The 55,188-nt window shown below is 64.5% G+C and carries 54 protein-coding genes, 1 tRNA gene and 1 riboswitch (2 of these 56 cut by a window edge); of the genes, 19 read left to right on the top strand and 36 right to left on the bottom strand.

Annotated elements, in window-relative coordinates:
- Nucleotides 1–1,082: the 5' portion of a diguanylate cyclase gene (locus IVB31_RS29730; RefSeq protein WP_247331247.1), read on the bottom strand. Its footprint begins 616 nt before the window's first position; the window shows 1,082 of its 1,698 coding nt (coding positions 1–1,082); the start codon lies at nucleotides 1,080–1,082; its stop codon lies beyond the left edge, outside the window.
- Between the two features lie 109 nt (nucleotides 1,083–1,191).
- Between IVB31_RS29730 and IVB31_RS29725 the strand changes: the two genes are divergently transcribed.
- Nucleotides 1,192–1,881 carry a YggS family pyridoxal phosphate-dependent enzyme gene (locus IVB31_RS29725; protein WP_247331244.1) on the top strand — a complete coding sequence of 230 codons (690 nt, stop codon included), beginning with the start codon at nucleotides 1,192–1,194 and terminating at the stop codon, nucleotides 1,879–1,881.
- 41 nt (nucleotides 1,882–1,922) lie between these two features.
- Here the strand turns inward: IVB31_RS29725 and IVB31_RS29720 are convergent, their stop codons facing one another.
- Both IVB31_RS29720 and IVB31_RS29715 read right to left on the bottom strand, forming a co-directional pair.
- Nucleotides 1,923–2,696, bottom strand: a complete 774-nt coding sequence (locus tag IVB31_RS29720) for a fumarylacetoacetate hydrolase family protein (protein WP_247331242.1) — start codon at nucleotides 2,694–2,696, stop codon at nucleotides 1,923–1,925.
- A gap of 6 nt (nucleotides 2,697–2,702) precedes the next feature.
- The gene (locus tag IVB31_RS29715; protein WP_247331240.1) at nucleotides 2,703–3,272 is read right to left on the bottom strand and encodes a L,D-transpeptidase family protein; all 570 of its coding nucleotides are present in this window, start codon (nucleotides 3,270–3,272) and stop codon (nucleotides 2,703–2,705) included.
- 202 nt (nucleotides 3,273–3,474) lie between these two features.
- Between IVB31_RS29715 and IVB31_RS29710 the strand changes: the two genes are divergently transcribed.
- Nucleotides 3,475–4,161, top strand: a complete 687-nt coding sequence (locus IVB31_RS29710) for a response regulator transcription factor (protein WP_007598630.1) — start codon at nucleotides 3,475–3,477, stop codon at nucleotides 4,159–4,161.
- Between the two features lie 57 nt (nucleotides 4,162–4,218).
- Nucleotides 4,219–4,662, top strand: coding sequence for a cyclic nucleotide-binding domain-containing protein (locus tag IVB31_RS29705; RefSeq protein ID WP_014438856.1), 444 nt, complete (start codon nucleotides 4,219–4,221; stop codon nucleotides 4,660–4,662).
- A 30-nt stretch (nucleotides 4,663–4,692) separates the two neighbouring features.
- On the opposite strand, the gene xth is transcribed toward IVB31_RS29705, so the two are convergent.
- From xth to IVB31_RS29645, 12 genes are all read right to left on the bottom strand, one after another.
- On the bottom strand, nucleotides 4,693–5,508 hold the full coding sequence (gene xth / locus IVB31_RS29700; protein ID WP_247331238.1) for an exodeoxyribonuclease III: 816 nt from the start codon (nucleotides 5,506–5,508) through the stop codon (nucleotides 4,693–4,695).
- A 129-nt stretch (nucleotides 5,509–5,637) separates the two neighbouring features.
- Nucleotides 5,638–6,390 (bottom strand): outer membrane lipoprotein carrier protein LolA, encoded by a 753-nt coding sequence (locus tag IVB31_RS29695; protein WP_247332304.1) that lies wholly within the window; start codon nucleotides 6,388–6,390, stop codon nucleotides 5,638–5,640.
- A gap of 151 nt (nucleotides 6,391–6,541) precedes the next feature.
- Entirely contained in the window at nucleotides 6,542–9,016 is a 2,475-nt protein-coding gene (locus IVB31_RS29690) for a DNA translocase FtsK (RefSeq protein WP_247331235.1), read from the bottom strand.
- A gap of 9 nt (nucleotides 9,017–9,025) precedes the next feature.
- Nucleotides 9,026–10,240, bottom strand: coding sequence for an aminotransferase class I/II-fold pyridoxal phosphate-dependent enzyme (locus tag IVB31_RS29685; protein WP_247331233.1), 1,215 nt, complete (start codon nucleotides 10,238–10,240; stop codon nucleotides 9,026–9,028).
- 304 nt (nucleotides 10,241–10,544) lie between these two features.
- Complete coding sequence (locus IVB31_RS29680; protein ID WP_247331230.1) at nucleotides 10,545–10,949, bottom strand: GFA family protein; 405 nt, start codon at nucleotides 10,947–10,949, stop codon at nucleotides 10,545–10,547.
- Nucleotides 10,950–11,153: 204 nt separating this feature from the next.
- Entirely contained in the window at nucleotides 11,154–12,602 is a 1,449-nt protein-coding gene (locus tag IVB31_RS29675) for an ammonium transporter (RefSeq protein ID WP_247331228.1), read from the bottom strand.
- Nucleotides 12,603–12,641: 39 nt separating this feature from the next.
- Nucleotides 12,642–12,980, bottom strand: a complete 339-nt coding sequence (locus IVB31_RS29670; RefSeq protein ID WP_008142813.1) for a P-II family nitrogen regulator — start codon at nucleotides 12,978–12,980, stop codon at nucleotides 12,642–12,644.
- Between the two features lie 463 nt (nucleotides 12,981–13,443).
- Entirely contained in the window at nucleotides 13,444–14,046 is a 603-nt protein-coding gene (locus tag IVB31_RS29665; protein WP_247331226.1) for an ATP-dependent Clp protease proteolytic subunit, read from the bottom strand.
- A gap of 57 nt (nucleotides 14,047–14,103) precedes the next feature.
- Nucleotides 14,104–14,472 (bottom strand): hypothetical protein, encoded by a 369-nt coding sequence (locus tag IVB31_RS29660; protein WP_247331224.1) that lies wholly within the window; start codon nucleotides 14,470–14,472, stop codon nucleotides 14,104–14,106.
- Nucleotides 14,469–14,783, bottom strand: coding sequence for a metalloregulator ArsR/SmtB family transcription factor (locus IVB31_RS29655; RefSeq protein WP_247331222.1), 315 nt, complete (start codon nucleotides 14,781–14,783; stop codon nucleotides 14,469–14,471). Before IVB31_RS29655 ends, IVB31_RS29660 begins: the two co-directional genes overlap by 4 nt.
- 53 nt (nucleotides 14,784–14,836) lie before the next feature.
- Entirely contained in the window at nucleotides 14,837–16,138 is a 1,302-nt protein-coding gene (locus IVB31_RS29650; RefSeq protein WP_247331219.1) for an ammonium transporter, read from the bottom strand.
- A 133-nt stretch (nucleotides 16,139–16,271) separates the two neighbouring features.
- On the bottom strand, nucleotides 16,272–16,610 hold the full coding sequence (locus tag IVB31_RS29645; protein ID WP_007598647.1) for a P-II family nitrogen regulator: 339 nt from the start codon (nucleotides 16,608–16,610) through the stop codon (nucleotides 16,272–16,274).
- Nucleotides 16,611–16,862: 252 nt separating this feature from the next.
- Between IVB31_RS29645 and IVB31_RS29640 the strand changes: the two genes are divergently transcribed.
- Complete coding sequence (locus IVB31_RS29640; protein ID WP_247331217.1) at nucleotides 16,863–17,753, top strand: DUF4339 domain-containing protein; 891 nt, start codon at nucleotides 16,863–16,865, stop codon at nucleotides 17,751–17,753.
- Between the two features lie 40 nt (nucleotides 17,754–17,793).
- On the opposite strand, the gene tesB is transcribed toward IVB31_RS29640, so the two are convergent.
- On the bottom strand, nucleotides 17,794–18,657 hold the full coding sequence (gene tesB / locus IVB31_RS29635; protein ID WP_247331214.1) for an acyl-CoA thioesterase II: 864 nt from the start codon (nucleotides 18,655–18,657) through the stop codon (nucleotides 17,794–17,796).
- Nucleotides 18,658–18,796: 139 nt separating this feature from the next.
- On the opposite strand from tesB, the gene IVB31_RS29630 reads away from it, so the two are divergent.
- Nucleotides 18,797–20,014 (top strand): ubiquinone biosynthesis hydroxylase, encoded by a 1,218-nt coding sequence (locus tag IVB31_RS29630; protein ID WP_247331212.1) that lies wholly within the window; start codon nucleotides 18,797–18,799, stop codon nucleotides 20,012–20,014.
- Between the two features lie 196 nt (nucleotides 20,015–20,210).
- Here the strand turns inward: IVB31_RS29630 and IVB31_RS29625 are convergent, their stop codons facing one another.
- Nucleotides 20,211–20,408: a Trm112 family protein gene (locus tag IVB31_RS29625; protein ID WP_148752775.1), complete on the bottom strand. Its 198-nt coding sequence runs from the start codon at nucleotides 20,406–20,408 to the stop codon at nucleotides 20,211–20,213.
- Between the two features lie 62 nt (nucleotides 20,409–20,470).
- Complete coding sequence (locus tag IVB31_RS29620) at nucleotides 20,471–21,001, bottom strand: TetR/AcrR family transcriptional regulator (RefSeq protein WP_247331210.1); 531 nt, start codon at nucleotides 20,999–21,001, stop codon at nucleotides 20,471–20,473.
- A 107-nt stretch (nucleotides 21,002–21,108) separates the two neighbouring features.
- On the opposite strand from IVB31_RS29620, the gene IVB31_RS29615 reads away from it, so the two are divergent.
- The 3 genes from IVB31_RS29615 (at nucleotide 21,109) to IVB31_RS29605 (ending at nucleotide 22,555) form a co-directional block, all read left to right on the top strand.
- Complete coding sequence (locus IVB31_RS29615; RefSeq protein WP_247331207.1) at nucleotides 21,109–21,459, top strand: hypothetical protein; 351 nt, start codon at nucleotides 21,109–21,111, stop codon at nucleotides 21,457–21,459.
- A gap of 200 nt (nucleotides 21,460–21,659) precedes the next feature.
- Nucleotides 21,660–21,938 (top strand): PepSY domain-containing protein, encoded by a 279-nt coding sequence (locus IVB31_RS29610; RefSeq protein ID WP_247331205.1) that lies wholly within the window; start codon nucleotides 21,660–21,662, stop codon nucleotides 21,936–21,938.
- 23 nt (nucleotides 21,939–21,961) lie between these two features.
- On the top strand, nucleotides 21,962–22,555 hold the full coding sequence (locus IVB31_RS29605; RefSeq protein ID WP_247331202.1) for a cytochrome b/b6 domain-containing protein: 594 nt from the start codon (nucleotides 21,962–21,964) through the stop codon (nucleotides 22,553–22,555).
- Between the two features lie 176 nt (nucleotides 22,556–22,731).
- Here IVB31_RS29605 and IVB31_RS29600 read toward each other — a convergent pair whose 3' ends face one another.
- Together IVB31_RS29600 and trxA are read right to left on the bottom strand one after the other, a co-directional pair.
- Nucleotides 22,732–23,409 carry an LON peptidase substrate-binding domain-containing protein gene (locus IVB31_RS29600; RefSeq protein WP_247331200.1) on the bottom strand — a complete coding sequence of 226 codons (678 nt, stop codon included), beginning with the start codon at nucleotides 23,407–23,409 and terminating at the stop codon, nucleotides 22,732–22,734.
- A 68-nt stretch (nucleotides 23,410–23,477) separates the two neighbouring features.
- Nucleotides 23,478–24,401: a thioredoxin gene (trxA, locus tag IVB31_RS29595; RefSeq protein WP_247331198.1), complete on the bottom strand. Its 924-nt coding sequence runs from the start codon at nucleotides 24,399–24,401 to the stop codon at nucleotides 23,478–23,480.
- A 273-nt stretch (nucleotides 24,402–24,674) separates the two neighbouring features.
- On the opposite strand from trxA, the gene IVB31_RS29590 reads away from it, so the two are divergent.
- Nucleotides 24,675–24,749: transfer RNA gene (locus tag IVB31_RS29590), tRNA-Gly, on the top strand.
- A 71-nt stretch (nucleotides 24,750–24,820) separates the two neighbouring features.
- Here IVB31_RS29590 and IVB31_RS29585 read toward each other — a convergent pair.
- A complete protein-coding gene (locus IVB31_RS29585; protein ID WP_247331196.1) occupies nucleotides 24,821–25,393 on the bottom strand; it encodes a TetR/AcrR family transcriptional regulator in 573 nt (190 codons plus the stop codon).
- Nucleotides 25,394–25,504: 111 nt separating this feature from the next.
- On the opposite strand from IVB31_RS29585, the gene IVB31_RS29580 reads away from it, so the two are divergent.
- The 4 genes from IVB31_RS29580 (at nucleotide 25,505) to IVB31_RS29565 (ending at nucleotide 29,740) form a co-directional block, all read left to right on the top strand.
- Nucleotides 25,505–26,191: a glutathione S-transferase gene (locus IVB31_RS29580; protein ID WP_247331194.1), complete on the top strand. Its 687-nt coding sequence runs from the start codon at nucleotides 25,505–25,507 to the stop codon at nucleotides 26,189–26,191.
- Between the two features lie 116 nt (nucleotides 26,192–26,307).
- A complete protein-coding gene (locus tag IVB31_RS29575; protein WP_247331192.1) occupies nucleotides 26,308–27,294 on the top strand; it encodes an NAD(P)-dependent oxidoreductase in 987 nt (328 codons plus the stop codon).
- 379 nt (nucleotides 27,295–27,673) lie between these two features.
- A complete protein-coding gene (locus tag IVB31_RS29570) occupies nucleotides 27,674–28,948 on the top strand; it encodes a PQQ-dependent sugar dehydrogenase (protein WP_247331190.1) in 1,275 nt (424 codons plus the stop codon).
- Between the two features lie 198 nt (nucleotides 28,949–29,146).
- Nucleotides 29,147–29,740 (top strand): c-type cytochrome, encoded by a 594-nt coding sequence (locus tag IVB31_RS29565; protein WP_247331188.1) that lies wholly within the window; start codon nucleotides 29,147–29,149, stop codon nucleotides 29,738–29,740.
- 85 nt (nucleotides 29,741–29,825) lie between these two features.
- On the opposite strand, the gene panE is transcribed toward IVB31_RS29565, so the two are convergent.
- The 3 genes from panE to IVB31_RS29550 form a co-directional block, all read right to left on the bottom strand.
- On the bottom strand, nucleotides 29,826–30,749 hold the full coding sequence (gene panE / locus IVB31_RS29560) for a 2-dehydropantoate 2-reductase (RefSeq protein ID WP_247331186.1): 924 nt from the start codon (nucleotides 30,747–30,749) through the stop codon (nucleotides 29,826–29,828).
- Between the two features lie 113 nt (nucleotides 30,750–30,862).
- Nucleotides 30,863–31,471, bottom strand: a complete 609-nt coding sequence (locus IVB31_RS29555) for a 2-hydroxychromene-2-carboxylate isomerase (RefSeq protein ID WP_247331184.1) — start codon at nucleotides 31,469–31,471, stop codon at nucleotides 30,863–30,865.
- Nucleotides 31,472–31,618: 147 nt separating this feature from the next.
- Entirely contained in the window at nucleotides 31,619–32,212 is a 594-nt protein-coding gene (locus IVB31_RS29550; RefSeq protein ID WP_247331182.1) for a DUF2239 family protein, read from the bottom strand.
- Between the two features lie 145 nt (nucleotides 32,213–32,357).
- On the opposite strand from IVB31_RS29550, the gene IVB31_RS29545 reads away from it, so the two are divergent.
- A complete protein-coding gene (locus IVB31_RS29545; RefSeq protein WP_247331179.1) occupies nucleotides 32,358–33,023 on the top strand; it encodes a glutathione S-transferase in 666 nt (221 codons plus the stop codon).
- Nucleotides 33,024–33,050: 27 nt separating this feature from the next.
- Here the strand turns inward: IVB31_RS29545 and IVB31_RS29540 are convergent, their stop codons facing one another.
- Nucleotides 33,051–34,346, bottom strand: a complete 1,296-nt coding sequence (locus IVB31_RS29540; protein ID WP_247331177.1) for an MFS transporter — start codon at nucleotides 34,344–34,346, stop codon at nucleotides 33,051–33,053.
- Between the two features lie 95 nt (nucleotides 34,347–34,441).
- Nucleotides 34,442–36,193 (bottom strand): gamma-glutamyltransferase, encoded by a 1,752-nt coding sequence (ggt, locus tag IVB31_RS29535; RefSeq protein WP_247331174.1) that lies wholly within the window; start codon nucleotides 36,191–36,193, stop codon nucleotides 34,442–34,444.
- A gap of 102 nt (nucleotides 36,194–36,295) precedes the next feature.
- On the opposite strand from ggt, the gene IVB31_RS29530 reads away from it, so the two are divergent.
- On the top strand, nucleotides 36,296–37,681 hold the full coding sequence (locus IVB31_RS29530; RefSeq protein ID WP_247331172.1) for an MFS transporter: 1,386 nt from the start codon (nucleotides 36,296–36,298) through the stop codon (nucleotides 37,679–37,681).
- Between the two features lie 164 nt (nucleotides 37,682–37,845).
- On the opposite strand, the gene purH is transcribed toward IVB31_RS29530, so the two are convergent.
- The 3 genes from purH to IVB31_RS29515 all read right to left on the bottom strand — a co-directional run bounded on the left by purH (nucleotide 37,846) and on the right by IVB31_RS29515 (nucleotide 42,826).
- Complete coding sequence (gene purH, locus IVB31_RS29525; RefSeq protein WP_247331170.1) at nucleotides 37,846–39,438, bottom strand: bifunctional phosphoribosylaminoimidazolecarboxamide formyltransferase/IMP cyclohydrolase; 1,593 nt, start codon at nucleotides 39,436–39,438, stop codon at nucleotides 37,846–37,848.
- A 25-nt stretch (nucleotides 39,439–39,463) separates the two neighbouring features.
- A riboswitch (ZMP/ZTP riboswitch) is annotated at nucleotides 39,464–39,545 on the bottom strand.
- Between the two features lie 59 nt (nucleotides 39,546–39,604).
- Nucleotides 39,605–41,323 (bottom strand): heparinase II/III family protein, encoded by a 1,719-nt coding sequence (locus IVB31_RS29520; protein WP_247332302.1) that lies wholly within the window; start codon nucleotides 41,321–41,323, stop codon nucleotides 39,605–39,607.
- A gap of 156 nt (nucleotides 41,324–41,479) precedes the next feature.
- Complete coding sequence (locus IVB31_RS29515) at nucleotides 41,480–42,826, bottom strand: RsmB/NOP family class I SAM-dependent RNA methyltransferase (RefSeq protein ID WP_247331168.1); 1,347 nt, start codon at nucleotides 42,824–42,826, stop codon at nucleotides 41,480–41,482.
- A 188-nt stretch (nucleotides 42,827–43,014) separates the two neighbouring features.
- Here IVB31_RS29515 and IVB31_RS29510 point away from each other — a divergent pair, with 188 nt between their 5' ends.
- Nucleotides 43,015–43,212 carry a DUF1674 domain-containing protein gene (locus tag IVB31_RS29510; protein ID WP_247331162.1) on the top strand — a complete coding sequence of 66 codons (198 nt, stop codon included), beginning with the start codon at nucleotides 43,015–43,017 and terminating at the stop codon, nucleotides 43,210–43,212.
- 40 nt (nucleotides 43,213–43,252) lie between these two features.
- Here IVB31_RS29510 and cysN read toward each other — a convergent pair whose 3' ends face one another.
- The 4 genes from cysN to IVB31_RS29490 form a co-directional block, all read right to left on the bottom strand.
- The gene (cysN, locus tag IVB31_RS29505) at nucleotides 43,253–45,148 is read right to left on the bottom strand and encodes a sulfate adenylyltransferase subunit CysN (protein WP_247331160.1); all 1,896 of its coding nucleotides are present in this window, start codon (nucleotides 45,146–45,148) and stop codon (nucleotides 43,253–43,255) included.
- Entirely contained in the window at nucleotides 45,148–46,098 is a 951-nt protein-coding gene (gene cysD, locus IVB31_RS29500; protein ID WP_247332300.1) for a sulfate adenylyltransferase subunit CysD, read from the bottom strand. The genes cysN and cysD overlap by 1 nt, the downstream gene beginning before the upstream one ends.
- Nucleotides 46,099–46,118: 20 nt before the next feature.
- Nucleotides 46,119–47,138, bottom strand: coding sequence for a sulfotransferase family protein (locus tag IVB31_RS29495; RefSeq protein ID WP_247331158.1), 1,020 nt, complete (start codon nucleotides 47,136–47,138; stop codon nucleotides 46,119–46,121).
- A 147-nt stretch (nucleotides 47,139–47,285) separates the two neighbouring features.
- Nucleotides 47,286–49,004 carry a methyl-accepting chemotaxis protein gene (locus tag IVB31_RS29490; RefSeq protein ID WP_247332298.1) on the bottom strand — a complete coding sequence of 573 codons (1,719 nt, stop codon included), beginning with the start codon at nucleotides 49,002–49,004 and terminating at the stop codon, nucleotides 47,286–47,288.
- A gap of 186 nt (nucleotides 49,005–49,190) precedes the next feature.
- On the opposite strand from IVB31_RS29490, the gene IVB31_RS29485 reads away from it, so the two are divergent.
- Nucleotides 49,191–49,781: a thermonuclease family protein gene (locus tag IVB31_RS29485; protein ID WP_247331156.1), complete on the top strand. Its 591-nt coding sequence runs from the start codon at nucleotides 49,191–49,193 to the stop codon at nucleotides 49,779–49,781.
- Nucleotides 49,782–49,837: 56 nt separating this feature from the next.
- Here the strand turns inward: IVB31_RS29485 and IVB31_RS29480 are convergent, their stop codons facing one another.
- Both IVB31_RS29480 and acs read right to left on the bottom strand, forming a co-directional pair.
- Entirely contained in the window at nucleotides 49,838–50,353 is a 516-nt protein-coding gene (locus IVB31_RS29480) for a L,D-transpeptidase (RefSeq protein WP_247331153.1), read from the bottom strand.
- Between the two features lie 422 nt (nucleotides 50,354–50,775).
- The gene (acs, locus tag IVB31_RS29475) at nucleotides 50,776–52,722 is read right to left on the bottom strand and encodes an acetate--CoA ligase (protein WP_247331149.1); all 1,947 of its coding nucleotides are present in this window, start codon (nucleotides 52,720–52,722) and stop codon (nucleotides 50,776–50,778) included.
- A 411-nt stretch (nucleotides 52,723–53,133) separates the two neighbouring features.
- On the opposite strand from acs, the gene IVB31_RS29470 reads away from it, so the two are divergent.
- Entirely contained in the window at nucleotides 53,134–54,303 is a 1,170-nt protein-coding gene (locus IVB31_RS29470; protein ID WP_247331147.1) for a DNA topoisomerase IB, read from the top strand.
- 12 nt (nucleotides 54,304–54,315) lie between these two features.
- On the opposite strand, the gene IVB31_RS29465 is transcribed toward IVB31_RS29470, so the two are convergent.
- On the bottom strand, nucleotides 54,316–54,771 hold the full coding sequence (locus tag IVB31_RS29465) for an SRPBCC family protein (RefSeq protein WP_247331145.1): 456 nt from the start codon (nucleotides 54,769–54,771) through the stop codon (nucleotides 54,316–54,318).
- A 101-nt stretch (nucleotides 54,772–54,872) separates the two neighbouring features.
- Between IVB31_RS29465 and IVB31_RS29460 the strand changes: the two genes are divergently transcribed.
- Nucleotides 54,873–55,188: the 5' end (the start) of an adenylate/guanylate cyclase domain-containing protein gene (locus IVB31_RS29460; RefSeq protein WP_247331143.1), read on the top strand. 779 nt of this gene lie beyond the right edge of the window; the window shows 316 of its 1,095 coding nt (coding positions 1–316); the start codon lies at nucleotides 54,873–54,875; its stop codon lies off the right edge, out of view.

The raw sequence follows: 55,188 nt of genomic DNA, 5'->3' as shown, positions 1-55,188 counted from the left end.
TTGAACGCGCGGGCCAGCGGCACGAACTCGGCCGGCAGACGATTGCGTGCAGCGCGCGCCGACAGATCGCCCTCGCCGAGGCGCTTGGCCATGTCGGCCAGCATCTCGATCGGTTTGATCACGAGTTTCTCGGCGGCGATCAGCGCGCCGAGCAGGACGAACATGACGACGAAAGCGAGCTGGAGATAGGCGGTGCGGATGTCGCGGCTGACCGCCGCGGACACCTTGTCCTCATCGATGCTGGCGATCAGGCGGGCATTGGTGCCGGCGATGCGGATGTAGCTGACTGCACGGCGAGAGCCGTCGGCGGCGAGGAACGACAGTGAGCCCTCGTCCTGGTCCGAACGCAACGCGCGGTCGGCGATCGCCGACATTAGCGGCATGTTGTCGAGGGGGCGGCCGACCGCGCTGTGCTGGTCGGCCGGTGCGGCGAGCACGGTGCCGGCGCTGTCGACCAGCACCGCGGTGATGCCGGCGCGGCCACCCAGATTGCTCATGACCTTCGACATCCAGTCGAGGTTGACGGTGGCGAGCACGACGGCATCGGCTACGCCGCTGAAGGCGGACACCGGGTAAACCGCCATCACGGTCGGCGACGGCACCGGCCGCGACAGGATGAAGTCGCTCAGCACGAAACGGCCGGTTTCCTGCGCCTGCTGGAAGTAGGGCCGGTCACTGAGGTCGAGGCCGACATACATGTTGTTGGTGGCGCACTGGATGCGTCCGTCCTGGCCGGCAATCAAAAGCGTGCGGATCCAGGGAAGATTTGACGGCAGGCTCGCGCGCAGCACGTCGCAGCTCTTGCTGATGCCGCCGGCGGAGGCGCGGATGAAGGCTTCCGATTTCAGGATGGTCTCGACCGACGAGATCACCTCACGCTGCGCATCGGCGCTGTGCCTTGCAACGGTGGTGAATTCGGCCGCGGCCTGGGCGATCTGCTTGGCGCGCGTGTCCTCGAGCGAACGGACGCGCTCGAACATCAAGGGCGTCACCAGAATCACCGCGAGCAAAGCAAGCCGCGCCCGGATTCCGAGAACCTGCTTGAGTTTCGCTCGTTTGCGGTTGAAACTGACGTTTGCCATCTTCGCTGCCCACCCCACGGGCCAAGGTAAAGCGAAGGGTTCAAAAACTCTTTCTTGAACTCGGTAAAATTAGAACTAGCTCCGCAACAATCCAGTCTGAACCGACGCCATGACAGATGCCAACGCCACGCCGGCAACCGGCCATTCACCAAACGCGCTCGCCGCGGTCGAAGCCGAAATCGCCCGCGCCTGCAAGGACGCGCGACGGGAGCGCGCCTCCGTGACGCTGATCGCGGTGTCGAAGACGTTCGACGCGGATGCAATTATCCCGGTCGTCGACGCCGGACAGCGCGTATTCGGCGAGAATCGGGTGCAGGAGGCCAAAGGCAAGTGGCCGGCGTTAATTTCTGTTTACTCCGACATCGCGCTGCATCTGATCGGACCGCTGCAATCCAACAAGGCGAAAGAGGCGGTCGCGCTGTTCGATGCCATCCATTCGGTCGACCGCCCGAGCATTTGCCAGGCGTTAGCCAAGGAAATCGAATCCCAGGACAGGCACCCGGAACTGTTCGTCCAGATCAACATCGGCGAGGAGCCGCAGAAGGCCGGCATTGCTCCTGGCGAGGCCGATGCCTTCATCGCGAGCTGCCGCGACACCTACGGGCTGACGATTTCCGGGCTGATGTGCATCCCGCCGGTGGATGAGCCGCCGGCGGCGCATTTCGCGCTGACCGCCAAGATCGCGGAGCGCAATGGTTTGACGAAGCTGTCGATGGGCATGAGCGCGGATTATGCGACCGCCATCATGCTCGGTGCCACGCATGTGCGCGTGGGCAGCGCGATCTTCGGGCACCGGTAGTTGCCGTCGTCCCGGCCTTCGCCGGGCGGAGTGCGTAGCACCTACGCAAATCCCACCGACACCGTCCCGAGCACGCCAAAATCCGCCGCAAAATGATCGCCGGCCTGGATCGGCAGCGGCGGGTGACACGTACCTGTCGTCACCACCTCTCCTGCCCGCAAGGTGATGCCGAGGCCACCGAGCTCGTTGGCCAGCCAGACCAAGGCAAGACGGGGATCGCCAAGCACGTTCTTGCCGTGGCCGAGATAGCGCTGGCCGCGCAGCGTGATCTGCGGCCGCTCCTCGACGAGATCCATCGCGCGCCAGTTCGCGGTGGTTGCCGCGCCCAGCACGAACAGATGCGCGCAGGCATTGTCGGCGATGAGCTGTGCCTCGCCGGCGCTGGCGAAATCGGCAAAGCGCGAATCGGGAATCTCGATCGCGGGGTGCAAGGCATCGACAGCGGCGAGCACCTCGTCGACGGTGTACGGCGCCGCGCGCGGCGGCAGATCGCGCCCCATGCGAAAGGCGAACTCCGGTTCGCCGACGCGCATCGCATTGCCCTTCATCGAGGCGGTGCCGCCATCGGCAATCACGGTGTCGTTCATGATGCGACCGGCCAGCGGTCCCGCGACATTGATGTGCTTCTGTCCTGACTCGCTCGTTGCCGCGATCTTCCAGCCGAACAATTCTCCACTGAGCGCAGCCTGCACGGCGTAACCCTCGGTACGGCTCTGCGGCCGCAACCCTCTCTCCAGCGCGTCAAGCTTGGTGCCGTCGCGCCAATGTTGAACGAGGACGCGCGATGCGGCGGCGATCTGATCCCTGTCGAGCATGTGTCCTCACCCGATGATGATTTTTGTTTTTGGTCCCAGCCGCCGCAGCAATTGTCGCATCGCCGCCTTGGTCATCGAGACGCAGCCTGCGGTCGGGCCGAAATTGTCGCGGGCCAGATGCAAAAACACCGCGCTGCCGCGGCCGGCGATGCGCGGTCGCGTGTTGTGGTCGATTTCGATGATGAAGTCATAGAGATGGTCGGTCCGCTTGAGGCGGTCGCCGCCCTGCCCCTCGCCAAGCCGGATTCCCTGATTGTAGTGGCGGTCCCGGGGGTCCTCGCACCAGGCGTCCGTGTCGCCGATGGTCCGCGCCGGCAAGAAGGTCTGCGGGCGGCTGTGCCGGTCGCCCCGCCACCACAATCGCCGGGGACGAAAAGTGCCCCTCGGCGTGCCGCCGTCGCCTTCGCGCTTGTTCGCCAGAACGCCGCCGCGCCCCAGCGCCACCGGAATCGTCAGCGCCCCCGCGGTCAGCCAGCCCCGGCGCGGATTCCCCGCGGCAGGCTTAACGCGGATCGCGGACAACGGCCCGGCGCTTCGGTTCTTGGTGTAACTAACTGAAGCAGCTTTGGTTTTCATGTGAACGTGCAATGTCGAATTCATTACAGGACATTCATCGAAGCGCCCTGCTATTCTAGGTTAGAGTGCTTCTGGCTTGTGAATCGGTAACAGCCCACTACTTCAACACGAACAATAATAATAACGGCGACCCCTAAACTTCCCTCTCGGCTGGGTGCAGCATGGATGCGCGCCGCGCCGGACCCCAAAAGGATGACCCCCTATGGCCAATGCCCGCAAGATCCTCATCGTGGATGACGATACCGATCTGCGCGACACGTTGGTGGAGCAATTATCGCTGCACGAAGAATTTGAAGCCTCCGCCGTCGATACCGGCGCCAAGGGCGCGAGCGCCGCGAAGGCCAATGCGCCCGATCTCGTCCTGATGGATGTCGGTCTGCCTGACACGGATGGCCGCGAGGTGGTCCGTTCCCTGCGCAAGGGCGGGTTCAAGGCTCCGATCATCATGCTCACCGGGCATGACACCGATTCCGACACGATTTTGGGGCTGGAATCCGGCGCCAACGACTATGTCGCAAAACCCTTCCGCTTCGCCGTGCTGCTGGCCCGTATCCGCGCCCAGCTCCGCCAGCACGAAGCCAGCGAGGACGCGGTGTTCTCGGTCGGCCCCTACTCTTTCAGGCCCGGCTCGAAGATGCTGACCGCCGCCAATGCGCGCAAGGTCCGGCTCACCGAGAAGGAAACCGCCATCCTCCGCTTCCTCTACCGGGCCGGCCAGATGCCGGTCTCGCGCGAGACCCTGCTCCAGGAGGTCTGGGGCTACAATTCCGGCGTCACCACCCACACGCTGGAAACCCACATCTATCGCCTTCGCCAGAAGATCGAGAAGGACGCCGCCAACCCGGAAATCCTGGTCACGGAAGCCGGTGGCTACAAGCTGGTGCCGTGATACGCTTGATGGGCGTGCGAATCGTTTTAGATCGCTGCCCTTGAGCCTCGGACCTGAATGTCAATCGACGACGACGTAGCGCTTCTCGAGCGTGTCCCGACATTGCGCCTGTTGGGGGACGCCTCGTTGCGCATGCTGGCGATCGGATCCGAGCAGCGCAACTTCGTCCGCGGCGACGTCCTGTTCAATCTCGGCGACGATGCCGATGCCGGCTACGTGGTCCAGCGCGGCGCCTTCCGGGTCGATGACGGCGCCGGTGCCGAAATGATCGCCGGTCCCGGTGCGCTGATCGGCGAGCTCGCGCTGGTGGTGCCGATGAAGCGGCCGTCGAGCGCGATCGCGATCGAGCACGCCTCCGTCATCCGCGTCGCGCGCAGCCTGTTTCAGCGCGTGCTCGAAAGTGATCCGGCCGCGGCAGTTCGTCTTCGTGATGAATTTGCAGTGCGCTCCAGTCAGATCGCGAGCGATATCCTGATGGCGGGCGCGAAGCTGACCAGCTGACGTCGTCCCTGGCTTTCGCCAGGGCGACGATCATAGATCCAGCGTCACCGTAACAGGCACATGGTCCGACGGCCGCTCCCAGCTCCGCGCGTCGCGCAAGATCTTGAAGTCCTGGACCGCGTCCTTCAGCGCGTGCGAGACCCAGATGTGGTCGAGCCTGCGGCCGCGGTCGCCGACGGTCCAGTCGGCGGAGCGGTAGCTCCACCATGTATAGACCTTTTCCGACATCGGAATGCGCTCGCGGGCGACGTCGACCCACTCACCGGCTGCCAGCGCGGCTTGCAGCTTTTCGGTTTCGACAGGCGTATGCGAGACCACCTTCAGAAGCTGCTTGTGCGACCACACGTCGTTCTCGTGTGGCGCGACGTTGAGGTCGCCGACCAGGATGTGGCGATCCTCCCCGCGGGGATGCAGCGGCTCGCACGCCTTCATCTCGTCGAGGAAGCGAAGCTTGTGGTCGAATTTTTCGTTCAGCGCGGGATCGGGAATGTCGCCGCCGGCGGGGACGTAGAAATTATGCACCACCAACGGCTTTGAGATCTGTGCCTTCTCGCCGAACGATACCGAGATGTGGCGGGAATCCACCTTGTCGCAGAAGGTGCGGATGTCCTTTGATTCGAACGGAATCTTCGAGACGATGGCGACGCCGTGATAGCCCTTCTGGCCGTTCAACGCGACATGCTCGTAGCCGAGGCGCTTGAAGCGCTTCAGCGGAAAGGCATCGTCGATGCACTTGGTCTCCTGGAGGCACAGCACGTCCGGCCGCGCGCTCTTGAGGAATTTCGCGACAAGGTCGATGCGCAGCCGCACCGAATTGATATTCCAGGTCGTCAGGGAAAAACGCATGAGAGATGCGTCTTAGCAAGCTCTCGTAGGGTGGGCAAAGGCGCAAAGCGCCGTGCCCACCGTCTTTTCGAGCCTGTTACATGAATGGTGGGCACGCTTCGCTTTGCCCACCCTACGGCACCAATGATCTCAACCAGGCGACGGGCCGTAATTGGTGAAATCGATCTTGAACATGCCGGGATCGAGCTTCTTGCTCGTGTCCAGATTATAGACCGCGATCGTGGTGTCGTAGCCCTGAGGATCGGTGACGGTCCACTGCTTCAACTGGCCGTCCTTGGCGCCGAACATCAGCAGGAGGCGGCTGGTGCCGACCAGCGCCTGCTTTTCCTCGATGGTGACGCTGACGAAGACGTCGTCGGCCGAGACGTTGACGACGTTGGTGTCCTTCATCAGGTCGATGCGATCGGACAGCAGGAAGCGCAGCGGCGTCTGCGACAGCGGATAGACGTCCTGCGTGGCGAGCTTGCGGTCGCGCACCACCAGCGACGATCCGTCGGCGACGATGTCGATCGGGCTCGGCGCGTCATATTCGAAGCGCACCTTGCCCGGCTTCTGGATGTAGAAATCGCCTTGCGTCTTGCTGCCGTCGGGGCCGACCTGGACGAAATTCCCGACCAGCGTCGACAACGACGACAAATAGGCGCTGACCTTGGCCGCCTGCGCCTTCTGATTGGCATCGAAGGTCTGGAAGATGCTGCTAGGCACGTTGCGGCGCGGATCCGGAATCACCGGATTCGGCGGCGTCTGCGTCGCGCCGGTAATCGACGGCCCCCCCTGGGGCGCGCCATCGCGGCCCTTCGGCGCGGGCTTCGGCACGGGAACGGTCTGCGCGAACGACGCCGCGGTCACCATCGCGGCGGTGACGAGAAGCACGCCGGCCACGCGCGCGCTTCGCGCGGCGATGGTGGCAGCGAATCGAATGTCCGGATGTCTGATCAACGCGTCGTCCTGTGTGGCTGGCGCCCTTTTAGCGTGATTTCGGCCAAAAGCAGATAACGTTTTTGCGTGCAATGATGGCTTGAGGCGGCTCGCCTCACATATGGCTGTCTTCTTCCTCGACCAGAATCTCGCGCTTGCCGGCGTGGTTGGCGGGTCCGACGATACCCTCCAGTTCCATGCGCTCCATCAGCGATGCGGCGCGGTTGTAGCCGATCTGAAGACGGCGCTGGATGTAGCTGGTCGAGGCCTTGCGGTCGCGTTTGACGATGGCAACCGCCTGCGAGAACAAATCGCCGCCGCCGTCCGCGCCCATGCTGGAGGCGTCGAACACCGCGCCGTCCTCGTCCTCGGTGGGCTCTTCGGCGGTAACGGCTTCGAGATATTCCGGCTGGCCTTGCGTCTTGAGGTGACGCACCACCTTCTCGACTTCCTCGTCCGACGCGAACGGTCCGTGCACGCGGCTGATGCGGCCGCCGCCGGCCATATAAAGCATGTCGCCCTGGCCGAGCAGCTGCTCGGCGCCCATCTCGCCCAAAATGGTTCGGCTGTCGATCTTGGACGTCACCTGGAAGGCGATGCGGGTCGGGAAGTTGGCCTTGATGGTGCCGGTGATGACGTCGACCGACGGACGCTGCGTCGCCAGGATCACGTGCAGGCCGGCGGCGCGCGCCATCTGCGCGAGGCGCTGCACCGCGCCTTCGATGTCCTTGCCGGCGACCATCATCAGATCCGCCATTTCGTCGACGATGATGACGATGTAGGGCAGCGGGTCGAGCGAGAGCTTCTCTTCCTCGTAGATCGCCTTGCCGGTTTCCTTGTCGAAGCCGGTATGCACCGTGCGCGTCGGCTCCTCGCCCTTGGCCTTCAGTTCGAGCAAGCGCGTGTTGTAGCCGTCGATGCTGCGCACGCCGAGCTTGGCCATGTTCTTGTAGCGCTCTTCCATCTCGCGCACGGCCCATTTCAGCGCGACCACCGCCTTCTTCGGGTCGGTCACAACCGGCGTGAGGAGATGGGGAATGCCGTCATAGACGGAGAGTTCGAGCATCTTGGGATCGACCATGATCAGGCGGCACTGGTCGGGGCGCAGCCGGTAGACCAGGCTGAGGATCATGGTGTTGATCGCGACCGACTTGCCGGAGCCGGTGGTGCCGGCGATCAGCATGTGCGGCGTGCGCGCGAGATCGATGATAACAGGGTCGCCGCCGATGGTCTTGCCGAGGCAGAGCGGCAGTTTTGCAACCGTGTCGACGGTCTCCTTGGCGATCAACAGTTCGCGCAGATACACCTTTTCGCGATGCGCGTTCGGCAGTTCGATGCCGATGGCGTTGCGGCCGGGCACGACGGCGACGCGTGCCGACAATGCGCTCATCGAGCGGGCGATGTCGTCGGCAAGGCCGATCACGCGCGACGATTTGATCCCGGGCGCCGGCTCCAGCTCGTACAGCGTGACGACGGGGCCCGGATGGGCCTTCACGATCTCGCCACGTACGCCGAAATCCTGCAGCACGCCTTCGAGCGCGCGCGAATTGGCTTCCAGCTCGGCCTTGCTGAGCGGCTGGCGATCGCCGGCCTTGGGCGCGGCCAGCACGGACACGGACGGAAGTTCGAACTTGTCGGAGGATTTTTTGGAAGCGGCCTTCGGCGCAGCCTTCTTGCGCGGGGCGCGGGCGGCCGGCTCCTCCTCTTCCTCTTCCTCGTCCTCTTCTTCGTGATCGTCCTCGTGGTCCTCGTCTTCGGACTGCGGCGAGATCGACGCCGCGGCGCGGCCGCCGCCAAGATTCGGCTCCTGGCGGCTGAACGCAACAGCCTTGGTCTTCGGTCCGCTCGAGACCAGCGAGCGGTAAGCAGCGCCAAGCAGCCAAATCAACCGCGCCTTCGTGCTCATCACCGCATGAAACAGCCAGCCCAGCGACACCGAACCGCGATCGCTCTCTCCGTCTTCGTCGAGCGGCTTGTCGTCGTCCTCGATCTCCGCGAGCTCGTCGTCACGCTCACGTGCGCCGAGGCCGCAGGCGATCAGGAAGGTCGCCGCCATCGCGGCGAACAGGATCGCGCCCAGCACCATGCGATAGATCGTGCCGGCCGGCCCAAAAATCACCGCGGGGGCGCGCACCAGCGCATCGCCGACCACGCCGCCGAGGCCGGTCGGCAGCGGCCATGCGCCGCCATGCGGCCAGCAGCTGACAAAACCAGCGGCGATCACCGTGCAGAGGATCCAGGAGCCGAGCCGCAGCGCTTCGCGGTCGAACGCGCGATGCGTCATCATGCGCCAGCCCCAGACCGCGACGGTCAGGACCAGCATGATGGCGCCGAGGCCGAGGATCTGCATCGCAAGGTCGGCGCCGATCGCGCCGGCATAGCCGAGAATGTTGCGGATCGGCCGCGAGGTCGCGTGGCTGAGGCTGGGATCCTGCACCGACCAGGTCATCAGCGCGGCCGAGGCGACGCCCGACAGCGTGATCAGGCCGAAGCCGGCGAGCTCGCGCACGCGCCGCGCCAGCCCCTCGCGGATCGACGCCGGCAGATGGCCGACCAGGGGAATGACACGTTCGATTGCCGACATGCTCATGGGCCCCGCCTAACCCAGAGTCTCGACCAGGCGGTGCAGCGCCTGCGCCGTGGTCTCGCCATCCTGCACCAGCGCCAGGCGAATGTAGCCTGCGCCGGGATTGAAGCCGTTGGGCTGGAGCCGCGCCAAAAAGCTGCCGGGCACCACGCGCACGCCTGCTTCCGTGAAAAGTTTTAGACACACCGACACATCGTCGCCGAGCGCGGATGTGTCGAGCCAGACGCAGAAGCCGGCATCGGGCCGGCGATAGCCGTAGCGATTGCCGATGATCTGGTCGGCGAGATCGAACTTGATCCGGTAGAGCCGGCGGTTCTCCTCGACATGCGCTTCGTCGCCGTACGCAACGGTCGCGACCTGCTGGAGCGGCACTGGCACCTGCGGTGCTGCAATGTTGCGCAGCTCGAGGAACATGCCGATCAACTTCTTGTCGCCGGCGGCGAAGCCGACGCGCAGGCCCGGCAGGTTGGAGCGCTTCGACAGCGACTGGAACGCAACCACGCGGGTGAAATCGGGGCCGGCGCATTCGAGCGCGCTGCCCGGCGCTTCGCGCGTGTAGATCTCGGAATAGCACTCGTCGCTGAGGATCACGAAGCCGTAGCGGTCGGCGAGCTGCTTCAGCCGCCTGAAATAGTCGGGCTTGGCGACCGAGCCTTGAGGGTTGGCGGGCGAAGCCAGATAGAACGCCACCGTGCGCGCCAGCGTCGCCTCGTCGATGGCATCGAGATCGGGCAGGAAGCCGTTTTCGACGGTGGTCGGCAGGTAGATCGGCTCGCAAGCGGCTGCGTGGGCGCCAGCGCCATAGACCGGATAGAACGGGTTCGGCATCAGGATCGCGGGCTTGCCGGGACGCGGACCGACATAGCGCGCCGCTGCGATCGCCGCGAGGAACAGCCCCTCTCGGCTGCCATTGAGGACGAGAATCTCGCTCTCGGGGTCGAGCGGCCGCGGCAGGTTGAAGCGCGACGACAGCCAGGCACCGGCAGCCTTTCGGAACGGGTCGGTGCCCTTGTTCGCCGGGTAACGGCCGAAATCGGCGATGTGCTGGGCGAGCACCGGGCCGACGAAGTCCGGCACCGGGTGCTGCGGTTCGCCGACGGCGAGCGAAATCAAGGGCTTGCCAGGTTGATGCGGCGCCAGCAGCTCATTCAGCCGGACGAAGGGTGAGCGCCCGGTATCGGAGCTTCCACCGGCCTGCGGCGCGCGGGATGAAGCAGTCATAGCCATTCTGGGCGCCAGCACTCTTGGAACAGCCGGTCGCATGGATACGCCGGCGGGAAGCGGTTCAGTTCACCATAGATAGGGCGAGGTTAAGACGCGATTAACCATCGGTCGCCGCCTCCGTCCAGAGCAGGAATAATGGCGCCGGATTACAGGGGGTTGGGGCGGCTTAACCTCTCCCGCTGCGGGAGAGGTCGGCGCGCAAGCGCCGGGTGAGGGCTCTATCCTCACGGGGTCCTCGATTGCGGGGGCAGCCCCCACCCCGGTCCTCCCCCGCAAGCGGGAGAGGGAGCGCACCGTCGCCGCGGCATCAGTGCCCCGGCAGCTTCTCGAACGTCGGCATGCCCGCGGGGATGGCGTGGAATTCCTGCTTGTCGCAGGTGTAGATCGCCATCTGCGGATGGAACTGATCCGGTTCGTCCAGCGTGCCGACCTTCAGGATCGCCGCCGGCAGTCCCGGAACCTTGGTCACCAGATGCGTGCCGCACTCGGCGCAGAATTCGCGGGTCACGGCGCGCTCGAGGTCCTTGCGCGTGAACTGCTTGGGTTGCCCGATGATGTAGCTGAAGCCGGCTGCCGGCATCGCGATGAACGTGTTGGGCGCGCCGCCCGAGATGTACTGGCATTCGCGGCAATGACACTGGGCCTGCATCATCGGATCGCCCTCGGCCACGTAGCGCACTTCGCCGCAATAGCATCCGCCTTCCAAACGCATGACGACCTCCCGATTGTTGTTTTTGTGGTCGGTATTTCTGCGCCGGCTGCCTGGAATGGCAATCTTTTTCTTCGCCTGATGGATGAAAAAGAAAGGGGCTCCAACTTGCGCTGGAGCCCCTCAACGGTCGGGACATTGCCGGGTATGTGCCCCAAACCGTAGTTGTGGGCGCGACTTCCGAGGAGGCCTCGCCCGGGAGGAGACTTACATGTTGTAGGCGCGCTCGGTGTGCTCGGTGATGTCCAGACCTTCACGCTCGGTCTCGACATTGGCGCGGAGGCCAACGATCACATCGACGACCTTGTAGAGGATCGCCGAACCGACGCCTGACCACACCAGCGTGGTGCAGACGGCCTCGATCTGGGAGATCATCTGCGCCGCGAAGTCGTAATCGGCAACCTTCGGCGGGATGGCGGTGTAGTCGATGATCCCGGCACCGCCGAGAGCAGGATTGACCAGGATGCCGGTGCCGAGAGCGCCGATGATCCCGCCGATGCAGTGCACGCCGAACACGTCGAGGGAGTCGTCGTAGCCGAGCGCGTTCTTCACGACGGTGCAGAAGAACAGGCAGACCACGCCGACCACGAGACCGAGGACGATCGCACCCATCACGCCGGAGAAGCCGGCCGCCGGCGTGACCGCCACGAGGCCCGCGACGGCGCCGGAGATGACGCCGAGCACCGACGGGTGACCCTTGATGATCCACTCCGCGAACATCCACGACAGCGCGGCGGCTGCGGTGGCGACGAAGGAGTTGGTCATGGCGAGGGCTGCGCCGCCATTGGCTTCGAGGTTGGAGCCGGCGTTGAAGCCGAACCAGCCGACCCAGAGCAGCGAGGCGCCGATCATCGACATGGTCAGAGAGTGCGGAGCCATCAGCTCCTTGCCGTAGCCGGTGCGCTTGCCGATCAGGAGAGCGCCGACGAGACCTGCGATGCCGGCGTTGATGTGCACCACGGTGCCGCCAGCGAAGTCGATCGCGCCCTTCTTGAAGATCCAGCCGGCGTCGGCGTTGATCTCGTCGAGCTTGGCCTGAGCCGCAGTCTTCGCCGCGCCGTCAGCCGCGGCGGCAAGTGCCTTGGCCGCATCCTGGATCGCGTCCGGGCCGGGCCAGTACCAGACCATGTGCGCGATCGGGAAGTAGATCAGCGTGACCCAGAGCGGGATGAAGAGGGCGATCGCCGAGAACTTCATGCGCTCGGCGAAGGCGCCGACGATGAGGGCGGGCGTGATCGCCGCGAAGGTCATCTGGAAGCACATATAGATGAGCTCCGAGATGTTGGCGTCGACCGAGAAGGTCGCAGCCTTCGAGTCGGTGGTGACGCCCATCATGAAGGCCTTGGAGAAGCCGCCGATGAAGTCCGAGCCGCCGGTGAAGGCGAGGCTGTAGCCGTAGACGGCCCAGATCACGGTGACGATGCAGACGGTGTAGAACACCTGCATCAGGACCGAGAGCATGTTCTTGGAACGGACGAGACCGCCGTAGAACAGCGCGAGGCCGGGGATCGTCATCAACAGCACGAGCACTGTCGATGTCAGCATCCAGGCGTTGTCTCCCTTGTTGACCGTTGGCTCGGCATAGGCTGCGGTCGCAGCGAACAGGCCGACTGCGAGAGCCGCCAATCCCGCGCCATAGGGACGCTTAAACGTCATTTCATTTACTCCTGATTGAATTTTTGGTTGAGCGCGAAATCAAAGTGCCGCTGCGTCGGCCTCGCCGGTGCGGATGCGAACCGCATGGTCGAGGTTGATGACGAAGATCTTGCCGTCGCCGATCTGTCCGGTTTTAGCGGCGGACGTGATGGCGTCGATGGTCTTGTCGACCTGGTCGGAGGCGACAGCGACCTCGATCTTGATCTTGGGCAGGAAGCTCACGGCATATTCGGCGCCGCGATAGATTTCCGTATGGCCCTTCTGGCGGCCATATCCCTTGACTTCCGTCACCGTAAGACCGTGAACGCCGATGGCGGTCAGGGCGTCACGGACTTCTTCCAGCTTGAATGGCTTGATAATCGCCATAACAATTTTCATGGGTCCTATCCTATCCCCGCTTGAGCCCGGTCCGGACGTGGCCGGGCGTTTCTCGACTGGTTCGCCACGAGGGAGAAAGTTCACTACGCGGGCACAGCCAGGACCCATAGAATCAAATGCCGTGCCAGATCGGGCACGTTGGCTAACGGACTATGAAAACGGGTGTTTTCGCGTTTAACGCGTATTGCGGTGCAGTGCGCCATTACGTCGCGCTCAATACGTGGTCATGACTGATCAAAAACAAGGCACGACAGGCCGCCGACACAATGTTGCACAGGGCTCGGGCAGCGGAACGGTAATTCAGTAAGGTGACCGCCTCTTGGAGGGCTTCGCCGTGCTGCGAAATATCCAGTCCCTCGAACTCGTGCTCACAGGATACGCGCAAGGGGCGCGAACCGGCCGACCAGCTTGAGCAGGACGAAGCTCACCGGACGGTATCCGGCTGAGCGCCTCTGTCGGACCATCAGGCGGCGCCGCGCTCCGCAAACACCCTATCGATCAGTCCCCATTCGACGCCTTGCTGCGCGGTCATGAAGTGGTCGCGGTCCAGGGTCCGTTCCACCTCCGTCTCGGAGCGCCCGCAATGTTGGGCATAGAGCCGGATGAGACGCCGCTTGGTTTCCTGCATTTCGTTGGCATGGATCAGGATGTCGGAGGCCTGGCCTTGAAAGCCGCCGAGCGGCTGATGCACGTGGAGGCTCGCATTGGGCAAGGCGGCGCGGTGACCGGGCTCGCCGGCCATCAGCAGGAACGAGCCCATGGAGCGCGCGGTGCCCATGCACAGTGTATGGACCGGCGCCTTGATGAACTGCATGGTGTCGTACATCGCAAGGCCGCTGGTGACCACGCCGCCGTAGGAATTGATGTAGAGATTGATCGGCTTGTTTGGATTGTCCGCCTCCAGGAACAGCAACTGCGCGCAGACCAATCCTGACATCGCATCATTGACCTCGCCGTTGAGGAAGATGATGCGCTCGCGCAACAGCCGCGAGTAGATGTCGAAGGATCGTTCGCCGCGGGCGGATTGCTCGACGACCATGGGGACGAGTTGAAGCATGTCGCGCATCGGCGACCTCCATTCCTAAAGGTGATGAAGTCTAGGGGTGATGAAGTCGTATGGCCGTCAGGCCGCGCGCATCAGGCAGCAATTGGTGTTGGCCGCCCGCGGCAGCTTGGCTCGATCGTCACAGGTCTGGATGATGCGAAAGCGGGTGCCGCCGGCGTCGTTTGGTTCGAGCCGGAAGGTGACCTGGGTTTCGCGAAACGGCGGCTCGGACTCGCGGAGCCGGTAGCGCACCTCTTCGCCTGGGATCGATGATTCAGGCTCGGCGCCCGCAAGGTCGCAATCCGGCAGCCAGCGCTCGCGCAAAGCGGGAATGGTTACGGCGCGCCAGACCTTCCCTGGCGGCGCATCGAATTCATATTCGAGCACCAGAGTTTCTTCGAGCACCGAGGCTGCGTCGGCAGGATCAGGCTTCGCTGCGTCGCTCATTGATCCATATCCTTCAAGAGATCGGCGAGTGCTTCCATGCGCTTCGGCCAATAGGCGCGGTAGCGCGCAAGCCATGTCCCGATGGTGGCGATACCGTCCGGGTCGACCTCGTAATTCACAAAGCGGCCCTGCCGCTGTTCGCGCACCAGGCCTGCCGAACGCAACACCGCGAGATGCTGCGACATCGCCGGTTGGCTGATCTCCAATCCGTCGCGCAAAGCGCTGGCATTCAGGCTGCCGCCAGCGAGCTTGTCAAAGACCTTGCGGCGGGTCGGATCGGCCAGCGCCTTGAAGATATCGGCTTCGATCATGTCGACACATAAGCATACGCTTATGTGTCGCGCAAGCCCTTACTGCCAAGCGCTTACTGCAAAGCTTCGCCGTGCTGCGAGATATCGAGCCCCTCGAGCTCGTGCTCGCGCGACACACGCAAAGGCACGAACAGGCCGACCAGCTTGAGAAGAACAAAACTCACGCCCGCCGACCAGACGAAGGTGACGGCGACTCCATAGAGCTGGATCAGGAGCTGCTGCGGATGGCCCTCGAGCAGGCCGGCGGTGCCGCCGATCGCGCTCGTCGCGAACACGCCGGCCAGCAGCGTGCCGGTCAGCCCGCCGATGCCGTGGACGCCGAACACGTCGAGCGAATCGTCATAGTCGAAGCGGTGCTTCAGCCAAGTGCAGGCCCAGTAGCAAACGAGGCCTGCGATCACGCCGATGACGATGCCATGCCAGGGCGCCACGAAACCCGAGGCCGGCGTGATGGTGCCGAGGCCGGCGACCGCGCCGGAGATCATGCCGAGCACGGAAGGCTTGCGCCGTGTCGACCATTCGATCGCGCCCCAGGTCAGTGCGCCGGAGCAGGCTGCGAGATGGGTGGCGATGATCGCCAGCACCGCGCGCGAATTGGCCGCGCCTGCCGAGCCGCCGTTGAAGCCGAACCAGCCGACCCACAACAGGCCGGTGCCCATCACCGCAAGCGACAGATCGAATGGCGAAAGATTTTCGGTGCCGTAGCCGTGACGGCGTCCCATCACCTTCGCTGCGACGAGGCCAGCGGTGCCGGCCGACAGATGCACCACGAGGCCGCCGGCGAAATCCAGCACGCCCATGCCGGCGAGGAAGCCGCCGCCCCACACCCAATGCGCCAGCGGAATGTAGACGAAGATGAACCAGGCGACGGAGAACAGCAGATAGGCCGAGAACCGCATCCGGTCGGCGACCGAGCCCGCGACCAGCGCCACCGTGATGATCGCAAACGTCATCTGGTACAGCATGAACAGCGCTTCCGGGATCGTCTTCGCCGCCGGGTTGACGCTGTCCATGGTCATGCCGACGAGAAACCAGCGGTCGAGCGAGCCCATCCACGGGCCGTCGCCGACGAAGCACAGCGAATAGCCGAACGCGACCCAGAGAATGGAGATGATCGTCACCGCGGCGAGGCTTTGCGCCATGGTGGCGAGCACGTTCTTCTTGCGCACCATGCCGGAATAGAACAGCGCGAGCCCCGGGATCGTCATCATCAGCACCAGCGCGGTGGCGACGATCATCCAGGCGGTGTCGGCGGTGTTGATCTCGGAATTCGCGGCGTGCACCGGCGATGCGATGATGGACGCAAGTCCGATCGGCGCGGCCATAGCAGCCGCGCGGCGCAGCAATCCCGCCATGTCGTTTCCCCCAGCATAGTGATTGCGTCGCACGCTGTGGCGCCGTTGCCCGGTGCGATCGAAGAAGAATCAGAGCGTTTTCGAGCGAAGCGGATACCGGTTCGCGTCAAGAAAACGCGTCAAAACAAAAGAGTTAGAGCGCGTCGCTGTCGGTCTCGCCGGTGCGAATGCGGGTCGCGTGATCGATCGGCGTGACGAAGATCTTGCCGTCGCCGATCTGGCCGGTGCGCGCCGTCGCGGTGATGACGGCGACGGCCTTCTCGGCGATATCGGAGGCCACCGCGATCTCGATGCGCAGCTTCGGCAGGAAGTTCACGACATATTCGGCGCCACGATAGATCTCGGTGTGGCCCTTCTGGCGGCCATAGCCCTTCACCTCGGTCACGGTCATGCCGTGGACGCCGATCGCCGTCAGTGCCTGGCGGACTTCATCGAGCTTGAAGGGTTTGATGATCGCGACGACGAGTTTCATGGTCAGGCCTATTCCCCGGGGATGCACCGCGCCGTATGTCCCCGGCGCTGCGCCAATCTGGCATCTTTCCGGGCAAATGGCATAAAAAACTTGCAGATTGAAGCGGAAAAACGTTGAGCCATGTGAACGGCCGCCTCTGTACAGGGCAGCCGTTCATCCTCCAGAATGCGTTTTTGGCATGGATGCGGTGAACCCCAGCGGTGAACCTAAGCGTGCCGGCCGGTACATAAGTATGTTTGAGGGGGACGCTTCATGGCGAGTTGGTTCTACGCATCCGAGGGCAAGCAGCAGGGGCCCTATCCGGAAGGGCAATTCCGCGACCTGGTCGCGCAAGGGATTGTGCGCCCGGATACGCTGGTGTGGTCGGAGGGTATGGCCGGCTGGCAGAAGGCCGCCGAAATCCCCGGCCTGGTCGGTGGGGCCGGTGGGCCGCCGATGATGCCGACCGGCGGGCCCCCGATGATGGGCTCCAGCGCTTATGCCGGCGGCGGGGGCGGAGGATCGCTGGCGGTTGATTTCGGCATCCTCGAATTCACTTGGCGCAGCATCGTGATGCTGATCGGCATGTGCTTCATCATCCCGGTGCCGTGGGTGTTCGTCTGGTACACGAAATGGATCGTGTCCTGCGTCAAGGTCCCCGGGCGGCCCAATCTCAGCTTCACCGGCAATGCGATGGCGCTGGTGCCCTGGTATTTCGGCTTCATTGTTCTGGCGATCGTGATCGGCTTCCTCGGCGTCCCGTTGCTGAGCAATTTGATATTCATCGCCCAGATCGTTCTCTACTGGCTCCTGATCAAATGGATGGTGGCCAACCTCGCCTCCAACGGGCAGCCGCTCGGCCTGAGCTTCACCGGCACGGTCTGGGCCTATGTCGGCTGGAGCCTGCTGTTTGCGATCTCCATCATCACCATCATCGGCTGGGCCTGGGTCGCCGCAGCTCAGATGCGCTGGTTCTGCCGCAGCATCGAAGGCACGCGGCGCGAGATCGTCTTCAACGGCAGCGGTCTCGGGATTCTCTGGCGGGGCATCGTGGCCGCATTCCTGTGCGGCTTCCTCATCCCGATCCCGTGGGTGTATCGCTGGATCATGAACTGGTTCGCGTCGGAGACTGTCTTGGCTCCGCGCGGATCGCTCCGGGCATGACCTCGAGAGGCATAAGCGCGATCGATCGTGCTTATGCCTCTTAGGCTTTCCGTTCGCGCACCGAGCCTTCCTGCGCGACCGAAGCCACCAGCGTGCCATCAGGCTTGAAGATCGAGCCGCGGGTTAACCCGCGGCCGCCTCTCGCGTTCGGCGAATCCTGCGCGTAGAGCAGCCATTCGTCGGCGCGGAACGGGCGGTGAAACCACATCGCGTGGTCGAGGCTCGCGGGCATCATGCGCTTGTCGAACAGCGTGCGGCCATAGCGCGCCATGATCGCATCCAGCAGCGAGAAGTCCGACGCATAAGCCAGCGCGCACATGTGCAGCGCCGGATCGTCCGGCAGCGTCGCGGCGGTCTTGATCCAGACATGGATGCGGCCGTCCTCGATCTGCTGGCCGAAATAACGGCCGAGCTCGACCGGGCGCAGCTCGATCGGACGGTCGGATTCATAGTAGCGGCGGATGAACTCCGGCATCTCCTTGAACATCGGCTGCTTCGCCACTTCCTCCGCCGTGAGCTTTTCCGGGGGCGGCACGTCGGGCATCTTGTCTTGGTGATCGAACGCGCTCTCTTCCTCCGCGTGGAACGACACCATGATCGAGAAGATCGCGTTGCCATGCTGGATCGCAGTGACGCGTCGCGTCGAGTAGCTCTTGCCGTCGCGCAGGCGCTCGACCTGGTAGATGATCGGGATCTGCGGATCGCCCGGCAGGATGAAATAGCAATGCAGCGAATGCGGCAGCCGGCCCTCGACGGTGCGGCAAGCTGCAACCATCGCCTGACCGATCACCTGGCCGCCGAACACCCGCTGCCAGCTGGTCTTCGGACTGTTGCCGCGGAACAGATTCACCTCGAGCTGTTCGAGGTCGAGGATCGAGATCAGGTCGATCAGGCTCTTGGACATGGAATTCAGCTTTCGCATTGCCGCCCCGGGGGTTCGCTGCTCCGGAATGACACAATGGGGCTCTTCGCCCTTGTTTCACCGCACTGTTTCGCCCACCTCAAGTCTGCTAGCAAGACCAGGATTGAGCCGGGAATTGGGTATGTCGCAGGGTAGCATTGTCATCGGTGGCGGCGCATTTGCAGGCCTGGCGCTGGCCTTGGCGCTGCGCCAGGGGCTTGGCCCCGAGATCCCCGTCATCGTCGCCGATCCCGCGCTAGCGACACGGCCAAGCCGGGACCCGCGCGCCACCGCGATCGTGGCCGCCTGCCGCCGCCTGTTCGAGGCGATCGGCGCCTGGGACGACGTCAGGGGCGACGCGCAGCCGATCCTCGACATGGTCGTCACCGATTCCAAGCTGGAGGACGCCACTCGCCCGGCGTTCCTCAACTTTGCCGGCGACGTCGCGCCCGGCGAGCCTTTCGCGCATATGGTCGAGAACCGCCGCCTGATCGATGCGCTGGTGGTGCGCGCCGAGGCCGAGGGCATCGATCTCCGCGCGACCACGGTGACGACTTACGACGCGCGCCCCGAAGGCATCGACGTAACGCTCGGCGACGGCAGCGTGATCGCGGCGAGCCTGCTGGTCGCCGCCGACGGTGCGAAGTCGAAGCTGCGCGAGCGCGCCGGCATCGCCACCCATGGCTGGGAATACGATCAATCCGGCATCGTGGTCACCGTCGGCCATGAGCGCGATCACGAGGGCCGCGCGGAAGAGCATTTTCTGCCCGCGGGTCCGTTCGCGATCCTGCCGCTTTCAGGCAAGCGCTCGTCGCTGGTGTGGACCGAGCGCCGTAGCGAGGCCGCGCGCATCATTGCGTTGAGCGACGAGGAATTTCACGGCGAGCTCGAGCAGCGCTTCGGCCTGCATCTCGGCGAGGTGAAGGCACTCGACAAGCCGCGCGCGTTCCCGCTGTCCTATTTCGTGGCGCGCTCGTTCATCGCCGAGCGTCTCGCGCTGGTCGGCGATTCCGCCCACGTCATTCACCCCATTGCGGGCCAGGGCCTCAACATGGGGCTGAAAGACGTCGCCGCGCTGGCCGAGGTCGTGGTCGATGCGGCGCGGCTCGGCATGGATCTCGGCGGCGCCGACGTGCTCGAACGCTACCAGCGCTGGCGCCGCTTCGACACCATGGCGATGGGCGTTGCCACCAACTCGCTGAACTTCCTGTTCTCCAACCAATCGACGCTGCTGCGCACCGTCCGCGACATCGGCCTCGGCCTGGTCGACCGCGCCCCGCCGCTGAAGAATCTTTTCATTCGCCAGGCCGCTGGTTTGACGGGCGAGATACCGCGGCTGTTGAAGGGCGAGGCGTTGTAGCGCCGCGCGGCCCCCCTATCCGCCGTCGTCCCGGCGAAGGCCGGGACCCATACGCCGCAGCAATCGTTTTGCGAAGACTCGGAGTTACCAGCTCGCGCCGCAACTTCTCTCTGTGGTTATGGATCCCGGCTTTCGCCGGGATGACAGTGAGTGTGTGGAGCGGTCATCGCGCCATTCTGCGCGCACAACCTCAACCTCAATCGATCTTGCGCGCCTCTTCCGGCAGCATGATCGGAATGCCGTCGCGAATGGGATAAGCGAGCCTGGCGCTGCGCGAGATCAGCTCCTGCTTTGCAGAATCGAACTCAAGCGGACCCTTGGTCAGCGGGCAAACCAGAATCTCCAGCAATTTGGGATCGACGCTGGGTTCGGGGCGTTCGGTGGGCGCGTTCATGGGAGTCTCCGGCAATTGGCTTGCCTCTAGCACAGAAAGTTGCGGCCGCCCATCGTGCTCCACTAGGCCGATACCATCCGCAGGATCTCGTCGAGCAGGTCCTGGAGCCGCGCGGCCGGCACCGGCGGGCTCGACAGGGCGAAGCCGAGAAATGTCCAGTACAGGATTTGCGCGCGGGCTCGCGCCGCCGCTGTATCGAGACCGCGCTTCTCCAGCAGCCCTTCGATATAGTCGAGCCTGCGCCGGTCGATTGCACGCACCGCCGTTTGTGCCGCGGCATCGAAGGCCGCCCAGTTCCGCACCGCGCGCTCGAGGTCGAGCCGTGCACCAAAGGTCCTGCGCAGCAGCGCTTTCAGCGGCTCGTCGCTGGCGGCTTCGACATCGGCGATGATCTGCTCGGCCGCGATCTCGCGCCAGCGCTTCAAGAGGGCAGCGTGGAACGCGCCGAGATCGGCGAAATGCCAATAGAAGCTGCCGCGCGAAACGCCCATGGCTTTCGCCAGCGGATCGGCCTTCAGCGCGGTGAAGCCGCTTTTGGCGAGCGCCTTCAGTCCCTCCTGGATCCAGTCGTCGGCGGAGAGCTGTTCGGTCATGGTGGTTCCCGGAAATCGCACCATACACTAGTGTATTGACAGTCCGCAGGCCAGCGCCTATCTCACCATACACGGCTGTATGGACGAGGCCGTAAGGAGCTTTGACGATGCGTGATCTCTTGCTCCAGTGCGCCGGCGTCGTGACCATCGTCGTCGCCCTCATCCATGGCATTCTCGGCGAAGCAAAGGTCTTTGCCCGCGCCCGTATCGAGCCGGAACGGCTCCGCACCCTGATCCGGCTTGTCTGGCAGGCCTCGACTGTCGCCTGGATCGGCGGTGGGGTGCTCCTGCTCGCGGCGCCCTGGATGGAATCGGAGCCGGCGCGCCACTGGATCGTCGCCACCATGGGCTGTGTGTTCGGCTTCTCCGCTCTCGCCAACGCATGGGCCACGCGCGGGCGGCACTTTGGCTGGATGGCGCTCAGTGCCGTCGTCGCCATGGCGGTCGCCGGCTATTAGCACGCCATCTCAAACCGTGAGGCGTAAGGCCGCACTGGCTCGTCAAATGCATGCGGCACACGGAGAGCACTGATCTTTTTCGGATCGTTAGAATAACTCTAAGGCCTCCTGCCTCCGAACCGGATTGACTTCATCATCGGCTTCGCTTCCTTCGGTCCCGCTTCGCGCCACGCGCGCACACGACAGAGGAGGAGACGTTCGTGAAGGTCATTCGTGTTGTTGCCATCGCACTGACGATCGGGATTGGGATGAGCTCGGCGGCCATGGCCGACGGTTTCAAGGATTGCACCAAGCTCGACAAGGCGTCGTGGAAGCCGGCGAGCGACGCCGAAGCCAAGGCCAAGGCGCTCGGCTACGAGGTGCGGCGTTCCAAGATCGAAGGCTCGTGCTATGAGGTCTATGGCGTCAAGGAAGGCAAGCTCTACGAGCTGTTCTACAGCCCCGAAGATCTCAGCCTGAAGCACACGATTGCCAAGTAGGTCAGTTTGAGGGTGGTCCACGCTTGATCGAAAAAGCGGTGCCGGAAGCGCGCGGGGCGGTCGACAGGAGCCCCGCGGATCGAACCGCTCCGCGGACGGTCGCAGTCTGGGACCTCCCGCTACGCCTCTGGCACTGGGCTTTCGCGGCCAGCGTTCTGGCCGCGTGGTTCACGCCCACCGTCTATGACAGACTGCACCGCATCGCCGGCTATACGGTGCTCGCGCTCCTGGCCTTCCGCCTCGCCTGGGGGTTCTGGGGAAACCGCTATTCGCGCTTCCGCATGATCGGCGTCAGGCTTCGTGCCGCGCCAAACTATCTCTGGAATCTGCGCCGCGGCATCACGGGCCGCTACATCGGGCTCAATCCGGCCGGCACGTTGATGCTGGTGGCGCTGCTGCTGTCGATCGCGGTCTCGGCGATCACGGGCGCGATGTCGGTGACCGTGACCTTCTTCGGCGTCTGGTGGATCGAGGATACCCACGCCTATGCGTCGGACGCCGTCATCGTGCTGGTCGTGCTGCACGTCGTGGGCGTGGTTCTGATGGGACTTCTCCAGCGCGAGAACCTGATCCGCGCAATGATCACCGGACGCAAACGCATCCGCGGTCATTCCTGACGTCGAGTCGGAGTGACTGAGCGGCGGGCTCGGTTCACCTCTCCCGCTTGCGGGAGAGGTCGCGGAGCGAAGCGACGCGGGTGAGGGTTCTCTCCTCTGGGGATTTGTCCCGTTGCGGAGACACCCTCTCCCCGCTCCCTCTCCCGCAAGCGGGAGAGGGAGCGCACCGTCTTCCCTCACTGCAGCGGCGGATCACCGCTGGTGCGCTTCTTGGCGAGGTCCATCTCGGTGACGGCGATCAGGATCTCGGCGCGGGTCTTCAAATCCATCGCCTCGAGCATGGCCTGCTTTTCCGCGGGGCCATAGGGCGACATCATCGCCAGCGCGTTGACGAGCGCCTCGTTGGGGGCGCTCTCGACGCCTTCCCAGTCGACCTTGAGATTGTTGGCCTTCAGAAAATCAGCCAGCACCGCCAGCAGCGCCTCGCGATCGACCTCGTCCTCGCCCATGCGCGCGGTGAAGTCGTCGACGAAGGGGAAGAAATCCACCTTGCACTGCCGGTAGGCGGTCAGCACTTCCAGCTCCTCGACGATCTTGAAGCGCGAGACGCCGGTGAGCTCGAGGATGTAGCGGCCGTCGCCGGATTCTGCGAGCTGGGTGATGCGGCCGACGCAGCCGACGCTGAACAGCGCCGGTCTGTCGGAATTCTTCGGCGAGTGCGCGGCGTCGGGCTGGATCATGCCGATCAGGCGATGGCCGTCGCGGAAGGAATCATCGACCATCGAAAGGTAGCGCGGCTCGAAGATATTGAGCGGCATCTGGCCGCGCGGCAGCAGCAGCGCGCCCGGCAGCGGAAACACCGGAATGATCTCCGGAAGATCGGCAGGGCCGCGATATTCGATGTTGATCGGCATCTGGTCCCCATTGTCCGCATCAAGTCATGATGCCTAACGCTCCGCCGGCTGTGATGGATCAATCATCGTCAGGAAAACAGGATGATCGACAAGCGCTTGCGTCCCTCGACGGTTGCGTCGTCGGTGCCGCCCCAGGCCTCGAAGAACTGCACGAGCTGCTTGCGGGCGCCGTCGTCGTTCCATTTGCGGTCGCGCTTGATGATCGCAAGCAGCTGCTCGGTGGCCGCTGCACGGTTGCCTTGCGCGTTGAGCGCGGTCGCAAGGTCGAACCGGGCCTGATGATCGAGCGGGTTTGCGGCGACTTTCTGTTCCAGCTCGGTGACGGGCCCGAGCGCTTCCGCCTGCTCGGCGAGATCGATCGCGGTCTGCACGGCCTTCACCGCGGGGTCGTTGCGCTTGGATTCCGGCACCATGGCCAGCGTCTGCTTGGCCTGCTCCATCGCGCCGGAGACGGCGTAGCATTTTGCGAGCCCGGCAAGTGCGGCGATGTTGGTCGCATCATGCTGCAGCACTTCCGCGTAGATTTGGGCGGCCGCGGGGGCATCGCCCTCGGCGAGCACGGCCTCGGCCTCCTGCAGAATTTCGGCGACGTTCGGCTCGCCCGGCGCGGTCACGCCCTTGGTCAGCTTTTCGATGAAGGCGTTGAGCTGGCTCTCCGGCACCGCGCCCATGAAGCCGTCGGCCGGCTGGCCGTTGACGAAGGCGATCACCGCCGGAATCGACTGGATGCCCATCTGGCCCGGGATCGCCGGATGCTGGTCGATGTTCATCTTGACCAGCTTGACCTTGCCCTTGGCTGCCTTGACCGCCTTTTCCAGCAAGGGGGTGAGCTGCTTGCAGGGGCCGCACCACTCCGCCCAGAAGTCGATCAGCACCGGCTGGCGCTTCGATTCCTCGATGACGTCCTTCACGAAGGTCTGGGTGGTGGTGTCCTTGATCAGATCGGCCGCAGCCGGGTTTGCGGCTCCGTTACCCTGGTCGATGATCGTCACGGGATCCCCTCGTCTGATGTCTGGAACGGCGGGTCTTTAGCACGCCGCCAATTCATATGCTTTGCTGTCGGCCTAAAATTGGGCCGGGCCGGCCGAATTTCAATCCATCGGCGCCGATTCGGCGGATCCGGGTCGTTTTTGGGCGATTCGGCCGGGATCGGGCTCCATATGGGGCTCCGAAACCGAATCTAAGCTGCCGGTAGCTGTTGCATTCGCCGCCCGGTTTTGGCATACGACAGCCGTTGCCGGCGCGTCACGCGACCGACACAGGATGCGGGTGTAGCTCAGTGGTAGAGCACGACCTTGCCAAGGTCGGGGTCGAGGGTTCGAGCCCCTTCGCCCGCTCCAATTTTTCTTCCAGCGTCCAGTATTCCGTAAGCGCAATTCGCTTCGGCTTGCCTTTCGCGAGCCAGTGAGGCTCAGGCAATCAGTCCCGCCACACGATAGGCCTTGATGGCGCGATCGTAGACCGAGATGTCATTGCGCCCGCGTGCAATCAACTGCGCGCCCGCGATCGCGGCGTAGATCGCCATCGCTCGCTCGCTGCTCGCCTCTTCACTGGCGGAGGGGTTGGCCGCCGCGAGCACGCGCGTGATCCACGCGATATTCATGCGCGGAAAGCGCTCGATCTCGCGTCTCACCTCCTCGGGAAGATCGTCGAGCTCGGCGCTCATGATGCCGCTCAGGCACATGCGATTGCCGTTGGCGAGCGCGGCACGGAAGATCGCGACATAGCGGTCGAAGCACGTATGTGGATCAGGCGCCGTGGCGAGCACCTCCTCCAGGTAGGCGGCACCCTCCTCGGTATAGCGTCGGGCCAATGCCACGCCGAGATCGCCCTTGGTGGGGAAATGGTAGTGCACGCTGGCACTCTTGATTCCCACGTCCTTGGCCAGCTCGCGAAAGCTCAGCGCGGTGTATCCGCGCGCCTGCACCGTTGCTCGTGCAGCCGCCAGGACGGCCTCCCGCATGTCAGATTTGGTCTTCGCCATCGATTTCGTTACCTATCAATCGATAGATAGCTGTTGACCGACGGGATGGGAAGGGGGTAAGAGGCGCTCCCCTCTATCTATCTATAGATAGACAACCAAAAAAGGTGCTCCATGAAGATCTATGATCGCCCAGGCTTCCCCAACCCCGCCCGCATCCGCATCGTGCTCGCCGAAAAGCAGCTGGAGTCTCAGGTCGAATTCGTCCCGGTCGACCTCATCGGGGCCGAGCACAAAAGCTCTGCATTCCTGCAAAAGAACCCATCCGGCGTCCTGCCCGTGCTTGAGCTCGACGATGGCACCTTCATCTCCGAATCCACGGCCATCACCGAATATCTCGATCACCTCGACGGTCGCCCGACGCTGACGGGCGCGACGCCGAAACAGAGGGCTCTGATCCATATGATGCAGCGGCGCGCGGAAGCCGAGCTGATCGATCCGGTCGGGGAATACTTCCATCATGCCACCCCCGGTCTTGGACAGCAGCTCCAGGCCTTCAAGAGCCTCGACTGGAATGGCCGCGCCGAGTGGGGACGGCGGCAAGGCGAGCGCGCGCGTGCCGGGATGAGCTATTTCAACAAGGTGCTGGAGCGGCAGCCCTACATCGCCGGCGAAGCCTTCTCGATGGCGGACATCACCGTCTTCGCCGGCCTGTTGTTCGCCGACGCTGCCGGGCTCACCATTCCCGACAATTCCTCCGCTCTTGTCGCGTGGCGCGCACGAATCGCCGAACTGCCGAGCGTGAAAAATCGCAGCGGTCAGGCATTTCTCGCTGACGACGCGCGCCGTCTCGGCCTCTGATTGACGCCGCGCATTTCCAGGGTCAAACGATAACCGGTCCGCGGCGCGCGGGTGAGGCAGGCTCAACGAGCCACGCCGAGCCCGCGCATTGCCAATAGACCAACGTGGAATGTGCAATGACAATTCTGGTCACGGGCAGCGCGGGTCACCTCGGGGAGGCCATTTTGCGTACGCTCCGCGGGCGCGGTTCATCCGCCCGTGGCGTTGATTTGAAGCCATCGACTTTCACCGATGCCGTCGGTTCCATCGTCGATCCGGACTTCGTGCGCAATCACATGGACGGCGTCAGCGCCGTGATCCACACAGCGACGCTGCACAAGCCGCATGTGGCGACCCACAGCAAGCAGGATTTCATCGACACCAACGTCACCGGCACGCTCAATCTGCTTGACGCGGCCGTGGCCACCGGTGTGCGCAGCTTTGTTTTCACCAGCACCACCAGCGCGTTCGGCTCGCAGCTCAGGCCGGAGGCGGCACAGGCCGCGGTGTGGGTGACCGAGGATCTGCCGCCGGTACCGAAGAACATCTACGGCACCACAAAACTGATGGCTGAGACTCTTTGCGAGCTGTTCTTTCGCGAGCGCGGCCTGCCTGTCGTGGTCTTGAGGACCTCGCGCTTCTTCCCTGAAGACGATGACGATCCCGCGATCCGGTCGGCTTATGCGCCGGAGAATGCGCAGGCCAACGAGCTGCTCTATCGCCGGCTGGATATCGCGGACGCGGTGAGCGCCCATCTGCTCGCCGCCGAGCGTGCGCCGACGATCGGGTTTGCCCGCTACGTCGTGTCGGCGACGAGCCCGTTCGAGCCGCGCCATCTCGCGGCGCTGGTGCGCGACGCGGCCGGTGTCGTGCGCGAGCTCTATCCGGATTGCGCGCAGCTCTATGCGGCGCGCGGCTGGCGGCTGTTGCCTGAGATCGATCGTGTCTATGTCAACGAGCGCGCGCGGCGCGAGCTGGGCTGGCGGCCCGAATTCGACTTCGCGCATGTCCTGAAGTGCCTGCGCGATGACCGCGACTTTCGCAGCCCGCTGGCGCGTGATGTCGGGGCGAAAGGCTATCATGACACGGTTTTCGACAATGGTCCCTACCCCGTCGCTCCGTAGTCGTTGCCTTTGCTGATTTGCTCAACGCATCAAGAGGCTATCCGTCTTCACCGGGAGCAAAACGGTCTGAGCCGTTCTACTGTGCATGGGGTTGTTTTCCCGTTTTTTTGTTCCAGTCCTCGTGCTGCCTGCAAATTGACCACCCGCGTGTTTGATTCCGCGCTGCAGCGAGAGCGCTGCCTTCGCTTGCCTCGCGTCGAGAAAAAATTCGTCTCAATTTTTATCGAGCGCAACGGCGGTGCGCGCGGCGCGCTTCTCACCGCCGGAAGATGTGCTAACCTTTTCGCGTCGGCCTCTCGACAGACTCAAAACTTCGCCTCTCGACTAGCCATAACAAAATAACGTGCAGCCCTGACGGCTGCCATAGGGGAGTGACGCGATGACATCGATGTTCCATCGATCCGTGTTGGCGCTTGCGGCCGTGGCCCTTCTTGCGGGGACCGGCGTGGGTCACGCGCAGCAGCAGGACAAGAACAAGCCGCTGAAGAAATACGAATCCGGCACCAAGGAGTTCTGGACCCATCCGCCGGATGACTGGTTCCTCGGTGACGAGACCGAGGCGCAAAAGGGCCTGGCGCCGCCGTCAGGGCCGCCGACTGGTGCGTCGGAGGCCGAGCTCGCCAATATCGTCAAGAAGATCAAGCTGCCGGCCGGCTTCAAGATCGAAGTCTACGCGTCCGGCGTTCTCGCGGCGCGGCAGATGGCCTGGGGTGACAAGGGCACGCTGTTCGTCGGCTCGTTCGGCCTCGGCAACGTCTATGCCATCAAGGACAACAACGGCAAGAAGGAGGTCAAGACCATCCTCAAGGGCCTGAATATGCCCACGGGTCTGGCCTTCAAGGACGGCGCGCTCTACGTCATCGCGGTCGACAAGCTGATCCGCTACGACGATGCCGAAGCCAAGATGGACAATCTCGGCGAGGGCAAGGTCGTCTATGACGACATGCCGTCCTATGCCGCGCATGGCTGGAAATACATCGCGGTCGACAAGGAAGGCTGGTTCTATTTGCCGTTCGGACCGCCCTTCAACGTCGGCGTTCCCCCGACCAGCGTGTCGCAGATTCGCCGCGTCGATCCCAAGACCGGCAACGCCGAGGTCTACGCGCTCGGCGTTCGCAACTCGGTCGGCGGCGACGTCGATCCGCGTACCGGCAAATACTGGTTCACCGAGAACGCGCGCGACTGGATCAGCGACGATCTGCCCAGCGACAAGCTGAACATGATCTCGAAGATCGGCGAGCACTTCGGCTATCCCTATTGCCACCAGGGTGATCTGCCCGATCCGAAGTTCGCGATGGGCCACAAATGCTCCGAGTTCACGCCGCCCGTGCTGAATCTCGGCGCGCATGTCGCTCCGCTCGGCATGAAGTTCTATACCGGCGACCAATTCCCCGCCGAGTACAAGAACAACATTTTGATCGCCGAGCACGGCTCCTGGAATCGCCACAAGTACCAAGGCGGCCGCATCATGCGCGTGATCGTCGGACCCGACGGCAAGAACGCCAAGCAGGAGGTGTTCGCCTCCGGTTGGATCGAAGGCGACCAGGGCTATCTCGGCCGTCCCGACGACATCATCCTCGCCAAGGATGGCTCGATCCTCGTCGCCGACGACTGGGCTGGCGCAATCTACCGCATCAGCTACAGCAAGAAGTAGCCCGACCACGACACGAGGCTGCGGGGCCGAGGGGCACCGCAGCCTTTCTCGTTTCAATTTCGCACGCACTCGTTCCGAACCTGCGCGCCGCTTGCGTACAAGTCAGGAACCCAAAACCACGAACGAGGGTTATCGAGTCCGGGTTCGTCCTCAGGCGTGCCCCGGGAATGACGAACTCGTCAAAACGGAATTTTCATCATGCGCCGGCAGGTCATCTCGCTCGCAATCACCGCGCTTGCGCTCACAGCATTCGCATTCGTCCCGGCCCAAGCCGCCGACAACGCCGCGATCAAGGAGAAGGCCGCCGTCTGCTCCGGCTGTCATGGCGAAAACGGCATCTCGCAGACCGAGAACATTCCTTCGCTCGCGGGCCAGCCCGATCAATTCCTGCAATGGCAGCTCGTGTTCTTCCGCGCCGGCTCGCGCAAGAACGACCAGATGCAGCCCATCGCCGAGGAAATCACCAACGAGGACGTTCGCAATTTCGGCGCCTATTTCGCCGCGCTGACGCCGCCGACAGCGGAGGAGGACAAGGATCCGGAGCTGTCGAAAAAGGGCGCCCAAGTTGCCGTCGGCCGCCGCTGCGCCTCATGCCATACGGATAGCTTTGCCGGCACCAAGGCCGTCGCGCGACTGGCGGGTCAGCGCGAGGAATATCTGGTCAAGGCGCTGCGCGACTACAAGAGCAGCCAGCGCGTCGGCGGCGGTGGCGCCGCGATGGCCGATGTCGCCTATCACATGAGTGACGAGGAAATCACCGCCGTCTCGCACTATCTCGCGTATTTCAAATAGCGCGAGGCTGCTGGACAAGCTCCACTGTCGTTCCGGGTTCGCGCTGCGCGTGCCTCGGGACGACGGCGGCATCTAGGGCTTGCAGCTAGCCCGCCCGCTGCTTCTCATACGCCTTCAAATGCGTGTACGCGATGCGCAGCTTCGGCACCGGCACCTTGGCGGCATCTGCGCGCGCGATGAGGTCGCCGATCACATGGTCGGCCTCGACCGGCAGGCCGGCCTTGACGTCACGGAACATCGAGGCCGTCATCGGCGAGCCCTCGGTGGTGATCATGCCTTTGACGCGCTCGAAGAACGGTCCGCCCGGCGTGTAGCCCGACGCGGTGGCGATCGCGCTGGTCTCGTCCAGCATGCCGAGCAAAAAGTCCCGGCCGCCGGGGGCGGCCAGAATGTTGCCGACGGAGGTGCGCATCAGGCTGGTGGACGCCGCGAGCGAGGAGAGGAACACCCACTTCTCCCACATGTCCTGCATGATATTCTGGCTGGCGGTGGCGCCATTGATGCCGCTCTTGAAGGCCTCGTCGATCGCCTTGACCCGGTCCGACAGCTTGCCGTCGCGTTCGCCGAAATTGAGCGACTGCATCGGCTGCAGCTGCACCACTTCGCGTTTCTCGTTCAAGGTCGCGGCGATGGCGCAGAGCCCCCCGAGCACGCGCTCCTTGCCGAACTTGGAATCGAGCGTATCGAGATGCTTCATGCCGTTGAGCATCGGAATGATTGCCGTATCAGGCCCTACCGCTGCGGCGAACGATTTGATGGCGTCGTCGAGATCGAACGCCTTGCAGCTGAGCAATACGACGTCGAACTTTTCAGTGAGCTTGTCGGCCTGCACGGTAGGCGGATTTTTCAGCGTCACGTCGCCGTTCGGGCTCTTGATGACGAGGCCTGCACCCGCGAGCTCGCTGGCGCGCCGCGGCCGGACCAGGAAGGTGACGTCGCGGCCGGCCTGCAACAGTCTGCCACCAAAATAGCCGCCAATGGCGCCGGCGCCGACCACGAGGATACGCATGGGATTGTCCTTATTTTTGCTATTGGCGGTCTATCTATAGTCGTCATTGCGAGCGAAGCGAAGCAATCCAGAATGTCACCGCGATCACATTCTGTCGTCGGAGATTGACGGGACTACTTTCCCGACACCATCTCCTCGACCTCGCGCAGCTGCTCCTTGCCGAAGAAGATCTCGTTGCCGACGAAGAAGGTCGGCGAGCCGAACGCGCCACGCGCGACGGCCTCCTCGGTGTTCTTGATCAACCTGCCCTTCACTTCGGGCTCCCCGGCGCGGGCGAACAGTTTTTGAGCATCGAGGCCGGAGGACGCCAGCGCCTTCGCCGCGATTTCAGGATCGTCCATCTTCTTCGGCTCGCGCCACATGTGGTGGAAGGCCGCCTCGACATATTTTTCGAACACCCCCTCGAGCTGCGCCGCGATTGCCGCACGCATCAGGTTCAGCGTGTTGACGGGGAAGTTTGGGTTGAAGACATAAGGCTCGACCTTGAAGCGCTTGACGAAGCGCTCGGTCTCGATCGCCTGGAATTCGCGCTTGTTCTTGATGCCGGCGAGCGTCTCGGCCGGCGACTTGTTGTTGGTCGACTTGAAGATGCCGCCGAGCAGGATCGGAACGTATTCGAACTTGACGCCGATGCGGCTTTCGATCGCCGGGATTGCGAGATGGCTGAGATAGGCGTTCGGGCTGCCGAAATCGAACAGGAACTGCGGGGCTGTGCGGGTCAAAATCGTTCTCCCTGACGTCGCTTTTTCGCATTGTGGCGCAGCCCACGCCACAGGTCCACCGTTTAATGACGGTCATAATATCTTGATGATTTCGTCGGATCAGACCCCGGATCGTCCGCTTGCGCCACAGCGATGTGCAAGCATGTGTTACGCGCGGTCGCCGGTGGCGAGCTTGACGATGTGGTCGCGGATATCAGTGGGCCAGTCCGCGATCAGTCCGGTGAAGCGCCGCCGGTCGTCCGCGAACAGAGCGCGCGAGGCTTCCTCGAATTGCGGCAGGTTGCCCGCCATGGTCGACATGAAGTGATAGGCCGCATCGCGAGCCTGCCGCTCGCGGTCCTTGTCGCCGCTCGCGCGCCTGGCTTCGTCGACGAGTTTTCGCAGCGCGACCGAAGCGCCGCCGGGTTGCGCGCCGAGCCACTCCCAGTGTCGGGGCAACAGCGTCACTTCGCGCGCGACCACGCCGAGCTTGGGCCGGCCGCGGCCGCGCGGCTCGCTTGGTGCGGTCTCCTCAACCGGGGGCGGGACAAGCTTCGCCAACCGCGCCAACACCTCGCGGTCCCCGCCGCGCAGATCGAAGTCGATCGATCGGCCCGTGTCGTCCTCGAAGATGATGATCGGCTCGTCCGGCTGCGGTGCCATCCGCTTGACGACGAGCGCGACTTCTCCTGCCGATCCGGATGCCAGGCGGCGCGGGCCCTGGAAGGCGGTGAAAGTCCTTTGCATTGTAATCATTGCCATATTGGTGATGTTGGCCCTTTTATATCCGGGTAAATTGTCAACGTCAATATACCCGGGTGAAAATATCCGCCCGGATGGCTCGACATTGTGCTCCCGGGCTGGCAGGTACGCGGCCGACCGACCACGCCAAGCTGGGGACCTCGCGATGCTGACCGTTCACCACCTCAACAATTCCCGCTCGCAGCGCGTGCTGTGGCTGCTCGAGGAGTTGGGCGTGCCCTACGAGATCGTGCGCTATCAGCGCCAGCCCGACATGCGCGCGCCGAAGGAGCTGCGCGCCATCCATCCGCTCGGCAAATCGCCCGTCATCACTGACAACGGCAACACCATCGCCGAGTCGGGCGCGATCATCGAATATCTCATCGCGACCTACGGCAACGGCCGGCTCGTGCCGCCACCCAACACGCCGGAGCGACTGCGCTTCACCTATTGGCTGCACTACGCGGAGGGCTCGGCGATGCAGCCGCTGCTGCTCAAGCTGCTGTTCACGCTGATGCCGAAGCGCGCGCCGGCGTTGCTGCGCCCCCTGGTACGCAAGGTCTCGAACCAGGCGCTCACTGCGCTCGTCAATCCGCAGCTCAAGCAGCACATGGATTACTGGGAAGGCGAGCTTGGCAAGAGCGAGTGGTTCGCCGGCAGCGCGTTCACCGCCGCCGACATCCAGATGAGCTTTCCGCTCGAAGCCGCGCAAGCGCGCGGCGGGCTCGAGCTTGGCCATCCCAAGGCGATGGCGTTTCTGGAGCGCATTCACGCGCGACCAGCGTATGCGCGTGCGCTGGAAAAGGGCGGACCGTACCTGGTGGGGCGGTAAGTTTCCTCACCGCTCCGAGGTGATCTGTTAGTCTGCGTGCAGCACGCGCCCGCGCGTCTCCGGCAGCGCGAATGCGGCGATGAAGAACAGCGCATAGGCCACCACCGCGAACATCGCGATCGCATTTGCGAGCGACGTCGTCGCGGACAGCGCACCGACAAGGAACGGAAACAGCGCGCCGATGCCGCGTCCGAAATTGTAGCAAAAGCCCTGACCGGAGCCGCGCAGCCGGGTCGGAAAGAGCTCGGTCAGAAACGCGCCGACGCCGGAGAAATAGCCCGAGGCGAAAAAGCCGAGTGGGAAGCCGAGCACCCACAGGATTTCGTTGGTCAGCGGAAGTTGCGTGTAGAGCAGCACCACCGCGATGGCGCCGATCGAGAAGGTCAGGAACAGATTGCGCCGTCCGATCCGGTCGGCGAGCCAGGCGCCAACGAGATAGCCGATGAAGGACCCGATGATCAGCGTCGAGAGATAGCCGGTCGAGCCGACGATCGAGAGATGCCGCTCCTTGGTCAGGAATTGCGGCACCCAGAAAGTGACAGCGTAATAGCCGCCCTGGCAGCCCGTCGCCATCAGCGAGGCCAGGATCGTGGTCTTCAGGATCGGGCCTGAGAAAATCTCCCAAAGTGCCGGGCGATCGCCGCTCGCGGCCTGCTTGGCGCGGGCCTCGGCCGCAATCTCGGGCTCGGTGACGGAGCGGCGGATGTAGAACACCAGCAGCGCCGGCAGCGCGCCGATCACGAACATCCAGCGCCACGCGCTCTCCGCCGGCAAGGCCGAGAACAGGATTGCCTGCGACAGCACCGCGAGGCCCCAGCCGACCGCCCAGCCCGATTGCACCGAGCCGACCGCGCGGCCGCGATATTGCGGTCGGATCGCTTCGCCCATCAGCACGGCGCCCGCCGCCCATTCGCCGCCGAAGCCGAGGCCGAGCACGGCGCGCGCGATCAGGAGCTGGTCGAAATTCTGCACGACCGCGCAGACCAGCGAGAAGAACGAGAACCAGATGATGGTGATCTGGAGCGTCCTGACCCGGCCGATATGGTCGGAAAGATAGCCGCCGAGCCAGCCGCCGATCGCGGACGCCAGCAACGTCACCGTGCCGGCAAGGCCGGCTGAGGCGGCATCGACCTTCCACAGTGCGATGATGGTGCCGATCACCAGCGGATAGATCATGAAGTCCATGCCGTCGAGCGCCCAGCCGGCCGCGCAGGCCCAGAATGTCCGCCGCTCCGGCGCGTTCATATCGCGGTAGAAGGCGAGAAGGCTGGTGTCCTCGATCTCGGCGCGTTCGATGCGCTGGGTCGGATCGGTCGTGCTCATGTGCGTTTCCCCGGCAGCTTTTTATGCGGTCGGTGGTAGCACGCGCTACGGCCTGCGCAAGCACGGGCAGGCCTGCGCGCCATGCAGGGACAGGGCTACTGCCCCGCTGCTTCCGCGCCTCGTGTGCGGGGATCGGGCGCGCCGAGCGGTCCGTTGGCGGTCACTGCAATGGAATTCGCGGATGTCTGTCCCATCGGTTCGACGATGAGGTGGTCCATTGCCTTCAGCTCGACCAGGACATTGTCAGGAAAGCCGCTCTCGATCCGGACCTCGTCGGGCAGCCATTGGTGATGCAGCCGCGGTGCGGCCACGGCCGCCGCAACGTCCATCTTGTAATCGAGGACGTTGACGATCACTTGCAGCACGGTCGAGATGATGCGGCTGCCACCAGGCGAGCCCGTCACCAGCACCGGTTTGCCGTCCTTGAGCACGATGGTCGGTGACATCGAGGACAGCGGCCGCTTGCCGGGCCCGGGCAGATTGGCCTCGTAGCCGACGAGGCCGTAGGCATTGGAGGCGCCGACCGCGGCGGTGAAATCGTCGAGCTCGTTGTTGAGCAGCACGCCGGTGCCATCAGCGACAAGGCCGACGCCGTAGCTGAAGTTCAGCGTATAGGTGTTGCTGACCGCATTGCCGCGGCTGTCGACGACGGAGAAGTGCGTGGTGTTGCTGCCCTCGCGCGGCGAGGTCGCGGCGGAAACGAGCTTGCTCGACGGCGTGGCGCGATCGGCGGAGATGGTTGCCCGCAGCTTGGCGGCGTAGTCCTTGGCGGTGAGCGTCTCGATCGGTGCGTTGACGAAGGCGGGATCACCGAGATAGCGCGCACGGTCAGCATAGGCGCGTTTCATGGCCTCGATCAGCAGATGCAGCGAGGCCGGCGATCCCTGCTTCAAATCAGCGAGCTCAAATCCTTCGAGGATATTGAGGGTCTCCACCAGCACCACGCCGCCGGACGATGGCAACGGCATCGACACGATGTCATAGCCGCGATAGGTGCCGCGCATCGGCGCGCGGATCACCGCCTGATAGGATTTCAAATCGGCCGGCGTCATGATGCCGCCGGCATCGGAGACGGCCTTGGCAAGTTTTTCCGCGACCGGCCCCTCATAGAAGCCGCGCGGACCTTGCGCTGCGATCGCCGATAGCGTTTCGGCGAGATCGCTCTGTATCATCCTATCGCCTTCGCCGAGTGGTGTGCCATCGGAGCGGGAAAAGATTTTGGCCGAGGACGGCCAGCGTGCGAGGCGTCGGTGCCAGCCCGGCAGGGTGTCGGCCATGTCGTCGGTGACGATGAAGCCGTCGCGCGCGAGCGCGATCGCCGGTTCGAGCAACTGCGCCAGCGTGAACTGGCCGGAGCCGTGCTTCTCTAGCGCGAGGGCGAGACCTGCCACCGTGCCGGGCACACCAATGCCGAGCGCGGAATCGCGCGACTTCGCCGTATCTGGCTTGCCATCGGGGCCCAGGAAGATCTGCGCCGTCGTCGCCGCCGGTGCTGTCTCGCGGTAATCGATTGCGATATCTTCATGACGTTCAGCGGAATGGATCACCATGAAACCACCGCCGCCGATATTGCCGGCGCGCGGATAGGTCACGGCCATCGCAAAACCGGTCGCGACCGCGGCATCGACAGCATTGCCGCCGCGCCGCAGGATGTCGGCGCCGACCTGCGCAGAGATTTTCTCCTGCGCCACCACCATGCCGTGCTCGGCCGCGACGGCGTGCACCGTGTCGAGCGGAGGTGGGATATAGGCGCGCCGCGCATCCTGCGCGGTGGCGGGGACAAGACCGAACGCCAGAGTGGCAATGAAGGCGAAAAATATTCGCCGTGCCGAAAAAGACGAGATCATCAAATTTCCGTCGTGGCTTCGAGCCGGTTCACACGCGTCACGGTAATGCTATACGGTTTGCGCCAAGAGAGAGGCAAAACTGTTCGTGATGGGGGCTGGACGATGACGACGATTGCCTCGGATGCGCGCGTAGAGGCGCAGCGGACCTATCCGCCGCGCGCCGCCGTCGTCAGCTGGATTTTCTTCGACTGGGCCGCGCAGCCTTATTTCACGCTGATCACGACTTTCGTGTTCGCGCCCTATTTCGCCACCAGCATTGCGCCAAATGCCGCCACCGGCCAATCGCTGTGGGGCTTTGCGATGGCCGCCGCCGGCCTCGCGATCGCGCTGATGTCGCCGGTGCTGGGGGCCATTGCCGATGCTTCGGGCCGCAGGAAGCCGTGGATCGCGGGATTCGGCGCGCTGCTGGTGCTGGCGTCCTGCACGTTGTGGATCGGCAAGCCTGGCGATCCCTCGATCATTCCGCCGCTGCTCACCGCGGTCGCGCTTGCCAGCGTCGGCGCGGAATTCGCCACCCTCTTCAACAATGCGATGATGCCGACCCTGGTGCCGCCGGAGCGGATCGGCCGGCTCTCCGGCACCGGCTGGGCGACAGGTTATGTCGGCGGCATCGTCAGCCTGATCATCGTGCTCGGCCTGCTCGCCGCCAATCCCGAGACCGGCCGCACGCTGCTCGGCCTGATGCCGTTGTTCGGGCTCGATCCCGCAACTCATCAGGGCGACCGCGCCGCCGGGCCGTTGACCGGGCTCTGGTTCATCATTTTCGTGACACCGATGTTCCTGTTCACGCCCGATTACCCGGCGAAGCGCCCGGTGCGCGAAGCTTTGCGCGAGGGCCTTTCCGAGCTGAAGCAATCGATCAGGAGTTTGCCGCAGCAGAAGTCGCTGGCCGCATTCCTGCTCGCCAACATGATCTACACCGACGGCCTGGTGTCGCTGTTCGCGTTCGGGGGTATCTATGCCGCCGGCACCTTCGGCTGGCACACGATCCAGATCGGCACCTTCGGCATCATGCTCGCGATCGCCGGCGCGTTCGGCGCCTGGCTTGGCGGCAAGCTGGACGATCGTATCGGGCCGAAGCGCGTGATCGCCGGCAGCATGCTGGTCCTGCTGCTGGCGGTGGCGGCGATCCTGCTGGTCGACAAGGATTCGATCTTCTTCATCAAGGTCGCGCCGCCCGCGCCCGGCGGTGCATTGTTCGCAGCTGCGGCCGAACGCGCTTATCTGGTGCTGGGCTGCCTGATCGGTGCAGCCGGTGGTCCGCTGCAAGCCGCTTCACGCACGCTCCTGATCCGTCTCGCACCGAAGGACCGCATCGCGCAGTATTTCGGCCTGTTCGCACTGACGGGGAAAGTGACGTCCTTCATCGGCCCGCTGCTGATCGGCGTGATCACCGCCGTGACGGCGAGCCAGAAGGCGGGCATGGCCGTGCTGGTGGTGTTCTTCGTCGCCGGGCTGGGACTGTTGATGCGGGTGCGGGAGCAATAAATTTTACCGTCGTCCCGGCGAAGGCCGGGACCCATAATCACCAAGTGCAATTTGGCGAAAGCTGGTGGTTGTGCGGTACCGAAACCGCGCTCTAACGATAAATCACGCGGTATGGGTCCCGGCCTTCGCCGGGACGACCCGTTGAGAGTTAGTGCGCTGGACGTCTAGTGCCTGAAGTGCCGCGTGCCCGTGAACACCATGGCGATGCCGTGCTCGTCGGCGGCCTTGATCACTTCGTCGTCGCGCATGGAGCCACCGGGCTGCACCACGGCCGTGGCGCCGGCTTCGATACAGGCGAGCATGCCGTCGGCGAACGGGAAGAACGCATCCGAGGCCACGACCGAGCCCTTGGTGAGCGGCTCGGCCAGCTTCAGCTCGTTGGCCGCATCCTGGGCCTTGCGCGCCGCGATCCGCGCTGAATCCACCCTGCTCATCTGGCCGGCGCCAATGCCGACGGTGGCGAGATCCTTGGCGTAGATGATGGTGTTGGACTTGACGTGTTTGGCGACCCGAAACGCGAATTTGAGGTCGCGCATCTCGGCATCGCTGGGCGCGCGCCTGGTCACGACCTTGAAAATCATGTCGTCGACCACCGCGTTGTCGCGGCTCTGCACCAGAAGGCCGCCCGCCACCGTCTTGGCGGTGAGTCCGGGCGCGCGGGGATCGGGCAGGCTGCCGGCGAGCAGCAGGCGCAAATTCTTGCGCGCGCCGATGATCGCGATCGCTTCCTCGCTCGCATCCGGTGCGATGATCACCTCGGTGAAGATCTTTGTGATCTCGCGCGCGGTGTCGGCATCGAGTGCGCGGTTCATCGCGATGATGCCACCGAACGCCGAGGTGGAATCGCAGGCCAGCGCCTTGCGATAGGCGCTGGCGAGATCGGAGCCTTCGGCCACGCCGCACGGATTGGCGTGCTTGACGATGACGCAGGCCGCCGTCCGTTTGGCATCGAACTCGCCGATGCATTCATAGGCCGCATCGGTGTCGTTGATGTTGTTGTAGGACAATTCCTTGCCCTGCAATTGCCGCGCGGTGGATACGCCCGGGCGTTTGTCGGGCGTCGCATAGAACGCCGCGGTCTGGTGCGGATTCTCGCCATAGCGCAGCGACTGGATCAGCCTGCCGCCGAAGGCGCGGAAATCGGGCGCGTCAATCTCGAGCTGGCGGTTGAACCAGTTCGAGATCGCGGCGTCGTAGGCGCCGGTGCGCGCATAGGCCTTCGCGGCAAGCCGCCGGCGCAGTTTCAGCGTGGTCGCGCCGTTGTTGGCGGCGAGCTCGTCGAGCACGGCCTTGTAGTCCTCGGCCTCGACGACGACGGCGACGTCGTCATGGTTCTTGGCGGCGGCGCGGATCATGGCGGGGCCGCCGATGTCGATGTTCTCGATGCAATCCTCGAAGCCCGCGCCTTTGTCGACGGTCGCCTCGAACGGATAGAGATTGACCACGAGGAGATCGATCGGCGCGATGCCATGCGCCGTCATCGCTTCCGCATGATCCTTGTTGTCACGGATCGCGAGCAGGCCGCCATGCACCTTCGGATGCAGCGTCTTGACGCGGCCGTCCATCATCTCGGGGAAGCCGGTCAGCTCGGAGACGTCTTTCACCTTGAGGCCGGCGGCTGCGATCGCCTTGGCGGTGCCGCCGGTCGAGACCAGCTCGACATCGTGCGCGGCAAGCGCCTTTGCGAAGTCGATCAGGCCGGTCTTGTCGGAGACGGAGAGAAGGGCGCGGGTGACGCGGCGGGGATGGTCAGTCATGAGCAAGATCCTCTGTCTGAAGGAGTGTCTATGCCCAGGCGCGCGGCTTCTCAGTCCCGCGCTTCCCGATGGTGCTCCATCCAAGGTCGCCAGTCGCGCGAGCTAGCGCTCGATAGCAGTTTTCGGTCGCTTTCACAACGATCGGATGGGGCCGAATCGCGTGCGTTTACAGCGGAAGTTCCGGCTCTCGACGCGCATTTCTGCGGGCATTGGTCACCGCCGGCGAGGCGGTGGAGCGGATGAAGCTCCAGCGGATCGAGGGCGCCTGCCGCGCATCCTGGCGGATCACGATCTGCGCGGTGCGGCGCGGGCCGTCATTGCCGGCCAGGAACACGCTGTCCTCGAGGTCGACCTTGTCGTCCAATGCTTCAAAGGTCCAGACGTCGCGGTTCGGCAGCACCAGCATGACGCCGCGGGCATCCGACAGCCGGCTCGCCTTCACCGCCGGGTGCAGATGGAAGCGCAGCGCGAAATCGGCATCCGCGCCCTTGAAGCGTCCGCCCTGCGGCGGCGACAGCGTGTCCTCGCCGTCGATGCGCGCGCCGTCATTGGCCATCATCAGCACGCGGCGATGGATCGCGCCGAATTTGGCGAGATAGCCGTCATGCGATGTCGTCAGCAGCGTGCCGTTCTGCACGATTTCGCGATAGCTCTCGACCTCGACGGGCCCGCTGGTGACGGGCGCGCCGTGCAAGAGCCGCTTCATCGCCGACATCTCCACGAACTGGCATGACGACGTCTCGTGATAGGTCAGCGTCGAATGCGCCGCCGTGCCGCGCGCGAACGGCCGCCAATTGTCGCGGCCCGTGGTCGGCATGCCGCAATTGGTGACGATGCGGCTGATGCCGGAGGACAGTTCGAACGACAGGCAGCCGGCATGGGCGTCGTGGCTGACGCCGGCCGGCGGCGGCGGGCCGGTGTCGATGATCACCGTGGTCTGGCCGGCGTCGAGGCGCTGGAAGCCGGTATGCGGCATGTTCGCCATTGGCGCGCCGTGGGTGTCGTCATAGGCAAGCAGCGTCGCGAGCAGGTCCGAGGGCGTCGCGCTCATGCCGTTGAACAGCGCGAAATTACCGTCGCCGTGGCGGAAGAAGCGCAGCATCGGCATCATGCGGTCGATCGCGTTGAGCAGCGCCGGCGGCGGTGCGATGTTGCGCGCGGCAAAGGTCTGCCGCAGCGGCAACAGGTCGATCAAGAGCTCGATCAGCGCGCCCGGGTTGCGGGAGATGTGTCCGCCGTCGGGCAGTATCTGCCGCTGCAATTCATCCGAAAGCTTTTTTGAGACGCTGCGGATGTGGCTGGCCTGGTTGGCGAGGCACAGCGCCGCGTAACACAGCGCGATCAGGACCTGGAGCTTCGGCACCCCGTCCGGAATGTTGACCATGGTGTAGCGCAGGAGGCGGATCTCGCGCGCCAGCGCGCGCAGATAGCGGCGGTAGAATTTATTGTCGGTGTCGTTGAGCACCAGCGGCGCCTGCGACAGCAGCGAGATCACACGTCGCGCCAGCACGTCGGCGCGCCGAGCGACGGCACGGCGCTTGCTGGCAGGGTTGGCGATCCAGTCCTCGATGAGCGAGCGCGCATTCGCGCGCGTCAGCGCGGTGTCGGCGGCGCGCAAATGGCGCAGCCAGCCGAAGCCGAGCAGCGCGACCTCCCAATCCTCCGACGGCGGCTCGAGATCGAAGATCGAGCGGCCGTGGCAATTGACGATCTTGCCGGCGAAGACGAAGCGGCCGGCATAGATCTCGGCGGCGCGGGTCGCATCCGCGGTGCGCAGATCATGCGGCGCGATGATCAAGCGGTCGGCGCGGCCCGGCCAGACCCGTGACAGGGCGACGGAACCGCCGCTCGCACGCGCGAGCATGTTCCGCGCGAAGCGGTTCATCACCAGCGTCGAGATACGTCTGCGTTGAGCGACCGACACGCCTTGCCTTGATGGGGGAGAGGATTCCGACGAATCCTTATTAATCCCAAAATCGGACGGCCGACACCACCTTGAACGGCGCGAATCAGCGCCGTTGTTGCAAAATCCAGTGCAAAATCAGGATTTAATGAGCCGAGCCGCGAAAAATCCGTCGAGCCCGCCGAGCTTGGGATCGGCGTTCGGCAGATGGCTGGGCAGGGTGCGCAAATCGCCCTCAGCGGTGACGGTCTCGCTGAGCCCCGACACCTCGGACGCATCGATCGGGACGCGGCGTAGCGCAGGCTCGGCGGCCAGCAGCGCGGCCATCGCATGCTCGCCCTCTTCGGGTTCCAGCGAGCAGGTACAGTAGACCAGCGTCCCGCCGGGCTTGAGCAGCGACACCGATTTTCGCAGCAGCCGCTGCTGGAGCGCGATCATCGCGGCGATGTCGGATTCCTGCCGGAGCCAGGACACGTCGGGATGGCGGCGGATCGTGCCGGTCGAGGTGCAGGGCGCATCGATCAAGATGCCGTCAAAACCCTCGGCTGGGCCGGCCCATTCCACGGCGTCGGCGACGACGGTCTCGGCCTGGAGCGACAGCCGCGCCAGATTCTCGCGCAGGCGCGCCACCCGGGCGGGCGAGCGGTCGATGGCGGTGACATGCGCGCCGGCCTGCGCCAGCTGCGCGGTCTTGCCGCCGGGAGCGGCGCAGAGATCGGCGATGGACTTGCCCTCGATGTCGCCGAACAGCCGGGCCGGCAGCGCGGCCGCGGCGTCCTGCACCCACCATTGTCCTTCGGCGAAGCCGGGCAGCATGGTCACCGCGCCGTGCAGCACCGTACGCACCGATCCGGTCGGCAGCACCTCGCCATGTAGCCGGCTCGCCCATTGCGTGGCGTCCGACTTCACAGTCAGATCCAGCGAAGGGTCGTGGCTGAGCGCGAGCGCCATGTCCCTTGCGGTCGCCTCGCCGTAATGCGCGCTCCAGCGCGCGAGCAGCCATGGCGGGAGGTCCAGCGATTGCGTTGCGACTTCATCCACCAATGCCTTGCCCTCGCGCGCGCAGCGGCGCAGCACGGCGTTGACGAGGCCGGCGTAGCGCGCGGCCCGGCGGTCGGATTGCACGAGGCGAACGGAGAGATCGACGGCCGCGTGATCGGGCACGTCCATCCAGAGAATCTGGGCCGCGCCGATCAGCAGCGCGCTCTGCGCGCGCGGCGCGTCGGTGGGAATGCCCTTGTCGAGCAGGCGGGACAGCACATGACCGAGCGTGCCGAGCCGGCGCAGCACGGTGGCGACCAGGCGCCGCATCAGCGCGCGGTCGCGGTCGGCGAGTGTCTTCAGCCCGGGATGGGCGCCGCTGCCGTCGAGCTGGTCGTCAAGCGTGCGGTGCTTTTGCAGCACACCGTCGACGATGTCGGCGGCAATCCGACGCGCCGCGAGACCGGGCACTTCGGACGGAGGGGCGAAACGTTGAGATGGCATGCGGAAGCAAGGTTCTGAGCAAGCGGCAGTTCCGCCGCAATGGGCGCATGCCTTGAGAAAGCGATCTCTGGCACGCGAATATGCCAAATGTAAGAATCGCTTCCGGGTTTTGCAGCCCTTTCGGAGCAATTTCTGGAATGCGTTATTGGGCGTCGCGCCACGGGCCGTCCTGCGCTAGAAAGCCAACGATGAGTGACCTGCCTCCCGTACCTGACCGCAAGCAGCTCCCGCCGGCCGCCCAGCGCGCGCTGGCCGAGGCCGAGGCGCGCCGGCAGGCTGCTGCCGCCCATTCCGAGGCGGCGCCGAAGGAGTTGCAGGGGCCGAAGGGACCCGAGCCGACCCGCTATGGCGATTGGGAGCGCAAGGGCATCGCTTCCGACTTCTGAGATCCGGGCCGGATCGGCCGGATGATGCCGGGCCCGGCCGCTACAGATAATCGTGCTCCCGGAGATAGCGGATGATGCGCTCGCAGGCTGCGTCGGTCGACAGTTCCGACGTGTCGACGGTGATCTCCGGCGCCTGCGGTGCCTCATAGGGATCATCGATGCCGGTGAAACCCTTCAGTTCCCCCGCCCGTGCCTTGCGATAGAGACCCTTCGGATCGCGGCGCTCGCATTCGGCGATCGGGGTCGCGACATGGATCTCGATGAACTCGCCCGCCTCGACCCGCTGGCGCGCCAGCTCGCGCTCGTTGCGGAACGGTGAGATCAGCGCGACCAGCGCGATCATGCCGGCATCGACGAACAGCGCCGCGATTTCCGCGACGCGCCGGACGTTCTCCGTCCTCTCCGCGTTGGAAAAGCCGAGGTCGCGGTTGATACCGTGGCGGAGATTGTCGCCGTCGAGCAGCGCGGCATGGCGCCCGAGCTCGGCCAGCCTGCGGTCGACGAGATCGGCGATCGTGGACTTGCCGGCACCGCTCAGCCCCGTGAACCAGAGCACGCAGGGCCGCTGCTGCTTCAGCCGCGCCCGCACGGGTTTGTCGACGGCAAGCTGCTGCCAATGAATGTTGGTGGCGCGGCGGAGCGAGAGGTCGATCATTCCCGCGGCAGCCGTGCGGTGACTGATCGGGTCGACGAGAATGAAGCTGCCCATGTCGCGGTCATCGCGATAGGCCTCGAACACCAGCGGGCGATCGAGGCTGAGATGGACGTAGCCGATCTGGTTGGCCTCGAGCGTGGCGGCGCTTTCCTGCGCCATGGTGTCGATGGCGATGCGGTGCTTGAGCGTCGTGATCACCGTGCCGGTCGAGGCTGCGCCGCATTTGAGGACATAGCGGCGGCCCGCGACCATGGCCTCGTCGTCGAACCAGACGAGATGGGCGGCCAATTGATCCGAGACCTGCGGCGCAGATCCTGCCGTCAGCACGTCGCCGCGGCTGACGTCGATCTCGTCCGCCAAAGTCAACGTTACCGATTCGCCCGCCAGAGCCCGGTCGCGCTCGCCGCCGGGCGTGAGAATCCGCGCGACTTGCGTGCGACGGCCCGACGGCTGCACGGCGATGGTCTCGCCGGTCGCGATCGTTCCGCTGGCGATCCGCCCGCAGAAGCCGCGAAACTCCGCATGAGGCCGGTTGACCCATTGCACGGGCAACCGGAACGGCCGCTGCGAGACGTCGCCGGCAACGTCCACCGATTCCAGATAGGCCGTGACGGTCGGCCCGGTGTACCAGGGTATCCGCGCGCTCGCGGCGACGATGTTGTCGCCGTCGGGCGCAACGACCGGGATGCACTGGACCTGCGAGATCCCGAGCTGTCCGGCCATGGTGAGATATTCGGCGGTGATGGCCGCAAAGCGATCCCCGTCGAAGTCGATCAGATCCATCTTGTTCACGGCGAGCACGACGTGGCGGACGCCGAGCAGCGACAGGATGTGGCTGTGGCGCCGCGTCTGCGTGATCACGCCCTTGCGGGCGTCGACCAGCACCACGGCAAGATCGGCATTGGAGGCGCCGGTGGCCATGTTGCGCGTATACTGCGCATGCCCGGGCGTGTCGGCGACAATGAAGCGGCGCAGCTTCGTGGCGAAGAACCGGTAGGCGACGTCGATCGTGATGCCCTGCTCGCGTTCGGCCTGCAAACCGTCGACCAGCAGCGCAAAATCGAGATCGCCGCCGGTGGTGCCCACCGTTTTGCTTTCGGAGGCGAGCGCGTCGAGCTGGTCGTCGAGCAGCGTCTTGGAATCGTAGAGTAGGCGGCCGACCAGTGTGCTCTTGCCGTCGTCGACGCTGCCGCAGGTGACGAAACGTAGCGTCGGACGATCGTCCTGTTCGAGCCGCGGCACGTCGGTTGCGGCGATCGTGGGGGCCTCGTGATAGGACATCAGAAGTAGCCTTCCGCTTTCTTGCGCTCCATCGATGCCGGACTGTCCCGGTCGATCATGCGTCCCTGCCGTTCGGAGGTACGTGACGCCATCATCTCCCGCACGATCTCGGGCAGTGTTGCCGCCGTCGAGATCGTCGCGCCGCTGAGGGGATAGCAGCCCAGAGTGCGAAACCTGACGGAGCGCCATCGCGGCTCTTCACCTGCAAGCAGCGGCATCCGCTGGTCGTCCACCATGATCAGCGCGCCGTCGCGCTCGACCACCGGGCGCTTCGCGGCCAGATAGAGCGGAACGATCGGGATGTCCTCGAGCAGGATGTAGTCCCAGACGTCGAGCTCGGTCCAGTTCGACAGCGGAAACACCCGCATGCTCTCGCCAGGCGCGAGCATCGTGTTGTAGAGGCTCCACAGCTCCGGCCGCTGGTTCTTCGGATCCCAGCGATGTGCAGCACTCCGGTGCGAGAACACGCGCTCCTTGGCGCGCGACTTCTCCTCGTCGCGCCGCGCCCCTCCGATCGCGGCGTCGAAGCCGTGGAGGTCGAGCGCCTGGCGCAATGCCTGCGTTTTCATGACGTCGGTGTAACGCGCCGAGCCGTGGGTGAAGGGATCGATGCCCTGGCTCAATCCCTCAGTGTTGGTATGGACGATCAGGTCGAGACCGAGATCGCGCGCGCGCTGGTCGCGAAATGCGATCATCTCGCGGAATTTCCAGGTCGTATCGACGTGCAGCAGCGGAAACGGCGGCTTGCCGGGATGAAATGCCTTCATCGCCAGATGCAGCAGCACGGAGGAGTCCTTGCCGATGGAATATAGCATCACCGGCTTGCGGAACTCGGCCGCCGTCTCCCGCAGGATGTGGATGCTTTCCGCCTCCAGCCGTCGAAGATGGCTGACGGCAGCGCTCGGCGGTTTGCCGTCAGCCCGTTCGGAAACAGCAGGCTCGGCTATCATGGGAATGTCCAGCATGGGGATCACGCGGCCGCGGCGAACCAGTCACCGAACAAATGCGCCGACGTCGACGCACTCAGGTCGAGATCGCCAACACAGGCCGCGACCGAGGCACGATAGGCAGCGTTGACGCCGCAGCGCTCCAGGACGTCCAGCTGGAATGCGCTGACCGACGCCGTCGCGCGGTGCTGATAGCGATAGGCGCTATCGGAGGTGTGCAGGTTGGGCACCTTGTAAATCGTCGCTTCGGTCGGGAAGATGACACGCGCATTGTTCATCTGCGTTTGTCCGGGCTTTCGCCATGACGTCACGGCGCTCTCGGTAAAGCTCTCCGACAGGCCCAGGCGGTCGAACAGGACGCGAACCGACGATGCGGCCTCCTTGCTGACCTCATAGACATAGTGAGTGACGGGGACGCCCTGTTGTCGGGCGTAGTCCGCCACCCGGGCCGCGCTCAGCGCAGCGATGACATAATGCTGGAGCAATGTCGCTTCCGACGCGCGCGAGATCAGCTTCTCGAGCCATGAGGCCAACGCACTCGCCGGCTCGCGATCGAGCATGATGAGATGCAGCCGGTGCGGTGGGTAGCCCGCCTCGATCAAGAGCTGCAGCGGGTTGAACAAGCTCTCGGCGAGTACGTAGGGCCCGATCGTTTCCTTGCTGAAGATGCGCGGCTCATTGGTCGCCGATGGGATGATCCAGGGCATCGGCGCGCGGCTGACGAGCGCGTCGCGCAGCATGGCCTTCAGCGGCTGATAGTATGAGGGCATCCCCGCCATGCCGAACAGGTTGCTCAGGGCCGTCGATCCGACCCGGGCCTTGCCGCATGCGAAATAGAGCATCGGAAAGTCTTGCGCCGGACGATGCCGAAAAGCGGCGGCAAGGCTATTCGTGACTTCGCGCATCAGGATTTCGAGGGTGACGGTTCTGGTTTGGAATTCGCCAACTGGCGAAAGCTGCATGGTGTCGAGAGACTTGTGCTGTTGCCGAACCAGATCGGCGATGCGTTCGAACGAATCGATGGAAGTCGCGTCGAAGTTCATGTCGAAAGCTCCGCTGCAGGCTCCGCAAACCAGGTTGTTTGCCGTAGTATTACAGCCTACAGTTGCTTTCGGTAGGGGTCAAACCCGGGCAAACCCGGTGTTCCGCATGTGAGCGGGCATACGAGGGCGCGCGTTGTAGTGTCATCATCACGCGGCGCGCACGGTGCTGAGGAACTTCGCGACTTCCTCCTTCAGCAGGCCGCTTTCGCGGGACAGCGAGCGGGCCGAGGACAGCACCTCTGCGGATGCTGTGCCGGTCGCGCTGGCGCCATGACTGACCTGAGCAATCTTCTCCGCCACCTCGACCGTTCCTTTCGCGGCCTCGCTGACGTTGCGTGCGATTTCGGCGGTCGCAGCTCCCTGCTCTTCGACGGTGGCGGCGATGGTTGTCGAAATGTCGGAAATCCGCGCAATGGTCGCGCCGATCTCCTTGATCGCGCCGACTGAATCTTCGGTCGCCCTTTGCATGCCGGCGATCTGCGCGCCGATTTCCTCGGTGGCTCGCGCGGTCTGTGCCGCGAGTGCCTTGACCTCACTCGCCACCACTGCGAAGCCCCGGCCCGATTCGCCGGCGCGGGCCGCCTCGATCGTGGCGTTCAGGGCCAGAAGGTTGGTCTGCTCCGCGATCGCCGTGATCAGCTTGACGACATCGCCGATCCGGCCCGCGGCCTTGAGCAGTTCGTTGATCCGTACGTCGGTGCGCTCCGCCTGCAGCACGGCCTCGCCGGCGATTCGGCTGGAGTCATGCACCTGCCGGCCGATCTCGACCACCGACGTGCTCATCTCCTCGGCGGCGGACGCGACGGCTCCGACGTTGGCGGATGCCTCTTCCGAAGCCGCAGCGACCATGCCGGAAAGCTCCTGGGTCTCTTCGGCGGTTCCCGACAGGGTGCCGGCGGCGCCTTCGAGCTGTTGGGACGCCGAAGATACGGAGTTGATGATCCCGCCGACCGCAGCCTCGAACGCGGCAGCGAGCTCGGTCATCTCTTCCTTCCGCCGTGCGGCGGCAGCTATTTCCTGAACTTTCTGCTCCGCTTCCATCTGCTCGATGCGGATTAGATTTTCCTTGAAGGTCTTCGCCGCGCGCGCGTTGTCGCCGACTTCATCGCCGCGGTCGACGTAGGGAATCTCGATGGCCTTGTTGCCGCTTGCCAGTTGCAAGAGTACCTCGCCGATGCGCCGGATCGGGCGGGCGATGTTCAACACCGAGAAGACCGCCGAACCGATCAGCATCACCATGACGAAGATGCCGACGACCAACGCGAAGCTGGCAACGCGGTCCAGCTCGACCAGCAGCTCCCCCTTGCGCCGCGCCGCGAATTCGTTGGCGACAGCCACCAGATCGTCGATGCGTTTGCTGACTTCCCGGGCCGCGGGGCGCATATGCTCTTCGAGAATGCTCGTCCGCGTGGCTTCGGCCGCGGCTTTCGCGGTGCCGGCGGGAGCGCCAATCACGGCCTTCTGCACCGCCGCCAGTTCGACGGCGCTGGTCAGATAGGCATCGACGAATTTTCTGGTTTCACGGTAGGCGTCCTGCGTGACCTTCCGCGTCGCCCGTTCCCTTGCGGTGTCTATTTCAGCACCGGCTTCAGTTGCATGGGTGCGAAGAGTCTCGAGAAACTTGTCGATCTCGCCGGCTGACGGTGCAATACCGATCTCGAAAGCGGCAAGCTGTGCGCGCGCCATCGCGGTCTGCGCCGTCTGTGCATTGCCCTTGTTGAGATAGTTGACGATGACCAGGCGATTGGATTCCGTAATCGATTGGTTGCCGAGCATCTGGTTGGTGAGGATGCCTCCGACCAGCAGGACGCTGACGCCTGCAATGATGCCGAGCTTCGTCCCAATACGAAAACCAAACAAACCCACGGCCGTCTCCTCGCGTTGTCGTATAGCAGGTATACGCAACCAATGATTGAGAATTGCGTAAGATTCGCGGGTCGTAAAACTACGGTTGACGCTGCGGAAACGTCTGCGTCGGTTCCACGCGTTGGCACGTCGGTGGGTGGAACTGCATGCTTGCCGGTTCCCCCGACTCAGCCCTAGCGTGAGGTGATGCGTTTCCAGGATCGCCCCGATGTCCCTCGGCCGCAGTTCGGCGGCTCGCCGTTCGGCCGTCGCTTCTCCGGGTTGTTGCCGTGGATGTTCGTGGTCGGCGTTGCGCTGGCGGCCGTGCTCATCTTCCGGCACGGGACGAACTGGACGGTTCCACGTGCGGATGGCGGCCGCACGCGGGACGCGGAGATCGTGCTCCAGCAGGGCGGTCATCCCGACCGTCGCGAGCCGGTCGACGTCGTTCGCACCATCGACGGCGACACTTTTCTCGCGCGCATGCGTCAGCGCGACGGCCGCGATCTCGTCGTGCGCGTTCGCCTGCGCGGCATCGACGCACCCGAGATGAAAGCATCGTGCCAGGAGGAGCTGGACAAGGCCGAAGCCGCGGCCCGCGCGTTGCGCGATCTGCTCGGCCAGGGCGGCGTGACGATCAGCAATCTTGGCCCCGACAAATATGGTCGCGTTCTCGCCGACGTCGCGACCAAGCAAACTACCAACGTTTCGGCGGCGTTGCTCGCCGGCGGTTACGCGCGGAGCTACAATGGCGGCCATCGCGACGGCTGGTGCGCGCGAAGCTGGCGCTTCTGGTAACAAAAAAGCCGCGTCGATGGACGCGGCTCTTGTTTGTCCTGCTTTGAACTCGGCGCTTAGCGCGTCACGACCACCGTCGTGCCAACCGAGACCCGGCTGTAGAGGTCGGTGATGTCGTCGTTGAGCATGCGGATGCAGCCATAGGAGACGAAGCCGCCGACCGAGCCCGGCACATTGGTGCCGTGGATGGCATATTCGCCACCGGACAGCGTCATCGCCGCGACGCCCATCGGATTGCGCGGCGAGCCGCCTGGAATGACGTCGGGGATGCTCGGCTTGTCGCGCTTCACCTCGGCAGGCGGCGACCAGGCCGGATTGCGGTATTTGCCGTCGATGCGGGTGGTGCCGGCCCACTGCTTGCCGGACTTGCCGACGCCGACCGGATAGCGCACGGCGTGGCCGTTATCGAGGACGAGATAGAGCCGACGCTCGTTGGTTTTGACCACGATCGTGCCCGGCGAATAGTCGGCCAGGTGGGTCCCAACCATTTCCGGCCGCGCCTGGGCCGCCGTCGACATCATGATCCCCGCCCCGATGGTGGCGGCCAGCGCCACTGCAATCCTCATCGACATCGATTTTCCCCTTGCCCGAACGGATCGTCCAAAAATTACGCAGAACCCGGCAATCGCAGGCTCACCCGACATTCTTAACCGCGCCTGTTAACCGGATGGTTTCCACGCACGGCCGCCAAGGGCCAGCCAGCAGGGGGAACAAAGGAAATGTTCGAAACAAAGTAAATGACCTGAAAACAACACTCGGCGGGAAAGATGCGCAGGCGCGGGGGTGCGGCCTGACGAATGCGTGAGCGTGTGAACGGCGGTTGTCTGGGGGCCGGTTGCGAAGTGGGTCGCTCCGTGTCCCGGACGCGGCGCGGCACGAAGTGACGCGATGCAGAGCCGGGACCCAGTTTCTTTGCGGGTCGAGGCATGGGCCCCGGCTCTGCAGCGCACCGCGAAGTACGCGCTGCGCTGCGTCCGGGGCACGAGATCGGTGCTTACGCCGACTTCTTGTTCTGCCGGTTCTTGACGAGGTCGTCGACCACGGCCGGATCGGCCAGCGTCGAGGTGTCGCCGAGGCTGCCCGGTTCGTCCTCGGCGATCTTGCGCAGGATCCGGCGCATGATCTTGCCCGAGCGGGTCTTGGGCAGGCCGGGCGAGAACTGGATCTGGTCGGGCGCGGCGATCGGACCGATCTCCTTGCGCACCCAGGTGACGAGCTCCTTGCGCAGTTCGTCGCTCGGCTCGACGCCGGCCATCAAGGTGACATAGGCGTAGATGCCCTGGCCCTTGATGTCGTGCGGGTAACCAACCACAGCGGCTTCCGACACCTTCTCATGCGCGACCAGCGCGCTCTCGACTTCGGCCGTGCCCATGCGGTGGCCGGAGACGTTGATGACGTCGTCGACGCGGCCGGTGATCCAGTAGTAACCGTCGGCATCGCGGCGGCAGCCGTCGCCGGTGAAGTATTTGCCCTTGTAGGTCGAGAAATAGGTCTGCTCGAAGCGGGCGTGATCGCCATAGACCGTGCGCATCTGGCCCGGCCATGATCGCGTCAGGCACAGATTGCCCGATGTCTCGCCCTCCAGCACCTTGCCGTCGGCATCGACGATCTCTGGCACCACGCCGAAGAATGGCTGCGTCGCCGAGCCCGGCTTCAGCTTGGTCGCCCCCGGCAGCGGCGTGATCAGGATGCCGCCGGTCTCGGTCTGCCACCAGGTGTCGACGATCGGGCAGCGGTCGTCGCCGACGACGCGGTGGTACCACTCCCAGGCTTCCGGATTGATGGGCTCGCCGACCGAGCCGAGTAGCCGAAGCGAGGCGCGCGAGGTCTTCTTCACCGGCTCGTCGCCGAACTGCATCAGCGCGCGGATCGCGGTCGGGGCGGTGTAGAAGATGTTGACCTTGTGCTTGTCGATGACGTTCCAGAACCGCGAATTATCCGGGTAATTCGGCACACCTTCGAACATCAGCGTGGTCGCGCCGTTGGCGAGCGGTCCGTAGAGAATGTAGCTGTGGCCGGTGACCCAGCCGACATCGGCGGTGCACCAGTAGATGTCGCCGTCGTGATAGTCGAAGACATATTGATGCGTCATCGCGGCGAACACGAGATAGCCGGCGGAGGTGTGCAGCACGCCCTTCGGCTGGCCGGTCGAGCCCGAGGTGTAGAGGATGAACAGCGGATCTTCGGCGTGCATGTGCTCGACCGGGCATTCCGTCGTCACCATCGCGGCCGCGTCGTGATACCAGAGGTCGCGGGTCGGGTTCATGTCGATCTTGCCGCCGGTGCGCTTGACCACGACCACCCAGTCGACGCCGTCGGCCTTGGCGAGCGCCGCGTCGACATTGGCCTTCAGCGGCACCCTCTTGCCGCCGCGCAGGCCCTCGTCCGCGGTGATGATCACCTTGGACTGGCAGTCGTTGATGCGCTGGGCGAGGCTGTCCGGCGAGAAGCCGGCGAACACCACGGAATGGACCGCGCCGATCCGCGCGCAGGCCAGCATGGCGTAGGCCGCTTCCGGAATCATCGGCAAATAGATGGTGACGCGGTCGCCCTTCTTGACGTTGCGGGTGCGCAGGATGTTGGCCATCCGGCAGACCTCGTCGTGCAGCTCCTTGTAGGTGATGTGCCTGGACTGCGAGGGATCGTCGCCTTCCCAGATGATCGCCGTCTGGTTGGCACGCTTGTGAAGATGCCGGTCGATACAGTTATGGGCGACGTTGAGGATTCCGTCCTCGAACCATTTGATCGAGATGTTGCCGGGCGCGAACGAGACGTTCTCGATTTTCGTCGGCGCGTGCATCCAGTCGATGCGCTTGGCCTGCTCCGCCCAGAAGCCGTTCGGGTCCGAGATCGAGCGGGCGTACATGTCCTTGTACTTGGCCTGGTCGACCCAGGCGCGCTTGGCCCATTCCGCGGGGACGTCGTAAATCTTCTCGGACATGTTTCCCTCCACATACGGCAAGCCGAGCACAGGCCACTGACAAGCCGACTTGATCGTTGAACGATTATGCGTCGGGCTAACCGGACCCGACAAGGTGCACAAGCTGGACCTTCGGCGAGCGCCCGGCCATGCGAAGGATCAAGGCCACCGGGCCGGACTTTCGCAGATATCAAACAGGCCGGGGGGTGGCTTTCGGGCCTTTACGCAGATCCTCGGAACAGGCCGCCGCAGAGCCCCATGCACCTACCGGAGGTATTCAGCAACCGCACCTCACCGATTCGGGACTCGCAATGCCGTTCGGAACACCCTAAGTGGCTAACCCGGGTCCCAAGAGACCGTCCAAGAGACCCTTGGAACAAAAATCAGAACAGCGGCATTGACCGATAACAGACAGGGCTAAGGCTTAAGACTATGATGGATCAGCAGAATCCCGGGACGATACGGCCCGCTTCAGCCGATCCTGCGGCCATTGCGCTGGCCAAAGCCCTCGGACAATGGCCGAAACCGGCCGGTTCCACCCGTCCCAGCCCGAAAAAGGTCTTTGATTCAGCTTCCCCGGCCGCCGTCGAGGAGCTGGCCAAGGAGCTGGGCCTGCGGCTCGGCGACCAGAACGAGCTGAAGATCCGCCGCATCAGGCGCGGCAAGGGCTATTCCTTCGTTCGTCCCAACGGCGTCCATATCCGCGACGCCCGCACCATCCGTCGGCTGCACGCCATGGCGGTGCCGCCGGCCTATCGCGAAGTCCGCTACTCGGCCGATCCGAGCTCGCATCTCCAGGCGGTGGGACGCGATGCCGCGGGCCGGCTGCAATATCGCTATCACGCCGACTGGGAGAAGGTTCGCGAGCACCGCAAGGCGCATCGCCTGGAAAAGCTCGTCGGCGCGCTGCCAAAGATCCGGCGCAAGGTCTCGGCGTTCCTGTCGGGCGAGGAGCCGACGCGCGAATTCGCGCTCTCGGCCGTGATCGAGCTGATCGCGCGCACCGCGATCCGCCCCGGCAATGAATCCTATGCCCGCCTCAACGGCACCCGCGGTGCGACCACGCTGCTGAAGTCCAACGTCACGCTGGAAGACGATTCCTTCGTGCTCACCTTCAAGGCGAAGGGTGGCAAGGCGGTGCGGAAAGAATGTGACGCGGCCAAGCTGGTGCGCGCCATCGGCATTTTGCAGGGAGTCCCCGGCAAGCGCATGTTCCAGTATCGCGATGCCTACGGCATCGTGCGTGCGGTCAGCACCACGCAGGTGAACGCCTTTTTGCGCGAGATCGCCGGTATCAAGATTTCGCTCAAGGATTTTCGCACCCTGATGGCCTCCGCCGTCGTGGTGGAATCGCTATCGCGGATCACGCCGGCCGTCAGCCAGCGCGGCCGCAAGAAGCAGGTGCTGGAGGCGATCCGCGCCGCCGCCGACCAGCTCTCCAACACGCCGGCGATCTGCCGCAAGAGCTATGTCCACGACACCATCGTCACCGCCTTCGAGGACGGCATCCTCGAACGCTTCGCCGCGACCATGAAGGGCCAGCGTTCGCAGGCCCGGCGCGAGCAGCTTTTGCAGCAGGTGGTGGCGACCGCGGCGGTCTGACAGGCCGCATCGCTACGTCTTGTCTGAAACACCCTTGTCCGGACCCGGATCACTGCCCGCGGCTGCGGTCGTGAGCCGTCCCAGATAATGACCCCACCCCTTCGCGTGCGCGGCCGCCTGCTCCTCGGTCGGCAGCCCGCTATGGGTCATGCGCAGCAGCGTGCCGCCGTCGCGCTCGATCAGGTCGATTTCGATCAAGCTCGAGCCGGGCGGCACTTCCTGGCCGCCGTCCCAGCCGAACGTGTAGGCCAGACGATGCACCGGCACGACCTCGCGGAAGGCGCCGCGGGCGACGCCCGCGCGGGGGCCGATGCCTTTGAGCAGATAGAGCCCGCCGGGATGCGGCTCCGTGGTCGCGTCCGAGCCCATCCAGCTCAGGATTTTCTCCGGATCGGTCAAATAGGCGAAGACGGTGGCGCGCGGGGCGGCGATCTGGGTCTCGCGTCGCACTACGAAGGGCTCGGTCATCGGCGAACATCCCTGGACTGACATTGGGACATGGCGGCCGCAAAGCGGCCCGTCAAGGATTGCCCGTGACAAAGACGGCCCGCCTTCGTCATGATCGCGCCATGCATCTTTCCCCGACGCTCTCCTGGCTCGTCGATGCCGCCGCCGATAGGGCCGGGGCGGACCGCCTGCTTGCGGATCTCGGCGCGCATCTGGTCGCCGACGGCGTGCCGCTTGCGGCAGGCAGCCTGACGCTTGAGGTGCCGCATCCGCTGATCGCGAAGCGGACCTGGCTGTGGCGCGCGGACAACGGCCGGGTGATCGAAGCGCTCGGCTTTGCACCAGGCGGTCTTGCGCCCGATCCGCCCAACGATGCCGGCCGCCGCTGGCTCCGCGATATCGCGGATGGCGAGGCGCACGAAGACCTCGTCGGCAGGA

It is taken from the genome of Bradyrhizobium sp. 21 (genome assembly GCF_023073335.1).
In the GTDB taxonomy this organism is placed as follows: domain Bacteria; phylum Pseudomonadota; class Alphaproteobacteria; order Rhizobiales; family Xanthobacteraceae; genus Bradyrhizobium.
The sequence above is the reverse complement of the archived record's forward strand: the minus strand, read 5'-3'. Positions and strand labels throughout refer to the sequence as shown.

What these genes read in the sequence shown, in the direction of transcription:
- IVB31_RS29465 (WP_247331145.1), bottom strand. Translation starts at nt 54,771, where the DNA reads ATGACCGAGCCCTTCGTAGTGCGACGCGAGACCCAGATCGCCGCCCCG.
- IVB31_RS29675 (WP_247331228.1), bottom strand. Translation starts at nt 12,602, where the DNA reads ATGACGTTTAAGCGTCCCTATGGCGCGGGATTGGCGGCTCTCGCAGTC.
- IVB31_RS29620 (WP_247331210.1), bottom strand. Translation starts at nt 21,001, where the DNA reads ATGACCGAACAGCTCTCCGCCGACGACTGGATCCAGGAGGGACTGAAG.
- IVB31_RS29495 (WP_247331158.1), bottom strand. Translation starts at nt 47,138, where the DNA reads ATGAACTTCGACGCGACTTCCATCGATTCGTTCGAACGCATCGCCGAT.
- IVB31_RS29680 (WP_247331230.1), bottom strand. Translation starts at nt 10,949, where the DNA reads ATGCGTTTGGAAGGCGGATGCTATTGCGGCGAAGTGCGCTACGTGGCC.
- IVB31_RS29670 (WP_008142813.1), bottom strand. Translation starts at nt 12,980, where the DNA reads ATGAAAATTGTTATGGCGATTATCAAGCCATTCAAGCTGGAAGAAGTC.
- IVB31_RS29615 (WP_247331207.1), top strand. Translation starts at nt 21,109, where the DNA reads ATGCGTGATCTCTTGCTCCAGTGCGCCGGCGTCGTGACCATCGTCGTC.
- IVB31_RS29515 (WP_247331168.1), bottom strand. Translation starts at nt 42,826, where the DNA reads ATGCCATCTCAACGTTTCGCCCCTCCGTCCGAAGTGCCCGGTCTCGCG.
- IVB31_RS29665 (WP_247331226.1), bottom strand. Translation starts at nt 14,046, where the DNA reads ATGCGCGACATGCTTCAACTCGTCCCCATGGTCGTCGAGCAATCCGCC.
- IVB31_RS29725 (WP_247331244.1), top strand. Translation starts at nt 1,192, where the DNA reads ATGACAGATGCCAACGCCACGCCGGCAACCGGCCATTCACCAAACGCG.
- IVB31_RS29520 (WP_247332302.1), bottom strand. Translation starts at nt 41,323, where the DNA reads ATGAACCGCTTCGCGCGGAACATGCTCGCGCGTGCGAGCGGCGGTTCC.
- IVB31_RS29720 (WP_247331242.1), bottom strand. Translation starts at nt 2,696, where the DNA reads ATGCTCGACAGGGATCAGATCGCCGCCGCATCGCGCGTCCTCGTTCAA.
- panE (WP_247331186.1), bottom strand. Translation starts at nt 30,749, where the DNA reads ATGCGTATCCTCGTGGTCGGCGCCGGCGCCATTGGCGGCTATTTTGGT.
- IVB31_RS29575 (WP_247331192.1), top strand. Translation starts at nt 26,308, where the DNA reads ATGACAATTCTGGTCACGGGCAGCGCGGGTCACCTCGGGGAGGCCATT.
- IVB31_RS29580 (WP_247331194.1), top strand. Translation starts at nt 25,505, where the DNA reads ATGAAGATCTATGATCGCCCAGGCTTCCCCAACCCCGCCCGCATCCGC.
- IVB31_RS29540 (WP_247331177.1), bottom strand. Translation starts at nt 34,346, where the DNA reads ATGAGCACGACCGATCCGACCCAGCGCATCGAACGCGCCGAGATCGAG.
- ggt (WP_247331174.1), bottom strand. Translation starts at nt 36,193, where the DNA reads ATGATCTCGTCTTTTTCGGCACGGCGAATATTTTTCGCCTTCATTGCC.
- cysN (WP_247331160.1), bottom strand. Translation starts at nt 45,148, where the DNA reads ATGTCCTATCACGAGGCCCCCACGATCGCCGCAACCGACGTGCCGCGG.
- IVB31_RS29710 (WP_007598630.1), top strand. Translation starts at nt 3,475, where the DNA reads ATGGCCAATGCCCGCAAGATCCTCATCGTGGATGACGATACCGATCTG.
- IVB31_RS29705 (WP_014438856.1), top strand. Translation starts at nt 4,219, where the DNA reads ATGTCAATCGACGACGACGTAGCGCTTCTCGAGCGTGTCCCGACATTG.
- IVB31_RS29655 (WP_247331222.1), bottom strand. Translation starts at nt 14,783, where the DNA reads ATGATCGAAGCCGATATCTTCAAGGCGCTGGCCGATCCGACCCGCCGC.
- IVB31_RS29625 (WP_148752775.1), bottom strand. Translation starts at nt 20,408, where the DNA reads ATGAACGCGCCCACCGAACGCCCCGAACCCAGCGTCGATCCCAAATTG.
- IVB31_RS29545 (WP_247331179.1), top strand. Translation starts at nt 32,358, where the DNA reads ATGCTGACCGTTCACCACCTCAACAATTCCCGCTCGCAGCGCGTGCTG.
- IVB31_RS29550 (WP_247331182.1), bottom strand. Translation starts at nt 32,212, where the DNA reads ATGGCAATGATTACAATGCAAAGGACTTTCACCGCCTTCCAGGGCCCG.
- IVB31_RS29600 (WP_247331200.1), bottom strand. Translation starts at nt 23,409, where the DNA reads ATGCCGATCAACATCGAATATCGCGGCCCTGCCGATCTTCCGGAGATC.
- IVB31_RS29470 (WP_247331147.1), top strand. Translation starts at nt 53,134, where the DNA reads ATGATGGATCAGCAGAATCCCGGGACGATACGGCCCGCTTCAGCCGAT.
- tesB (WP_247331214.1), bottom strand. Translation starts at nt 18,657, where the DNA reads ATGTCCAAGAGCCTGATCGACCTGATCTCGATCCTCGACCTCGAACAG.
- IVB31_RS29510 (WP_247331162.1), top strand. Translation starts at nt 43,015, where the DNA reads ATGAGTGACCTGCCTCCCGTACCTGACCGCAAGCAGCTCCCGCCGGCC.
- IVB31_RS29485 (WP_247331156.1), top strand. Translation starts at nt 49,191, where the DNA reads ATGCGTTTCCAGGATCGCCCCGATGTCCCTCGGCCGCAGTTCGGCGGC.
- IVB31_RS29715 (WP_247331240.1), bottom strand. Translation starts at nt 3,272, where the DNA reads ATGAAAACCAAAGCTGCTTCAGTTAGTTACACCAAGAACCGAAGCGCC.
- IVB31_RS29480 (WP_247331153.1), bottom strand. Translation starts at nt 50,353, where the DNA reads ATGTCGATGAGGATTGCAGTGGCGCTGGCCGCCACCATCGGGGCGGGG.
- IVB31_RS29565 (WP_247331188.1), top strand. Translation starts at nt 29,147, where the DNA reads ATGCGCCGGCAGGTCATCTCGCTCGCAATCACCGCGCTTGCGCTCACA.
- IVB31_RS29690 (WP_247331235.1), bottom strand. Translation starts at nt 9,016, where the DNA reads ATGAGCATGTCGGCAATCGAACGTGTCATTCCCCTGGTCGGCCATCTG.
- IVB31_RS29640 (WP_247331217.1), top strand. Translation starts at nt 16,863, where the DNA reads ATGGCGAGTTGGTTCTACGCATCCGAGGGCAAGCAGCAGGGGCCCTAT.
- IVB31_RS29530 (WP_247331172.1), top strand. Translation starts at nt 36,296, where the DNA reads ATGACGACGATTGCCTCGGATGCGCGCGTAGAGGCGCAGCGGACCTAT.
- IVB31_RS29650 (WP_247331219.1), bottom strand. Translation starts at nt 16,138, where the DNA reads ATGGCGGGATTGCTGCGCCGCGCGGCTGCTATGGCCGCGCCGATCGGA.
- acs (WP_247331149.1), bottom strand. Translation starts at nt 52,722, where the DNA reads ATGTCCGAGAAGATTTACGACGTCCCCGCGGAATGGGCCAAGCGCGCC.
- IVB31_RS29685 (WP_247331233.1), bottom strand. Translation starts at nt 10,240, where the DNA reads ATGGCTATGACTGCTTCATCCCGCGCGCCGCAGGCCGGTGGAAGCTCC.
- IVB31_RS29570 (WP_247331190.1), top strand. Translation starts at nt 27,674, where the DNA reads ATGACATCGATGTTCCATCGATCCGTGTTGGCGCTTGCGGCCGTGGCC.
- IVB31_RS29645 (WP_007598647.1), bottom strand. Translation starts at nt 16,610, where the DNA reads ATGAAACTCGTCGTCGCGATCATCAAACCCTTCAAGCTCGATGAAGTC.
- xth (WP_247331238.1), bottom strand. Translation starts at nt 5,508, where the DNA reads ATGCGTTTTTCCCTGACGACCTGGAATATCAATTCGGTGCGGCTGCGC.
- purH (WP_247331170.1), bottom strand. Translation starts at nt 39,438, where the DNA reads ATGACTGACCATCCCCGCCGCGTCACCCGCGCCCTTCTCTCCGTCTCC.
- IVB31_RS29630 (WP_247331212.1), top strand. Translation starts at nt 18,797, where the DNA reads ATGTCGCAGGGTAGCATTGTCATCGGTGGCGGCGCATTTGCAGGCCTG.
- IVB31_RS29585 (WP_247331196.1), bottom strand. Translation starts at nt 25,393, where the DNA reads ATGGCGAAGACCAAATCTGACATGCGGGAGGCCGTCCTGGCGGCTGCA.
- IVB31_RS29660 (WP_247331224.1), bottom strand. Translation starts at nt 14,472, where the DNA reads ATGAGCGACGCAGCGAAGCCTGATCCTGCCGACGCAGCCTCGGTGCTC.
- cysD (WP_247332300.1), bottom strand. Translation starts at nt 46,098, where the DNA reads ATGATAGCCGAGCCTGCTGTTTCCGAACGGGCTGACGGCAAACCGCCG.